This window comes from Labilithrix sp. (genome assembly GCA_019637155.1).
In the GTDB taxonomy this organism is placed as follows: Bacteria; Myxococcota_A; Polyangia; order Polyangiales; family Polyangiaceae; genus Labilithrix.
The window spans coordinates 112,563-169,377 of record JAHBWE010000006.1 but is presented as its reverse complement, the minus strand read 5'-3'; the positions used below and the strand labels follow the sequence as shown (position 1 = coordinate 169,377).

Annotated in this window: 52 protein-coding genes and 1 pseudogene (1 of these 53 running past the window's edge); 30 read left to right on the top strand and 23 right to left on the bottom strand. The window is 71.5% G+C overall.

Annotated elements, in window-relative coordinates:
• Nucleotides 1-1,185, top strand: a complete 1,185-nt coding sequence (locus tag KF837_14110; protein ID MBX3228450.1) for a hypothetical protein — start codon at nucleotides 1-3, stop codon at nucleotides 1,183-1,185.
• On the opposite strand, the gene KF837_14105 is transcribed toward KF837_14110, so the two are convergent.
• Together KF837_14105 and KF837_14100 are read right to left on the bottom strand one after the other, a co-directional pair.
• Entirely contained in the window at nucleotides 1,173-1,856 is a 684-nt protein-coding gene (locus tag KF837_14105; GenBank protein MBX3228449.1) for a glutamine cyclotransferase, read from the bottom strand. The two genes, KF837_14110 and KF837_14105, sit on opposite strands and share 13 nt — an antisense overlap.
• 9 nt (nucleotides 1,857-1,865) lie before the next feature.
• Nucleotides 1,866-3,071 (bottom strand): helix-turn-helix domain-containing protein, encoded by a 1,206-nt coding sequence (locus KF837_14100; protein ID MBX3228448.1) that lies wholly within the window; start codon nucleotides 3,069-3,071, stop codon nucleotides 1,866-1,868.
• A gap of 75 nt (nucleotides 3,072-3,146) precedes the next feature.
• Between KF837_14100 and KF837_14095 the strand changes: the two genes are divergently transcribed.
• Complete coding sequence (locus KF837_14095; GenBank protein MBX3228447.1) at nucleotides 3,147-3,866, top strand: hypothetical protein; 720 nt, start codon at nucleotides 3,147-3,149, stop codon at nucleotides 3,864-3,866.
• A gap of 25 nt (nucleotides 3,867-3,891) precedes the next feature.
• Here KF837_14095 and KF837_14090 read toward each other — a convergent pair whose 3' ends face one another.
• Nucleotides 3,892-4,632: a glutathione S-transferase N-terminal domain-containing protein gene (locus tag KF837_14090; GenBank protein ID MBX3228446.1), complete on the bottom strand. Its 741-nt coding sequence runs from the start codon at nucleotides 4,630-4,632 to the stop codon at nucleotides 3,892-3,894.
• A complete protein-coding gene (gene lhgO, locus KF837_14085) occupies nucleotides 4,625-5,827 on the bottom strand; it encodes an L-2-hydroxyglutarate oxidase (protein ID MBX3228445.1) in 1,203 nt (400 codons plus the stop codon). Before lhgO ends, KF837_14090 begins: the two co-directional genes overlap by 8 nt.
• 99 nt (nucleotides 5,828-5,926) lie before the next feature.
• Here lhgO and KF837_14080 point away from each other — a divergent pair, with 99 nt between their 5' ends.
• Genes KF837_14080 through KF837_14055 form a run of 6 tightly spaced genes read left to right on the top strand, consistent with a single transcriptional unit; the run spans nucleotide 5,927 to nucleotide 12,246 of the window.
• Nucleotides 5,927-6,892 (top strand): NAD-dependent epimerase/dehydratase family protein, encoded by a 966-nt coding sequence (locus KF837_14080; protein ID MBX3228444.1) that lies wholly within the window; start codon nucleotides 5,927-5,929, stop codon nucleotides 6,890-6,892.
• 2 nt (nucleotides 6,893-6,894) lie between these two features.
• Entirely contained in the window at nucleotides 6,895-8,037 is a 1,143-nt protein-coding gene (locus KF837_14075; GenBank protein MBX3228443.1) for a DegT/DnrJ/EryC1/StrS family aminotransferase, read from the top strand.
• Nucleotides 8,034-8,486 carry an acyltransferase gene (locus KF837_14070; GenBank protein ID MBX3228442.1) on the top strand — a complete coding sequence of 151 codons (453 nt, stop codon included), beginning with the start codon at nucleotides 8,034-8,036 and terminating at the stop codon, nucleotides 8,484-8,486. Before KF837_14075 ends, KF837_14070 begins: the two co-directional genes overlap by 4 nt.
• Nucleotides 8,486-9,439, top strand: coding sequence for a glycosyltransferase family 2 protein (locus tag KF837_14065; GenBank protein MBX3228441.1), 954 nt, complete (start codon nucleotides 8,486-8,488; stop codon nucleotides 9,437-9,439). Before KF837_14070 ends, KF837_14065 begins: the two co-directional genes overlap by 1 nt.
• A gap of 12 nt (nucleotides 9,440-9,451) precedes the next feature.
• A complete protein-coding gene (locus KF837_14060; GenBank protein MBX3228440.1) occupies nucleotides 9,452-11,269 on the top strand; it encodes a hypothetical protein in 1,818 nt (605 codons plus the stop codon).
• A complete protein-coding gene (locus KF837_14055) occupies nucleotides 11,266-12,246 on the top strand; it encodes a radical SAM protein (protein MBX3228439.1) in 981 nt (326 codons plus the stop codon). Before KF837_14060 ends, KF837_14055 begins: the two co-directional genes overlap by 4 nt.
• Before the next feature lie 3 nt (nucleotides 12,247-12,249).
• On the opposite strand, the gene KF837_14050 is transcribed toward KF837_14055, so the two are convergent.
• Nucleotides 12,250-14,091: a hypothetical protein gene (locus KF837_14050; protein ID MBX3228438.1), complete on the bottom strand. Its 1,842-nt coding sequence runs from the start codon at nucleotides 14,089-14,091 to the stop codon at nucleotides 12,250-12,252.
• Nucleotides 14,092-14,123: 32 nt separating this feature from the next.
• A complete protein-coding gene (locus KF837_14045; protein MBX3228437.1) occupies nucleotides 14,124-15,119 on the bottom strand; it encodes a flippase-like domain-containing protein in 996 nt (331 codons plus the stop codon).
• Nucleotides 15,120-15,237: 118 nt separating this feature from the next.
• Here KF837_14045 and KF837_14040 point away from each other — a divergent pair, with 118 nt between their 5' ends.
• From KF837_14040 to KF837_14030, 3 genes are all read left to right on the top strand, one after another.
• Nucleotides 15,238-16,308 (top strand): Gfo/Idh/MocA family oxidoreductase, encoded by a 1,071-nt coding sequence (locus KF837_14040; GenBank protein ID MBX3228436.1) that lies wholly within the window; start codon nucleotides 15,238-15,240, stop codon nucleotides 16,306-16,308.
• 16 nt (nucleotides 16,309-16,324) lie between these two features.
• Nucleotides 16,325-18,478 (top strand): hypothetical protein, encoded by a 2,154-nt coding sequence (locus KF837_14035; GenBank protein ID MBX3228435.1) that lies wholly within the window; start codon nucleotides 16,325-16,327, stop codon nucleotides 18,476-18,478.
• 70 nt (nucleotides 18,479-18,548) lie between these two features.
• Nucleotides 18,549-19,400 (top strand): hypothetical protein, encoded by an 852-nt coding sequence (locus tag KF837_14030; protein ID MBX3228434.1) that lies wholly within the window; start codon nucleotides 18,549-18,551, stop codon nucleotides 19,398-19,400.
• Nucleotides 19,401-19,411: 11 nt separating this feature from the next.
• Here the strand turns inward: KF837_14030 and rfbB are convergent, their stop codons facing one another.
• The 4 genes from rfbB to KF837_14010 form a co-directional block, all read right to left on the bottom strand.
• Nucleotides 19,412-20,482 (bottom strand): dTDP-glucose 4,6-dehydratase, encoded by a 1,071-nt coding sequence (gene rfbB / locus KF837_14025; GenBank protein MBX3228433.1) that lies wholly within the window; start codon nucleotides 20,480-20,482, stop codon nucleotides 19,412-19,414.
• Between the two features lie 84 nt (nucleotides 20,483-20,566).
• Nucleotides 20,567-21,154, bottom strand: coding sequence for a YdeI/OmpD-associated family protein (locus KF837_14020; GenBank protein MBX3228432.1), 588 nt, complete (start codon nucleotides 21,152-21,154; stop codon nucleotides 20,567-20,569).
• Nucleotides 21,155-21,251: 97 nt separating this feature from the next.
• A complete protein-coding gene (locus KF837_14015; protein MBX3228431.1) occupies nucleotides 21,252-22,250 on the bottom strand; it encodes a hypothetical protein in 999 nt (332 codons plus the stop codon).
• A gap of 138 nt (nucleotides 22,251-22,388) precedes the next feature.
• Nucleotides 22,389-22,859, bottom strand: coding sequence for a hypothetical protein (locus KF837_14010; GenBank protein ID MBX3228430.1), 471 nt, complete (start codon nucleotides 22,857-22,859; stop codon nucleotides 22,389-22,391).
• A gap of 304 nt (nucleotides 22,860-23,163) precedes the next feature.
• Between KF837_14010 and KF837_14005 the strand changes: the two genes are divergently transcribed.
• Genes KF837_14005 through KF837_13975 form a run of 7 tightly spaced genes read left to right on the top strand, consistent with a single transcriptional unit; the run spans nucleotide 23,164 to nucleotide 32,426 of the window.
• On the top strand, nucleotides 23,164-24,561 hold the full coding sequence (locus KF837_14005) for a serine/threonine protein kinase (GenBank protein MBX3228429.1): 1,398 nt from the start codon (nucleotides 23,164-23,166) through the stop codon (nucleotides 24,559-24,561).
• Nucleotides 24,558-25,337, top strand: coding sequence for a hypothetical protein (locus KF837_14000; GenBank protein ID MBX3228428.1), 780 nt, complete (start codon nucleotides 24,558-24,560; stop codon nucleotides 25,335-25,337). The genes KF837_14005 and KF837_14000 overlap by 4 nt, the downstream gene beginning before the upstream one ends.
• Nucleotides 25,338-25,370: 33 nt before the next feature.
• Nucleotides 25,371-26,648, top strand: a complete 1,278-nt coding sequence (locus tag KF837_13995; protein MBX3228427.1) for a sigma 54-interacting transcriptional regulator — start codon at nucleotides 25,371-25,373, stop codon at nucleotides 26,646-26,648.
• A complete protein-coding gene (locus KF837_13990) occupies nucleotides 26,645-28,342 on the top strand; it encodes a hypothetical protein (protein ID MBX3228426.1) in 1,698 nt (565 codons plus the stop codon). The genes KF837_13995 and KF837_13990 overlap by 4 nt, the downstream gene beginning before the upstream one ends.
• A gap of 12 nt (nucleotides 28,343-28,354) precedes the next feature.
• A complete protein-coding gene (locus KF837_13985) occupies nucleotides 28,355-30,007 on the top strand; it encodes a VCBS repeat-containing protein (GenBank protein ID MBX3228425.1) in 1,653 nt (550 codons plus the stop codon).
• A gap of 20 nt (nucleotides 30,008-30,027) precedes the next feature.
• Entirely contained in the window at nucleotides 30,028-30,771 is a 744-nt protein-coding gene (locus tag KF837_13980) for a hypothetical protein (GenBank protein ID MBX3228424.1), read from the top strand.
• Nucleotides 30,768-32,426 (top strand): hypothetical protein, encoded by a 1,659-nt coding sequence (locus KF837_13975; protein MBX3228423.1) that lies wholly within the window; start codon nucleotides 30,768-30,770, stop codon nucleotides 32,424-32,426. The genes KF837_13980 and KF837_13975 overlap by 4 nt, the downstream gene beginning before the upstream one ends.
• Here the strand turns inward: KF837_13975 and KF837_13970 are convergent.
• From KF837_13970 to KF837_13950, 5 genes are read right to left on the bottom strand one after another with little or no spacing between them, the layout of a single operon-like run.
• Nucleotides 32,410-34,227, bottom strand: a complete 1,818-nt coding sequence (locus KF837_13970; protein ID MBX3228422.1) for a cytochrome-c peroxidase — start codon at nucleotides 34,225-34,227, stop codon at nucleotides 32,410-32,412. The two genes, KF837_13975 and KF837_13970, sit on opposite strands and share 17 nt — an antisense overlap.
• 43 nt (nucleotides 34,228-34,270) lie before the next feature.
• The gene (locus tag KF837_13965; protein ID MBX3228421.1) at nucleotides 34,271-34,966 is read right to left on the bottom strand and encodes a hypothetical protein; all 696 of its coding nucleotides are present in this window, start codon (nucleotides 34,964-34,966) and stop codon (nucleotides 34,271-34,273) included.
• Entirely contained in the window at nucleotides 34,963-36,075 is a 1,113-nt protein-coding gene (locus tag KF837_13960; GenBank protein ID MBX3228420.1) for a hypothetical protein, read from the bottom strand. Before KF837_13960 ends, KF837_13965 begins: the two co-directional genes overlap by 4 nt.
• On the bottom strand, nucleotides 36,072-37,388 hold the full coding sequence (locus KF837_13955; protein MBX3228419.1) for a FecR domain-containing protein: 1,317 nt from the start codon (nucleotides 37,386-37,388) through the stop codon (nucleotides 36,072-36,074). Before KF837_13955 ends, KF837_13960 begins: the two co-directional genes overlap by 4 nt.
• The gene (locus KF837_13950; protein ID MBX3228418.1) at nucleotides 37,373-38,023 is read right to left on the bottom strand and encodes an RNA polymerase sigma factor; all 651 of its coding nucleotides are present in this window, start codon (nucleotides 38,021-38,023) and stop codon (nucleotides 37,373-37,375) included. The genes KF837_13955 and KF837_13950 overlap by 16 nt, the downstream gene beginning before the upstream one ends.
• Nucleotides 38,024-38,132: 109 nt before the next feature.
• Between KF837_13950 and KF837_13945 the strand changes: the two genes are divergently transcribed.
• Nucleotides 38,133-39,806, top strand: coding sequence for an acyl-CoA dehydrogenase family protein (locus KF837_13945; GenBank protein ID MBX3228417.1), 1,674 nt, complete (start codon nucleotides 38,133-38,135; stop codon nucleotides 39,804-39,806).
• A gap of 39 nt (nucleotides 39,807-39,845) precedes the next feature.
• Complete coding sequence (locus tag KF837_13940) at nucleotides 39,846-41,090, top strand: hypothetical protein (GenBank protein ID MBX3228416.1); 1,245 nt, start codon at nucleotides 39,846-39,848, stop codon at nucleotides 41,088-41,090.
• A 46-nt stretch (nucleotides 41,091-41,136) separates the two neighbouring features.
• Here KF837_13940 and KF837_13935 read toward each other — a convergent pair whose 3' ends face one another.
• From KF837_13935 to KF837_13925, 3 genes are all read right to left on the bottom strand, one after another.
• Entirely contained in the window at nucleotides 41,137-41,814 is a 678-nt protein-coding gene (locus KF837_13935; protein MBX3228415.1) for a C39 family peptidase, read from the bottom strand.
• Nucleotides 41,815-42,324: 510 nt separating this feature from the next.
• The gene (locus KF837_13930) at nucleotides 42,325-44,010 is read right to left on the bottom strand and encodes a hypothetical protein (protein ID MBX3228414.1); all 1,686 of its coding nucleotides are present in this window, start codon (nucleotides 44,008-44,010) and stop codon (nucleotides 42,325-42,327) included.
• A complete protein-coding gene (locus KF837_13925; protein MBX3228413.1) occupies nucleotides 44,007-45,323 on the bottom strand; it encodes a prolyl oligopeptidase family serine peptidase in 1,317 nt (438 codons plus the stop codon). The genes KF837_13930 and KF837_13925 overlap by 4 nt, the downstream gene beginning before the upstream one ends.
• Nucleotides 45,324-45,386: 63 nt before the next feature.
• Here KF837_13925 and KF837_13920 point away from each other — a divergent pair, with 63 nt between their 5' ends.
• From KF837_13920 to KF837_13905, 4 genes are all read left to right on the top strand, one after another.
• Nucleotides 45,387-46,040, top strand: coding sequence for a succinate dehydrogenase (locus tag KF837_13920; protein MBX3228412.1), 654 nt, complete (start codon nucleotides 45,387-45,389; stop codon nucleotides 46,038-46,040).
• Between the two features lie 32 nt (nucleotides 46,041-46,072).
• Nucleotides 46,073-47,158, top strand: coding sequence for an ABC transporter substrate-binding protein (locus tag KF837_13915; GenBank protein MBX3228411.1), 1,086 nt, complete (start codon nucleotides 46,073-46,075; stop codon nucleotides 47,156-47,158).
• Nucleotides 47,159-47,193: 35 nt separating this feature from the next.
• A complete protein-coding gene (locus KF837_13910; protein MBX3228410.1) occupies nucleotides 47,194-48,114 on the top strand; it encodes a branched-chain amino acid ABC transporter permease in 921 nt (306 codons plus the stop codon).
• 114 nt (nucleotides 48,115-48,228) lie between these two features.
• Nucleotides 48,229-48,645 (top strand): DUF4156 domain-containing protein, encoded by a 417-nt coding sequence (locus KF837_13905; GenBank protein MBX3228409.1) that lies wholly within the window; start codon nucleotides 48,229-48,231, stop codon nucleotides 48,643-48,645.
• Here the strand turns inward: KF837_13905 and KF837_13900 are convergent.
• Together KF837_13900 and KF837_13895 are read right to left on the bottom strand one after the other, a co-directional pair.
• Nucleotides 48,575-49,687, bottom strand: a complete 1,113-nt coding sequence (locus KF837_13900) for a hypothetical protein (protein MBX3228408.1) — start codon at nucleotides 49,685-49,687, stop codon at nucleotides 48,575-48,577. The two genes, KF837_13905 and KF837_13900, sit on opposite strands and share 71 nt — an antisense overlap.
• Entirely contained in the window at nucleotides 49,684-50,226 is a 543-nt protein-coding gene (locus tag KF837_13895) for a SurA N-terminal domain-containing protein (protein ID MBX3228407.1), read from the bottom strand. The genes KF837_13900 and KF837_13895 overlap by 4 nt, the downstream gene beginning before the upstream one ends.
• Nucleotides 50,227-50,305: 79 nt before the next feature.
• Here KF837_13895 and KF837_13890 point away from each other — a divergent pair, with 79 nt between their 5' ends.
• The 5 genes from KF837_13890 (at nucleotide 50,306) to KF837_13870 (ending at nucleotide 55,359) form a co-directional block, all read left to right on the top strand.
• Complete coding sequence (locus KF837_13890; GenBank protein ID MBX3228406.1) at nucleotides 50,306-51,961, top strand: hypothetical protein; 1,656 nt, start codon at nucleotides 50,306-50,308, stop codon at nucleotides 51,959-51,961.
• A gap of 102 nt (nucleotides 51,962-52,063) precedes the next feature.
• Nucleotides 52,064-52,429, top strand: a complete 366-nt coding sequence (locus tag KF837_13885; protein ID MBX3228405.1) for a DUF2089 domain-containing protein — start codon at nucleotides 52,064-52,066, stop codon at nucleotides 52,427-52,429.
• Nucleotides 52,426-53,043 (top strand): hypothetical protein, encoded by a 618-nt coding sequence (locus KF837_13880; GenBank protein MBX3228404.1) that lies wholly within the window; start codon nucleotides 52,426-52,428, stop codon nucleotides 53,041-53,043. Before KF837_13885 ends, KF837_13880 begins: the two co-directional genes overlap by 4 nt.
• A gap of 58 nt (nucleotides 53,044-53,101) precedes the next feature.
• On the top strand, nucleotides 53,102-54,205 hold the full coding sequence (locus KF837_13875) for a beta-lactamase family protein (GenBank protein MBX3228403.1): 1,104 nt from the start codon (nucleotides 53,102-53,104) through the stop codon (nucleotides 54,203-54,205).
• A gap of 215 nt (nucleotides 54,206-54,420) precedes the next feature.
• Nucleotides 54,421-55,359, top strand: coding sequence for a hypothetical protein (locus tag KF837_13870; protein MBX3228402.1), 939 nt, complete (start codon nucleotides 54,421-54,423; stop codon nucleotides 55,357-55,359).
• A gap of 129 nt (nucleotides 55,360-55,488) precedes the next feature.
• Here the strand turns inward: KF837_13870 and KF837_13865 are convergent, their stop codons facing one another.
• Nucleotides 55,489-55,659, bottom strand: coding sequence for a hypothetical protein (locus tag KF837_13865; protein MBX3228401.1), 171 nt, complete (start codon nucleotides 55,657-55,659; stop codon nucleotides 55,489-55,491).
• Nucleotides 55,660-56,189: 530 nt separating this feature from the next.
• Nucleotides 56,190-56,393, bottom strand: a pseudogene (locus KF837_13860) (LysR family transcriptional regulator).
• Between the two features lie 61 nt (nucleotides 56,394-56,454).
• Between KF837_13860 and KF837_13855 the strand changes: the two are divergent.
• Complete coding sequence (locus KF837_13855; GenBank protein ID MBX3228400.1) at nucleotides 56,455-56,745, top strand: cytochrome c; 291 nt, start codon at nucleotides 56,455-56,457, stop codon at nucleotides 56,743-56,745.
• Nucleotides 56,746-56,809: 64 nt separating this feature from the next.
• Here KF837_13855 and KF837_13850 read toward each other — a convergent pair whose 3' ends face one another.
• Nucleotides 56,810-56,815, bottom strand: partial view of a septal ring lytic transglycosylase RlpA family protein gene (locus tag KF837_13850; GenBank protein ID MBX3228399.1) — the 3' portion only. 717 nt of this gene lie beyond the right edge of the window; the window shows 6 of its 723 coding nt (coding positions 718-723); its start codon lies beyond the right edge, outside the window; the stop codon is at nucleotides 56,810-56,812.

Here is a 56,815-nt window from a genome sequence, read left to right as displayed (position 1 = left end):
ATGCGGCGGTGCGGACTCGCGATCGCGCTCCTCCTCGCGAGCTGCGACGAGGACGCCGCGCCGAGCATTCGGATACCGGGGAACGCGGGGTCTCCGCCGACGACGACGCCGGAGCGAGACGCAGGCACCACCACGAGCACGAGCTCCGATCCGAACCCGATCGCCCTCGCGCTCAACGCGGAGGAGGCCTGCGCCGCGGTCGCCGTCCGCGCGCAGCCGCTCGAGGCGTGGTGCTGGAGCCTCGCGACGCCGGAGGGCTTCCGCCACCACGCGCTGCCGATCGACGACGTCGTCGGCCACGGCGACTGGTTCCTCGGCCGCACGAGGAGCGCGACCTACGCGTGGGGCAAGGGCGTCGACGCGGGCGCGGACGCGGGCGCGGGCAGCGTCGAGATCCTGTTCGGTCCGGTGAAGCGACCGTACCGCGCAGGGAGAGCGGCGGCCGGCGCGCGGCACGGCTGCGTGATCGACGACAACGAAGGGCTCCATTGTTGGGGCGACGACGCCGCGTGCCAGACGAGCGGCGAGGAGAGCTGCGCCGGCGGGCGGCGCGAGATGACGGATCTCTCGAACCTCCTCGGCGGCGGCGTCCGCTTCACCGGCGTCGCGGCCGGCGCGGCGCATACGTGCGCGGTCGCGTCGACGGGCACGGGCGCCACCGCGAACGTGTACTGCTGGGGCGCGAACGCAAACGGCGAGACCGGCCAGCCCGCGGCCGCGCGCACGCCGCCGCGACCGCTCCCGCTCGTCCCGCCGGTGAGGTCGAACGAGCTCGTGGTCGCGGCGGGCGCGCACCACGGCTGCGCCGCCGTCGCCGGCGATCTGTATTGCTGGGGGAAGAACGATCGCCGGCAGGCCTCGATCGCGTCGACCGCGCCCGACGTCGCGCCGGCGAAGGTCGATCTCTCGGCCGTGGTCGGCAAGGTCACGGCCCTCGCGCTCGGCGGCGATCGCACGTGCTTCGTCGTGTCGCCGCGCACGGGCAAGCAGCCCTCGCGCGCGTTCTGCCTCGGCGGCGATCGCATCGTGCAGGTGCCCGAGCTCGAGGACGTGCAGGGCATCGCGTCGTCGTCGTCGCACGTCTGCGCGATCGCGCGCCTGCGCGATCGCGCAGGCCCACCCCAGCTCTTCTGCTGGACCGGCGAGGGCGCGCCGGAGCTCGTCGCGCTCCCCTACCCGCGCTGAGCGCGCGTCATGCGCGGGCGGCGTACGACGCGGATCTTCCCCGCGCGATGGTCGCCGCAGAAGATCCGGTCCGTGGTCGCCTCCACGCCGCTGATGACCGCGCCGGGCGGGAACGTCACCACCTCCTGGACCTCGCCGCTCGTCGCGTCGATCCGCCGGAGCTCCGTTCGGACGTCGTCGCCTTCGCCTTCGTAGGTGCCGTGCCAGAGCTCGTCGTCCGAGAAGCTCACGCCGGTGACGAAGCGATCGGACTCGATCGTGCGGAGCACCGCGCCGGTCTTCGCGTCGAGCTTGTGGAGCTTCTTGCCGCGGAAGTCTCCGACCCAAAGCGCATCGCCGTGGAAGGCGAGGCCCGACACGCTCGCGCCCTCCGGCGTCGGGATCGAGCGCTCGATCGCTCCCGTCTCGCGATCGACGCGGTGAATTTGTTTGCCGGCGATGACCCAGAGGTGGACGCCGTCGAAGGCCACGCCCGCGTCGGCTCCGGAGACGTGGAGCGCGCCCCTCCGCGCGCCGGTCTCCGGATCGATGCGGACGACCTCGCCGCCGTCGCCGTGAGCGAACCATACGTCCCGGCCGTCGAACGTGACGCCGTGGACGTCTTTGACACCGGCGACGGAGTGCTCCATCAGGATCTCCGCCGTGTGCCGCGTGCTTTCCATCGTGTTCATGAGGAGTACTTATGGCGCGCCATCGACGCCGAGAAGTAACATCTGCGACGCGATCGACTCGGCGCGGCCCGGCGCGTGCCAGCGCGTAGCAGGACCGCGGCCCGTCTTGCGGACGAGCCCGCGCGCGGCGAGCGCGGCGAGGTCTCGCTGCGTCGCGCGTGCTCCCGCCCCGAGCGCCTCGGCGAGATCGATCACCCGCCAGGCGCGGCCGTCGGCGAGGAGCGCGAGGACACGCTCGTCGGCGCCGCGCGGCAGGAGCGGGACCAGGGTGACGACGCGCGCGGGCACGTCGAGGATCCACGATCCCGCGCCGAGCGAGCGGAGCGCGACGCCGGGCGGGAGCACGCGGCGGAGGCGGCCGAGCTCCACCTTGAGCCGCGCGCGGTGCGACTCGTTCGGGCGCGGGGCGCCCATCGCCGAGGTGCCGAGCGTCCGCCAGTCGACGGCGCGCGGGTGCGCCTGCGCGAACGCGACCACGAGCGCGAGGAGCGCGGGTCTTCCTCGAAGCGAGCGGCGCTCACCGCCAGGCCCGATCACCTCGCCCGCGAGGGCGTCGACGACGACGCGCCGGTCGCCTCCCATCGGCGCCGGCGTGACGAGCGCCTCGAGCGCGCGGACGTCGATCGTCGTCTCCTCGCCTCGTTCGATCGCGATCGCGATCGGCTCTTTCAGCGCAGCGAGCGCGCGCTCGATCTCGGAGCGCAGCGCCCCGCGGTTCGCGTCCGCGAGCGAGCGCGCGGCGGCGAAGAGATCGGCCGCGAGGGACGCGCGCCGAAAGCGGAGCGCCGCCTCACCGGCAGCGAGGAGCGCGATCGCCCGCACCGTGCGCGGCGCGTCCTCGTTCGCGCCGATCGCCTCGAGCGCGCGGAGCGCCTCGCTGCCGCGACCGAGGAGGATGCCGAGGCGCGCGGCGACGACGCGCGCCCACGCGGCGTTCGCGTGATCGCCGAGCGCGGCGAGCTCGCGCGCCGACGCGGCGAGCGCCTCCTCCGCACCGGCGACGTCGCGGCGGAACACCGAGACCTCGAGCGCGGCGAGGCGCGCGCGAGCCGCTGCGCGCCGGTCACCCGCGCTCGTGAAGAGCGCCTGCGCTCGCTCGAGGAGCGCGAGCGCGTCCTCCCACTCGTCCAGCGCCGCGAGCGCGACGCCGCGCTGCACGAGCGAGCGCGCGTCGCTCCTACCCTCCGTTCTGCGCAGGACGGCGAGGAGATCCATCTTTCATGAAGGATCGTCGCGCGTCTCGTCGACACATGGCAACGGACGCCCGAAGGGGCGGCTACGATGGCGAACGTGCGCTGGCTCGTCATCGTCCTCGTCGCGCTCGCGGGGGCTGCTGCGTGCGGTGACTTCGAGGCCGACCTGGCGGGTGGGGCGGTCGATGCGGGGTCCGGCTCGAGCTCGGGGAGCGGCGCGGACACGGGCACGGTGAGCTCGTCGTCGACGGCGAGCGGCGTCCTCCAGCAGGCGGCGACGACCGGGAGCGCGAGCCAGACGACGCTCGCGTTCGACGGCCCGACGTCCTTCGAGAGCACGATCGTCGTCGTGATCGGGACCTCCGGCCCGACGGGCGCGCCCGCGGGCGCGGGGTGGAAGGCGCTCGCGGGGACGGACGGCGGCACGCCGGCGCTGTCCGTCTGGCGAAGGACGAACGATCCGGCCGAGTCGATCGTGAACGTGAGCCTCGACGCGCCCGCGACGTACGTCGTCCGCGCGCTGGAGCTGACGCAGGGCTTCGACGGGGACGGCGACGGCGCGATCGCGACCGGCACCTCGACCGCGCCGCTCTCGCCTCCGCTCGACGTGAACGACTTCCGCTTCGCGCTCGCCGCCGCGACGGCGAAGGGAGCGCTGTCGTTGATCGGAACGGACTTCGTCTACCTCGGGGTCGAAGGAGAGAACGGCCTCTCCCTCGGCCTCGCCTACGGCTACGTCCCGCAGGGCCTCACGTCGGCGAGGTGGAAGCTCGAGACGCCGACCCCGTGGGTCGCGCTCAGCGCGCGCCTCCGATGAGCTCGCCGGCGCTGCGCTGACTTCGCTACGCTCCATGGCGAGCGATCATCGCGTCGCGCCAGGCGAGGACGTCTTCCCATCGAGCGGCGAGGGCCGGGCGCGCCCATGCTTCGCGTTGCGCCGGGAGGAGGCCGCGGGGCATCGAGCGGTGCGGGCGCACGGCCTGCAGCGCGGTCGCGATCGCGACGTCGGCGAGCGTGAAGCGGTCGAGGAGCGACTGCGCCTCTCGGCCGGCGATCGCGGCGCGGATCGCGGCGAGGTCCACCTCGAGCTCTTCGTCGGGGACGGGACGGACGGCGTACTTCTTCCGCAGGTAGGCGGTGCCGAGCCGAACCGACGGCGCGAGGACGCCGCGAAGCGCACGCGGGAGATGCCCCGGCAGGCTCTCCATTTGCACCTCTCTGCTCTGCTCGGTCCGCGCGAGGATCTGCGCGCGACCGGCGCGCATGAGCCGCTCGCTCCGCTCGTTCCATATCGCGATCGCGTCGAGGAGGTCCGCCGGCACGAGGGGCGCCCCGTCGCCGATCCGGTCCGCCTCCCGCGCGATCGCGAACGAGTCTCCGATCGAGAGCCCGCCCGAGCCCAGGAGGTACGGCACGCTGATCGGTCCCCGAACGCGCCGCGCGCGGACCCGCAACCAGGGCTCGCCGACCAGCGGCGTGTACTCCTCGTAGCGATAGGAGAGCCGTTGATGGTCGAGCGCCCAGCGCGCCTTCTCCGTCCACGGCGAGAAGCCCTCCCCGACGAGGACGAGGCGGCTACGCACGGAAGACTCGGTCGGCCTCGTTCACGATGTGCTTCGCGATCGCGAGCGAGGCGGTCGCGGCGGGGGACGGCGCGTTGAGGACGTGGAGCATCGCGGGGCCCGCCACGATGCGGAAGTCGTCGACGAGGCTGCCGTCCGGCTCGACCGCCTGCGCGCGCACGCCGGCGCGTCCGACGACGAGGTCCTCGGCGCGGACCTCCGGGACGAGCGCCTGCACCGAGCGGACGAACGCCGCCTTCGAGAGCGATCGATACACCTCGTAGACGCCGGTGCGCGCGTGACGCGTCACGAGCTTCCAGAAGCCGGAGAACTCGAGGTACTCGACGACGTCGTCGAACGACACGTCGCCGAAGCGATAGCCCTCGCGCTTGAAGGCGAGCACCGCGTTCGGTCCCGCCTCGACCGAGCCGTCCGGCGCGCGCGTGAGGTGGACGCCGAGGAACGGGAACGACGGATCGGGCACCGGGTAGATCAGGTTCTTGCAGAGCCCGCGCCGCGCGGGGACGAGGTCGTAGTACTCGCCGCGGAACGGGATGATCCGGAGGTCGACCTCCGCCCCCGCGAGGCGCGCGACGCGATCCGACTGGAGGCCCGCGCAGTTCAGCAGGTTCTTCGCCCGGACCTCGCCCGCGGTGGTGGTCACGACGAAGCTCGTCCCGTCGCGATGAATCGCGGTGACGCGCGCGCCGGTGCGCACCTCGCCGCCGCGCTCGCGGACGAGGTCGGCCATCGAGCGGAGCACGTCGGCGTAGCGCACGATCCCGGTCTCCTCGATGAAGAGCCCCTCCACGCATCGCACGTGCGGCTCGTGCTCGCGGACCTCGCTCGCGCTCGAGCGCACGGGAGCGAGGCCGTTCGCGCGCGCGCGCTCCTCGATGCGGCGGAGGGCGGGAACCTCCTCCGGGCGCGTGGCGACGATGACTTTGCCGCAGCGCTCGTGGGTGATGCCGCGCTCCGCGCAGAAGGTGTACATCGCCTCGCGGCCCTCGCGGCAGAGCGTGGCCTTCAGCGAGCCCGGCTTGTAGTACGCGCCGGAGTGGATCACGCCGCTGTTGCGGCCGGTCTGGTGCTCGCCGAGCGTCGCCTCCGCCTCGAGCACGACCACCTTGCGTGACGGCGTCGCGAGGAGCTCGCACGCCGAGGCCATTCCGACGATCCCGCCGCCGACGACGGCGACGTCTTGAAGCTCCGACACGGCGCGGGATCCTACCGCGCTTTCCCTTGAGAGGCGGAGGCCGCCGCGCTAGAAGACGCCGGTGCGTACGTGCGTACGCCCGAAAGAGAGACCGCGGCAATGAAGCTCGACCTTGGTAAGCAAGTGCTCATCGGAGGTGCAGGCTTCGTCGGCTCGCACCTCGTCGAGCAGATGATCGAGGGCGGCGCGAAGGAGGTCGTCGTCTTCGACAACTTCACGCGCGGCACGCGCCAGAACCTCGCCGCGGCGGAGAAGAGCGGCCGCGTGAAGATCGTCGAAGGCGACATCCTCGATCGCGACGCGGTCGTGAAGGTCATCGACGGCGCGGAGGGCGTCTATCACCTCGCCGCGAGCTGGCTCCTCCAGTGCGTCGACGATCCGCGCGCCGGCCTCCAGACCAACGTCGTCGGCATGTTCAACGTGATGGACGCGTGCCAGCTCGCGAAGGTGCCGCGCCTCGTCTTCTCGTCGTCCGCCTCCGTCTACGGCAACGCGCTCTCGACGATGATGGGCGAGGACCACCCGCTCAACAACCGCACGTTCTACGGCGCGACGAAGATCGCCGGCGAGCAGCTGCTCCGCTCCTACGCCGAGCAGCACGGGCTCAACTACGTCGCGCTGCGGTACTTCAACATCTACGGACCGCGGCAGGACTACAGCGGCGCGTACGTCAGCGTCATCATGAAGGTGCTCGACAAGATCGACGCCGGCGAGCGCCCCGTCGTCTACGGCGACGGGAGCCAGGCCTACGACTTCATCTACGTCGGCGACGTCGCGCGCGCGAACCTGCTCGCGATGCAGAGCAAGGCGACCGACGAGGCGATCAACATCTGCACCGGGAAGAAGACGTCGATCCGCGAGCTCGTCGAGCTCCTGCGCGAGCTCACCGGCTCGAAGACCGAGGTCGAGTATCGCCCCGCCGCGCAGCAGTTCGTCACCGATCGCCTCGGCGATCCCACGCGCAGCAAGGAGGCCCTCGGCTTCGAGGCGACGGTGCCGCTCCGCGAAGGGCTGAAGAACCTGATCGAGTGGCGCGCGGCGGAGCTCTCGCGGACGCCGTCGTGAGCATGAACATCCCCGTCACGAAGACCGTCCTCGGCGAAGAGGAGATCAAGGCCGTCGCGGAGCGCCTCCTCGGCGGGTGGGTCGTCCAGGGGCCGAAGGTCCGCGAGTTCGAGGAGCTGTTCGCGGCGTACGCCGGCACGCGCTTCGCGAGGGCGACGACGTCGTGCACGACCGCGCTCCACCTCGGCCTCCTCACGCTCGGCGTCGGGCCGGGCGACGAGGTCATCGTCCCCGCCTTCACGTACGTCGCGTCCGCGAACGCCGTCGTCTACTGCGGCGCGACCCCGGTCTTCGTCGACATCGATCTCTCCACGTTCGACGTCGACGTGTCGAAGATCGAGGCGAAGATCACGCCGAAGACGAAGGCGATCATGCCGGTCCACGAGTTCGGCCTCGCGGCGGACATGGACGCGATCCTGGCGATCGCCAAGCGCCACGACATCCCCGTCATCGAAGACGGGGCCTGCGCGACGGGCACGCGCTACCACGGCAAGCACGTCGGCGGCTTCGGGAAGGTCGGCTGCTTCAGCTTCCACCCCCGCAAGGCGATCACGTCGGGCGAGGGCGGGATGATCACGACCGACGACGAGGCGATCGCGACGCGGCTCGAGGTGCTGCGCTCGCACGGCGCGTCGATGTCGGACCTCGCGCGCCACGAGAAGGGCGGCGCCAGCTTCGCGCTGCCGGAGTTCGACGAGCTCGGCTTCAACTACCGGATGACCGACATCCAGGCCGCGATCGGCGTCGAGCAGATGAAGAAGCTCCCGTGGATCCTCTCCGCGCGGCAGGCGCGCGCGAAGCGGTTCAACGAGCTCCTCGCCGGGATCCCCGGCCTCACGCTGCCGCGCACGCCGGAGGGCTACGAGCACGCGTTCCAGTCGTACGTCGCGATCGTGGAGAAGAGCCACGAGGACCGCGACCGCATCGCGCTCGCGCTGCAAGCGAAGGGCATCGCCACGCGGCAGGGCACCCACGCCGTGCACGCGCTCGGCTACTACCGCGCGAAGTACGGCACCAAGATCGAGGACTGCCCGATGGCGTGGAAGGCCGACCGCCAGAGCATGACGCTCCCGCTCTACGCGACGATGACCGACGAAGAGCAGGACTACGTCGTCCGCTGCGTTCGAGAGACGATGGCGTCGTGAGCGAGAAGGACGACCGCGACCTCGACGCCTGGCACGGCCTCCCTTCGAACCCCAAGAACCGGCACGCGCTCTTCGTCGGCGCGCCCGCGATCGGCGAGGGGACGTGGATCGGCCCCTTCACCGTGATCGACGGCAGCGGCGGCCTCACGATCGGCAAGGGCTGCGACATCTCCGCCGGCGCGCAGATCTACACCCACAGCACGGTCGCCCGCTGCGTGAGCGAGCGCCGCCACGCGGAGGTCGACCGGCGCTCCACCGAAATAGGTGATTTCGTTCATATCGGTGCAAACGCGACTATCCTCATGGGCGCCAAAATCGGCCATCACAGCGTGATCGCGGCGGGGGCGGTGGTGCGGGAGGGCGCGGAGGTCCCGCCCTACTCCGTCGTCGTCGGGGTGCCGGGACGCGTCTTGCCGGACGCCGCGCGCAAGTGGGCCGTAGACGGCTGATGGCGAAGACGCGCTGCACGGTCGTCGTGCCGTTCCTCAACGAGGCGCGCTCGCTCGCCGCGCTCGGCCCACAGCTCGCGAAGGTGCTCGACGGCGAGGACCTCGAGTGGGAGGTGATCCTCGTCGACGACGGGAGCACGGACGAGTCGTTCGAGGAGGCGCGGAAGCTCCACGACGCGGACGCGCGCTTCAAGTGCCTCCGCTTCGCGCGCAACTTCGGCTCCCACGTCGCGATCTCGGCCGGGCTCGAGCACGCGCGCGGCGACGTGGCGATCGTCACGATGGCCGACCTCGAGGAGCCGCCCGAGTCGTTCCCGGCGCTGCTCGCGATGTGGCGCGAGGGCCATCACCTCGTGTGGGGGATCCGGAAGCGGCGCGACCTCAAGGGGCTGAACCGCCTCGGCTCGAAGCTGTACCACCGCGTCTTCGGCTGGCTCGCGGACATGAAGCCGGGGCAGGACGAGATCGGCGGCGGCCTCTTCATCGCCGATCGCCGCGTCCTCGACGCGGTCCGCCGCTTCCCGGAGCGGAACCGCAACATCATCGGCCTCCTCCTCTGGGCCGGCTTCAAGCAGGGCCGCCTCGAGTACGAGCCGAGGACGCGCAAGTTCGGCAAGTCGAAGTGGACCTTCGCGAAGAAGGTGAAGCTCGCCCTCGACACGTTCGTCGGCTTCTCGAGCCGCCCGCTCCGCGCGCTCCTGCTCGGCGGGATCGCCGCCTCGGGGCTCGGCCTCGCCGGCGTCGCGGTCGCGATCGCGCTCGCGGTGATCGACCCGAAGCTCGCGCTCGCGGCCGCGATCACCGGCGGCGTCTCCGCGCTCTTTCTCTGCATCGGAACGCCGCTCGTCGCGACGGGCCTCCTCGGCGAGTACCTCTGGCGCGCGCTCGACGAGGGCCGCGGGCGCCCGCTCTACGTCGTGATGGATCGCCTCGGCGTCGACGACGCGAAGTAGAATCGGCCGCACATGGCGACCGAGGTCTACGTCTGGGACTCATACTCCTGCAACAACAGCTCCGACTACCGCCTCGTCGCCGAGTTCGCGACGCCGGCGAAGGCGGAGGCGATGCGCGCCGAGCTCACGAAGTTCTTCAAGGCGCACGCGAAGGAGCAGGACAAGCGGTCCGACGAGACCGGCGTGGAGCCGGGCGGACCGACGAACGCCGCGCGCGCGTTCGGGAAGAAGCACGGTCACGAGTGGAGGAAGTTCCTCGTGTGGGGCGACGAGGGCCTCACCGGCGCGGAGCCGCGGAGCACGACGCTCGACCGCATGCTCGTCCTCTACCACGGCTACTGCGGCGGCTTCGGCGACGACCTCCCCAAGGTCCTCACCAAGGCCGGCGCCAAGCTCGTGACGAAGGGCGACGAGCGCGGTCCCCCCACGCTCTACGCCTCCTTCGAGACGAGCGACGCGACGAAGAAGCTCGTCGCCCGCCTCACCTCGTTCTTCGCGCAGCGCCTCGCGCCGACGGGCACCCTCTCCGACTGGGAGCACCCGTCGTGGCTCCCGACCGAGCTCGAGGGCGACGACGCGAACGTCGCCTTCGTCGTGGACGGCGAGCGCTGCACCTTCACGATGCCGCTCTTGCCGGAGAACATCGCGCCGCTCCGGAAGCTGCTCGAGCGCGGCGCGGCGAAGAAGCTCGAGCTCCGCATCGCGACGAAGGACGATCTCCGCGCGTTGAGAGCGGCGGAGAAGAAGGCGGGCGCGCGGGCGCGGCTGGTGCTCGAGCAGACCGCCGCCGCGACGACGGGACCGACCGGCAAGCTCGCGCTCCACACGCTCTTCGCGCTGAACCGGAAGGTGAACGGCGCGGAGGACGTCGTCGTCACGCCGCGCGGCGTCGTCGCGTTCGCCGGGGAGGAGGGAAAGACGCAGCGCCTCGCGACGACCGACATGAAGACGCGCGCGATGACGTGGATCGCGTCGCCGAAGTCGTGGCTCCAGGGCGTCCTCGTCGAAGCCGACGGCACCTGGCTCGCCGGCGGCGAGGAGGGGAAGCTCTACGCGTCGACCGACGAAGGCAAGAGCTGGAAGGAGCGCAAGGCGCCCGGGCTCGCGACCGCGCTCGGGAGCGGGCACCGCGTCTGGTGCGTCGTTCGTTTCGAGGGCGCGCTCTGGGCGGCGAGCAAGGGCGGCGTCGCGCGCGAGGTCGACGGCAAGTGGAAGCGGGTCGACGTGCCCGCGAGCGTCCGGACGGAGAAGAAGCCCGCCTGGCTCGAGCACGGCCGGTTCCTCCCCACCCTCGTCGTCGCGGGCGGCGTGCTCTACGCGCTCGGCACCGGCGTCGCGCGCTGGGACGGGAAGAAGATGGTCGTCGAGCACGCACCAGGCCACGACATCCGGTCCCTCGCGCTGACGGACAAGGGGACCCTCGTCGCGGCCGGCGACCGCAAGATGGCGGGACAGAAGATGGTGATCGCGCGGCCGGTCTGGCGAAAGCCGCGCGGCGGCACGTGGTCGCTCGTGCCGGCCTCGGCGCTCGACCACGCCGAGCTCCCCGAGGGCGAGGAGCGCGAGGAGAGCGAGGAGTTCATCGCCGTCGTCGCGGCCGGCAACTACCTCGTGCTCGTCGCCCGCTGGGAGCTCTTCTTCACGCAGCACGCCGTGCGCATCTCGACCGACGACGGCGTGACCTGGAAGCGGCAGAAGCCGAGCACCGGCACGAGCACGCGGACCACCGCGGCGGTGGCGGACGGGCGCGGCGGCGTCCTCATCGCCGGGCAGGAGGGACTCCTCCTTCGCGTCTCGCGCGACGGCGCCGGCAAGTGGACGGCGAAATGACGGCGCGAAGGCTCGACCTCGACGGGGCGGTCCTCCTCTTCGATCGCGACACCGGCAAGAACGTCCTCGTCCGCGGCGACGAGACGAGGGACGCGGTCCAGACCGCGCCGCGGGTCGTGCAGATGGCGCTCACGAACGCGTGCAACAAGACGTGCGGCTTCTGCTACCGCCCGCTGGAGGCGCGGAGCGCGTGGACGTTCGACGAGGTCCTCGCGTTCGGAGGGTTCCTCACGCGGTGGGGCGTCCTCGAGCTCGCGCTCGGCGGCGGGGAGCCCACCGTCTTTCCGAAGTTCCCCGACCTCGTGCGCCGGCTATGGGCGGAGACCGGCCTCGCGATCAACTTCACGACGAACGGCACGCGCCTGACCGACGAGCTCCTCGACGCGATCCGCGGCTCGGTCGGGCAGATCCAGCTCTCGGTCTACGACGACGAAGACCTCGACGGCGCGATCGATCGGCTCGTCGCGCGGCGCGTTCGCTTCGGCCTGAACTACCTCGTCACGCCGGCGCGCCTCCGCACGCTCGACGCCGACCTCCTCGCGTGGTCCGCGCGCGGCGTCCGCGACGTCCTCCTCCTCTCGTACAAGGGCGAAGAGGCGCTCCACCTCTCGCCGAAGGAGCTCCGCGCGCTCGACGAGGGCCTCGTCCGTTGCCACGACCACTTCGAGGGCCGGATGCAGCTCAAGGTCGACGTCTGCTGGTCGACCCGCTTGCCCAACGCGCCGCAGCTCTTCTTCGATCCCGACTGCCGCGCGGGCGCGCTCTTCCTCAGCGTCACCTCGGACCGGCGCGTCCTCTCGTGCTCGTTCGCCGAGGGCGGCGTCCCGTTCGAGCGCTTCGAGGAGCTACCTGCGATCTACATGCAGCTGAAGACCGCGCGCCTCGCCGCCCCGAAGCCGGGCTGCGCGCGGCTGCCCGCGCACGGCCTCGGCGCGCGGCGCCGTCGCGCTCTCCCGCGCTACGCCGAGCTCACCTAGCGGTCAGAGCCCTTCGCGCGCGGGGACGTAGATCGCGTAGCCGCCGGTCTGCCCCGCCGGCGCGAGGAGGCGGTAGTCCGTCGCGAAGTCGAGGCCGCAGTCTTTGAGCGCGCGGCGCTCGACGTCGCTCACGGCGCGGCCGAAAACGAGGACCGGCGGACGGCCTTCCCACCACGGGTGTCCGTCGCGGCACGAGGCGCGGAGGCCGTCGGCGGTGCGCTCCCAGTCGCCGCCGGCCGCCCACGACTCGCCGACCACGCGGCCGTCCAGCGCGACGACGACGCCGGAGATCTCGTCGAAGCCCATCATCGCGCGCCCCGGCTCGCGGACGTACGGCTCGACCGCGCGATGGAGGAGGCTGAAGCGCGCCGCGACGTCGGGGCGGAGCTTCACCCCCGCGAGCGCGGGGACGCCCTCCGCGATCGTCGTCGTCCGCTCGAACGTGTCGGTCCGGTAGGGATGCTCGAGGATGCCGCTCTTCGCGATCACGGCCGAGGAGGTGACGCCGCCGCCGGCGATGACGAGCGCCATGAGCCGCGCGACGAGCGGCGCCGTCTCGATCCCGGTCGCGATCGCGATCATGATCGCCATCCACCCCGCGAAGCCGTTCACGATCATCACGTAGAGGTAGTTGCCGGTGCCGAGCCCGTGCGTGATCGGGAGGACCGCGAGGAGACCGAGCACGAGGAAGCCGCGCGGAGACTCGCGGCAGAGGGAGGGCATGCGCCGCCGCGCGATCCAGCCGACGAGGAGCGCGGTGACGCCGAGCGCGAGGGCCGCGAGCGCGATCGCGTGCGGCGTCACCGCGTAGCGGCTCAGGTTCAACGTCCCGCCGACGAGGCCGGCGCTCTCCTCGGCGCGGGTGTACGCGCGCGAGAGCGCCGCGGCGGCGAGGAGGCCGGTGACGATCTGCGCGCCGCGGCTCCGCCCCACCACGACGACCGCCGCCGCGACGAGGAGGAGCTCGTAGCGATCGACCGTGAGCTTCAGCAGCGCGACGCTCGTGTCCCAGTACATCTGGAGGAGGACCTTCGGCGGGTTCCCCTTCTTCATCAGGATCCGGTTCACCTCGAGGACCTCCGGCATGACCTTGTCGAGCCGGACGATGAAGAGGTTGAAGAAGAGCAAGAAGACGCCGGCCCCCGCGAGCGTCCACGCGAAGAGGCGAAGGACGTCGCGCGCGCCGCCGCGAAGACCGCGCGCGGAGAGCACGGTGAGGACGGCGACGAGGAGGTTCGGCCCCAGGATCGCCGCGGTGGACGCCCACTTCGCGAGCGCCATCATCACGACGAGCGGACCGAACGCGGCGGGGAGCCAGAACGGGATCGGCGCGCCGCGCTCCACGAGCGTCGCGAGGCGGAGGACGAAGGCGGTCGCGAGCACCGCGCCGAGGAGGGACACGTCGTTGTAGCCGGGGCTCAATGGGAGCCACGCGCACGTCATCCCGCCCGCGGCGAGGATCGCGGCGACGCCGGCGAGCTCCCAGAGCGGCGTCTTCGGCGCGAGCGGACGACGAAGACGCAGCCACCGCATGAACGCGAGCCCGAAGACCCCGTGCGCCGCGACGATCGTGAACACGCGAAAGAGGCGGAGCTTCGGGATGCTCCAGCCGAGGAGCTGGAAGACCGGGCCGTAGAGGTACTGGTTGCCGGTATAGGTGCGGTGGTTGACGCTCCACCAGCGGTACGCGAGGACGTAGTTGCCTTCGTCGCTGACGTCGAAGCCATGCGTCGCCATCCGCGCTGCGGCCCGCATCCACACGAGCGCGCAGATCGAGGCGAAGGCGGCGACGAGCGCGACCGCGACGGCCGCGGGCGTGATCCTCGCTCTGCTCGGCGCCGGCATGGGGCCGCGCAGCCTAGCATGCGGCTCCGGCGTCAGGTCGGCAGCTCACCGCGCCGCTTGAGCGCGAGGTACGGGAAGACCCCGAGGAGCGAGGGCGTGATCGATCCGAGGAGGTAGACGTTGAACACGGTGGCGCCGCCGGTGAGGCCGACCGCGGAGAAGAGGCGCTCGAACGCGACGTGCGCGACGCCGAGCCCGGCCGGCGCGACCGGCAGCACCATCGTCAGGACGCCGAGCGGGAACACCGTCGCCACCGTCGCGTAGGCGACGTCCTGTCCGGTGATGCTCACCGTGAGGAGCGTGAAGAACGCCATCCCCGCCGCGTGCATCGTCATCGAGAGGCCGAGCGCGACGACGAGCTCCCGCGGCCCCGACACGAGCAAGCGCGTCGCGGCGACGAGCTGGTTCAGGACCTTCGAGATCGCCGACGGGCCGCTCGTCCAGCTCTCGAGCCGCGCGCCGCCGACGCGGATGAAGAGGAGGAACGCGCCCGCGCCGAGCACCGTCCCCGCGCCGAGCGTGAGCACCGTCGTCGCCGTGGGCCGGAGGAGCGGGTCGCCGAAGAGCGTGGGGAAGCGGACGAGCGTCACGAGCGTCGCGATCACGATGAGGCCGGCGAGGCCGAGGAGGCGCTCGACGAACGCGATGAGGAGGAGCGTCGTGCGCTTCAGCGGCGCGACCTCGCGCGCGACGTAGAGCGCCTTCACGACGTCGCCGCCCACGCTCCCGGGGATCACGACGTTGAAGAAGACGGCCGTGAGCTGGAGCTGGATCAGCCGCGCGAGGGGGAACCGGATCCCGGCGAGCCCGAGGAGCACGCGGTAGCGGAGCGACGCGATCACCACGCCGAAGCCGAACAGCGCGAGGTCGAGGACGAGCAGGAGCGGGCGGCGGAAGAAGATGCCGAGCGCGCCGAAGTCGAGCGTGCGGCTCTTCACGAGCCAGCCGATGAGCGCCGACGCGACGGCGATCTTCGCGACGAAGAGCAGCGTCGAACGAGCGGAGCGCTGCGGTTTCTTCGCCTCCACTTCGTGGGCGGGTACCTGCGATCGCGGGAGGCGTCAAATACCAGAGGGCCGCTGGTCAATGGCGGCCCGTCGTACTAGAGGAGGCCATCGGTACGCCGACTCGAGAAAGGAACCTGTCGTGGCCGCGAAGACCAAGATCGTGCTCGTCGGACTCGGGCGCATGGGGCGCAATCACCTCCGCGTGCTGCGCGACACGCCGGGCTTCGAGCTCGCCGCCGTCGTCGACGCGAACGCGACGCCGCCGGCCGACCTCGGCGCGATCCCGTTCCTGCGCACGACCGCGGAGCTCGCGAAGGTGGACTACGCGGCGGCGGTCATCGCGACGCCGACCGCGACCCACAACGCGCTCGCGCTCGAGCTCATCGCAGCGGGCAAGCACCTCCTCGTCGAGAAGCCGGTCGCGAGCTCGTACGAGCACGGCCTCGGCGTCATCGAGGCCGCGCGCGCGAAGGGCGTGAAGCTCGCCGTCGGCCACGTCGAGCGCTTCAACCCCGCGGTGCGGAAGCTCCGCGAGGTGATCCGCGAGGGCTGGCTCGGGACGCCGATCCACTTCGCGTTCACGCGCGTCGGCGGCTACCCGGAGACGCTCCTCGACGGCAACAACGTGCTCCTCGATCTCGCGGTCCACGACATCGACGTGCTCCGCAGCTTGATCGGTCCGCTCAAGGTCGAGCACTCGACCTGCCACGTCACCTGGCGCGAGGGCGTCTTCGACACCGCCGAGATCCTGCTCGGCGCCGCGTCGGGCGCGAGCGCGAGCGTCCACGTGAACTGGATCACGCCGTCGAAGATCCGGAGCGTGCGCGTCACCGGCACGCGCGGCGTCTGCTTCGTCGACTACATCCTCCAGACGTGCGAGCTCCTCGGCGGGAGCCTCCTCAAGGGGATCGCCCCGACGACGCCGAGCTTCGACGTCCTGCAGGAGCTTTACCGGACGACCGATCGCGTGCAGTTCGGGGTGCAGAAGCTGGAGCCGCTCCGCGCGCAGGCGCAGCAGTTCAAGGCGTTCCTCGACGGCGCGGAGGCGGGGGAGCTCTGCACCGGCAGCGACGCGCTCGCGGCCGTGCTCCTCGCCGAGCGCGCGATCAAGGTCGAGGCGGCGCGCGCGCGTCCGCGGAGCATCGCGCCCGGCGCGCCGAGCGTCGAGACCGCCGCAGAGCTCCCCACCCTCGACGCCGAGTGGGTTTGATCGTCGCGCCGATGGGATGAGGCTGCTCCTCGAGCATCTCGTTCGGAGCGGGCCGCTGCTCGGGGCGATCCTCGGCGTCGTCGTCGCGCTCGCCGGCTTCGGGCCGGCGTACGTCTTCGGGACGAGCCCGTTCTGGGAGTACCCGCCGACCGACTTCAGCTTCCACCTCATCGGCTGGCGCGAGTTCGTCCAGGAACCGTGGACCTATCCCCTCCTCCTCTCGCGCAAGCTCGAGGAGCCCGAGGGCGTCAACGTCCTCTACATGGACTCGCTCCCGCTCGTCGCGCTCGCGGCGAAGGCGGTGCGCGGACTCGTGCCCGACGCCGGGCGCACGTTGCTCCTGAACCCGCTCGGCTGGTGGCAGCTCGTGTCGTACGCGCTGCAGGGCGCGTTCGCGGCGCTCGTCGCGCGCTCGCTTCGCGCGAACCTCCGCGCGCAGATCGCGTGCGCCGCCGTCGCGGTGTCGATGCAGATCTTCGTGACGCGCTTCGTCCACACCGCGCTGAATTCGCATTTCCTGATCCTCGCGGCGCTGTGGCTCTACGTGCGCGCGGGCGAGAGGACGGTCCGCGCGCGTGACGGGTTGCGTGTCGCCGCGCGGTGGACGCTGCTGCTCGTCTCTGCGCTGCTCTTGCATCCGTACCTGTTCGCGATGGCCGCGCTCGTCTTCGGGGTCACGCTCGTCCGCTGGATCGGGGCGCGGCGTCCGGCGCTGGCGATGACGTCGGGGGCGCTCGCCGTCGCGTGCGTCGTGGGCGTCATGATCGTGTGCGGGTACTTCGGGCCGCGCCTCACGAGCGGGAGCGACTGGGGCTTCGGCCACAAGTCGACCGATCTGCTCTCGTTCTTCGTGCCGCAGCACAGCCCGTTCGTTCGCACGCGCCCGGAGGGGATGACGATCGACCTCGCGCACGACGAAGGCGCCGAGGGCTACGACTACCTCGGCGGCGGCCTCGTGGCGCTCGCCGTCATCGCCGCGATCCGCGGGCGCGCGAGCGTGGTCACCGCCGTCCGGCGGCACAAGGCGCTCGCGGCGCTGCTCGTCCTCATGACGCTCTTCGCGATCTCGAACCGGGTCGCCGCGGGCGGCCAGGTGTTGCTCGAGCTCCCGGTGCCGCGCGCGCTCTCCTGGATCGTGGGGCAGTTCCGCGCCTCGGGCCGCTTCATCTGGCCGCCCACCTACGCCGGCGCGCTCTACACGGTGGTGCTCGCGTTCCGCCACCTCCGCCTGGGCTGGAGCGCGTTCGTGCCGCCGGTCCTCGTCCTCGTCCAGTTCGTCGACGGGATGGGGAACTTCGCGTGGGTCCGGAGCTACACCGCGCAGGCGGAGCGCCGATGGCTCGACTGGTCGCTGTTCGAGCCGATCGTCGCCGCGCACGAGGGCGTCACGCTCCGCCCCAGCTTCTCGTGCATCGAGCACGGCCACGGCCACGCCGTGATGATGCAGCTCGAGATCGAGACGATGGCGGCGCTCCGCGGCGTCGGGCTCTCCGGCGTCGCGAGCTCGCGGCAGGTCGTGGACTGCGACGCGGAGGCGAAGAGCCTCGGAGCGGCGATCGATCCGCGCCGGCTCTACGTCCTCTTTCCTCCCGAGGTCCATCCGCTCGAGACGCCGCGGTTCGCCGAGGCGGGCGCGCCGTGCGTCACGTTCGGGGCGCCGCCGAGCAACGGGTACCTCTGCTCGGCGAAGATGTCGTCGCCTCCGCGCGATCTCGGACCGGCGCCCGCGAGCGCGCTCCCGCGCTACGAGCTCGGGACGACGATCCGGCTCGGCACCGACGAGGTCGCTCCCTACCTCGGCCGCGGTTGGTCGCACGCGGAGGGCACGTTCCGGTGGACCATGGCCACGCGCGCGACGCTCTTCCTTCCGCTCGAGGAGCCGCTGCCTGCCGGCGCGACGCTTCGATTCACCGCCGGCGCGGCGGTGTTCCCGAACCGACCGCGCGTCGTCGTCGACGTCTCCGTCAACGGCGCGCGCGTCGCGACGATCCCGATGACGACGCTCGACGCCGCCACCTTCGAGGTGCCGATCCCGGCGACGGACGTGGCGAGGCTCGCGATCGTCTTCGAGGTCGACAGCGTCCGCTCGCCGCGCGAGCTCGGCGCGAACGACGACGAGCGGCGGCTGGGGATCCACGTCGGCGACGTGGCGGTCACGCCGCCGCGGTAGCCGCGGCGACGTGCGGCGCGGCGCGGGATCCTCTAGGCGTCCACCGCGCAGCGGCTAATGTGAGGAGCGCATGCAGCTTCGCCTCGCGGGATGGATCGCCGGTGTCGTCTTCGTGTTCGCCGCGGACGTCGCCGCGCAAGAGCCGCCGGCGCCCGCGCCTCCGCCGGCGGCGGCTCCGTCCGCGCCTCCGGCGCCGCCCGCGCCGTCCGCGCCTCCAGCCGACGCGTCGCCGACGCCGCCGGTGCCGCCGAATCCACCGATGCCGCCGATGCCGCCGGCTCCTCCGCGATCTCCGCATCCTCCGCGCTCTCCGCACGGGTGGGGTCCGCAGCGTGCGCCGATGCCGCCGCGTCCGCCGATGATGCCGCCGCAGCGCGACGCGCGCGTGAAGGTCACGGTCGACGCGGGACCGAAGAACGCGATCGTCGAGCGGCTCGTGAAGACGGACGAGTCCCGCGGGCGCGTGCTCTTCCTGGTGCCGAACCGCGCCGAGGTGAAGAGCTGGGAGCAGGTCTGCGTCGCGCCGTGCACGGTGCTCCTCGATCGTTCGTCGACGTACCGCATCGGCGATCAGGACGAGAAGGTCACGCAGTCGGGCACGTTCACGCTGCCGCCCGGCGCCGAGGAGGTGAAGCTCGACGTGCAGCCCGGCGATTTCTGGTGGCACAACGCCGGCACCAACTTGATCGGGCTCGGCACCGCCGCCGCGATCGTGAGCGGCGCGCTCATCACGCTCGCGCCGACGTGGGACAGCAAGGACAGCGAGAAGGACGTCCGCCTCGGCGGCTTCATCACCGGCGCCGCCGCCCTCGTCCTCCTCGGCGCCGGCATCCCCATCGCGATCCTCACCCGCACGCACGTGAAGGCCAACGACACGAAGGTCGCCCGCCCGCAGCTCTCACCGAACGGCTTCGCGTTCTGAAGTCGCCGGCGCTACGACTTCTTACCGTAGTAGGCGACCTGGAAGCGTGCGTGCTCCTCGGTCGCGACCTCGCGGCGCCAGTCGGCGTTCGTGAGGTACCAGCGGACCGTCTCGCGGAGCTGGGCCGCGAGCTGCTTGCTCGGCTTCCAGCCGAGATCGCGCTCCGCCTTCGACGCGTCGATCGCGTAGCGGAAGTCGTGGCCTTTGCGGTCCGGCACGTACGTCATCAGCGCGCGGGACGTGCCCGGCTCGCGGCCGAGGTGCTCGTCGACGGCGTCGGCGATGAGCTCCACCATCGCCTTGTTGTTTCGCTCCTCGCCGCTGCCGAACAGGTAGCTCTGGCCCGGAGCCCCTCGCGTCAGCGCGAGCCACAGGCCCGCCGCGTGGTCGTCGACGTGGAGCCACTCGCGGACCTGCTTGCCCTCGCCGTAGACCGGGAGCGGCTTGTCCTCCGCCGCGTGCACGATCATGAGCGGGATCAGCTTCTCCGGCAGCTGGCGCGGGCCGTAGTTGTTGCAGCAGTTCGTGACGATCGCGGGCAGCTTGTACGTCTGGTGGAAGGAGCGCACGAGGAGGTCGCTCGCCGCCTTCGACGCCGCGTACGGCGAGTTCGGCGCGTACGGCGTCGTCTCCGTGAACACGCCCGTCTCGCCGAGCGCGCCGTAGACCTCGTCGGTCGAGACGTGCACGAAGCGCGCGTTCGCTTCGCGGCCGTCCCACGCGCGGCGAGCGGCGTCGAGGAGCGAGAAGGTGCCGTTCACGTTCGTGCGCACGAACACCTCCGCCGACTCGATGCTGCGATCGACGTGCGACTCCGCCGCGAGGTGCAGCACGGCGTCGAACGCGTGTTTGGTGAAGAGGTCCTCGACGAGGGCACGATCGCAGATGTCGCCGTGCACGAATTCGAAGCGCGCGTCGTTCTCGCACTCGGCGAGGTTCACGCGGTGGCCGGCGTACGTGAGCGCGTCGAGGACGACCACCTTCGCCGGCTCCGCGTGCGCGAGGACCGACCGCACGACGGCGCTGCCGATGAACCCGGCGCCACCCGTGACGAGGAGCCGCGTAGGAACAAACGAGGACATACCGCGCGCACGCTAGAGCGCCTCCCCATGCGCGTCCAGCCACGCGCCCGCGCACACGTGCCCGCGCCCGCGCGACGCCCGCGCTCACGTGCCGCGGCCCGGGGGGGTGAGCTGGGCGATGCGGCGGCCGGAGGCGGAGTCGGTGAGGAGCTGAGCGAAGCGGCGGGCGCGGGTCTCCTCCTTCTTCGCGCTCGTGACCCAGTAGAGCGCGACGCGACGGTACGACGGCGGCTGCGACGAGAAGAACGACCACGCCTTCTCGTTCTTCTCGAAGCGCGCCTGCATCTCCTTCGTGAGCGTCGCGTGCTCGCGTTCGTAGGCGTAGACGGCGCTCTTCTCCTCGGAGCGGCGCGCGAACGCGGCGCGGCCGGCGACGGTCATGCGGCCCTCCGCTTCGAGCGCCGCGACGCGCGCGATGTTGACCTTGCTCCAGATGCTCGTCGGCTTCCGCGGCGTGAAGCGGATGCGGTACGCGTCCTCGTCGATGCTCTGCCGCAAGCCGTCGATCCAGCCGTAACAGAGCGACTCGTCGACGGACTCCGGCCACGTGATGCTCGGCTTGCCGGTCCCCTTCTTGTGGAAGCCGACCCAGAGCTCCGTCGCCTTCGCGTGGTTCTTGGCGAGCCAACGGCGGAAGGCCGCGGGCGTGGCAAAGAAGGTGGCCTGCTTGATCACGCCGCGAGCTTAGCGAGAAATCGAAGACGGATCGTTTGCGCTCGCTCCTCTCGCGGGGGGCGGGAGAGCTCGAGAGGGCAGAGTCCTCTCGAGCTCAATAACTCCCGCTGAAGATGTACGACTCGCACGTCGTCGCGCCGGGCGTGCGGACGCTGACGTAGACGGTGCCGCTGTCCTCGACCGTCGCGCAGTCGAGGTCCCACACCGGCGTGATCTGCGCGGGCGGGCCCGTGTAGCAGCAGCCCTGGCTCCCGTTCGGGCCCGGCTTCAGATCGCTGCAGCCGCCCTTCGGCGTGCTGCCGTCCTCGCACTTGATGTAGATGCACGCCTCCATCGACGGCGCCGTCGACCAGAAGTGCATCCGCAGGATGTCCCGCGTGAAGTCGGCGTCCTTCGCGAAGAAGGTCCACCAGTCGATGTCCGCGCCGTCGGTGTAGCCGCACGCGGGCGAGCCTTGGCGATAGGAGGTCGCGCCCGCGCCGGTGTCGTTCTTCGGCTCGTCGACGCCCTCGCTCTTGCACGCCGCCGGGTTCTTCGGCTTGCACGCGACGCACTGGCCCTTGTAGCAAACCGAGCCGTCGCCGCACTCGGTGCCGTCGGGGACAGCCTGCTTCGCCGGCTCGCCGTTCGGGCCGCACGACGGGATCACGCACCCGTTGCCGGCGTCGGGCTTGTCGTCCGGATCGATCTGCTTCGCCCCCGTCGTCGTCACGCCGTCACACGTGAGCGTCGCGCAGTCGCCCGCCGTCTGGCGCGGCGCGGGACCCGCCGGCGCGATCTCCTGCGAGCACTTGTGCGCCGTGCACGTGTTGATCGCGCAGTCCTTCTTCCCGCCGAGGTAGCGATCGCAGTCGTCGTCGACCGCGCACTGACACGACGTCGTGTTCGTGACCGGCCCCGGCGTGCACTTGTTGCTCTCGCAGCGCACGGTGGTGCACTCGTCGGCGTCGGTGTCGAGGTGCGCGCAGTCCGCGTCGACGCGACACTCCGGCGGCGGCCCCGGGTCGTAGTCGTCCGCGCTCCCGGAGAACAGACACCCCGACACCGTGAGGCCGAGCCCGCACATCCAGCCGACGACGAAGACTGTCCGCATGAAGCCGCCCCTCGCAATCCGTGTTCCGCGACGGAACCTCATGATTGTTCGCATAAGGATAATGTAGGTTGCAAGCGATCGGCGCGCGCCGTTCGCAGCGACGCCGCGCACGCGCGTTCGCGGCAGCGGCGGGCGAGATCAGAAGTCGGGCTTCGCGTTGCAGTCGGCGCCGCGCAGGCAGTCGCGGTACACGACGCAGTCGGGAGCTTTGCTGCAAGCCTCTTCCGCCTTCGGGAAACAGGCTTGCCCCTTCGCGTCGTCCTGCAGGCACGCGGCGCACTCGCTGCTCGCGTCGCCCGCGTCGGCGTCCGTGCTGCACGCGGTCGTGGCGCAGAGGTCCTTGCATGATTCACACATGCAGTCGTTGAACGCGTTCTGGCTCGCTCGATACGACGGCGGCTCGTTGCAGCAGAGCCGGCACTCGATGTACGACGCCGAGCTCGCGCACTGCGCCGCGGTGCCGCCTTCCTCGTCCGGCGTCGTCGCGCCGTCGGCGCCGCCGTCGGCGCTCGGCGTCGGATCGGGATCCGACGAGCACGCCGGAGTCGTCGCGAGGAGGGAGAGAGAGGAGAGGGTGACCGCCAGCGCGAGCCCGGAAGAGAGGCGCATGGCTCGCACGTTAGCGCACACTCACCTGCGTACGAACCGATCATAGGCGATGGAGAGCGCGATCCGGCATCGAGTCCATGGCCCCGGTCCTTCCCTGAAACCTCGAACGAGCACACATCGGCGCCATCTCGCCATCATCCTGATTTCGCCGTTGCGCAGGAAACAACGTAACGCGGGCGAAACAGGCATCCTAGTTGCTCCAATTGCGCAACGAGGGAACGGGCGGCGCACGATGACTTCACCCCACGAACTGCTTCGAGACGGCGAAAGGTACGAGCTCCTGGGAGAGGTCGCGAGCGGCGGTATGGCCACCGTCTACCTCGCGCGCATGCGCCGCCCGATGGGCTTCTCGCGCCTCGTCGCGATCAAGGCGATGCACCCCCAGTTCGCGAAGGACCCGAGCTTCGTCTCGATGTTCATGGACGAGGCCCGCCTGACCGCGCGCCTCCGCCACCCGAACGTGGTCCCGACGATGGACATCGTCGCCGAGGACGGCCACCTCCTCCTCGTCATGGAGTACGTCGAGGGCGCCTCGCTCGCGACGCTGCTCCGCTCGGTGAAGAACGCGGGCACGAAGATCCCGGTGCCGATCGCGTGCGCGATCGTGCACGACATGCTGCTCGGCCTCCACGAGGCGCACCAGACGAAGGACGACGAAGGCCTCCCGCTCTCGATCATCCATCGCGACGTCTCTCCTCACAACGTGCTCGTCGGCGTCGACGGCCTCTCGCGCGTGCTCGACTTCGGCGTCGCGAAGGCGCGCCAGAACACGCACCGCAGCAACGACAACGAGATCAAGGGCAAGATCCCGTACATGCCGCCGGAGCAGCTCTTCGGCGAGGCGCTCGATCACCGCGTCGACGTGTACGCCGCCGGCGTCACGCTCTGGGAGGCGCTCTGCTGCGAGCGGCTCTTCGACGGCCCGAGCGAGACCGCGCTCGTTCGTCAGATCAGCGAGGAGCCGATCAAGAAGCCCTCCGATCGGGTGGAGGGCCTCCCGCCCGCGCTCGACGCGCTCGTGCTGAAGGCGCTCGCGCGCGAAGCGAACGATCGCTTCGAGAGCGCGCTCGCGATGGCGGAGGCGATCGCGAGCATCGTCCCGCTCCCGACCCGGACCGAGGTCTCGAGCTGGGCGCGCCAGTACGTCACGCCGCGCGAGGTCCCCTCCGGCAAGATCCCGACGTCGGAGCAGCAGCTCGCCGATCACATGGCGACCGCGCTCGTCGGCATCCTCGAGCGCAACAGCATGCGGAGCCCGTCGCAGCGCCGCACCGCGCCGGGCACGCTCGCGATGACGCCGGTCCCCTCGCTCCGCCCGGCCGGATCCGCGCGCACGACGCGCGTCGCGATCGGCGTCGCCGCCGCCGCGCTCCTCGTCGCCGGCGCCGCCGTCGCGCAGGTCGCGCGCACCGAGAGCGCCCCGCCCGTGCGCGAGGTCCACGTCGTCGTCCCGCAGCCGACGCAGCTCGCGGAGACCGCGCCCGTCGTGCCGGCGAACGCCGCCCTCGCGACGAAGGAGGCGAAGACGAAGGAGACGAAGGAAGAGACCGTCGCGCCCGCGCCGGTGAAGGCCGCGGTGATGGCGAAGGCGCCGCGCATCGTGGTCGCGGCGAAGCCCGCCGAAGCCCCCAGCAACAACTGCAAGATCCCGTACACGATCGACGCGAACGGCCAGAAGCACTACAAGGTGGAATGCATGTGAGGATCCGATCGGCCGCCAGCGCGGCCGGATTTGCGCTCCTTCTCCTCGCATCCAGCGCCTCGTCTGCCCCGACCAAGCCCGATCCCGCCGCCGCGGCCAAGAAGGCGGAGTGCGTCGCCGCGCTCGACAAGGCGCAAGAGTCCCGCGCCGGCCGCAAGCTCACCGAAGCGCGCGCGAGCTACGTGACGTGCTCGCACGAGCAGTGCCCGGACATGATCCGTGAAGACTGCACGAAAGGCCTGCGCGAGGTCGACGAGGCGCTGCCGTCGATCACGCTCGCCGCGAGCATCGACGGCCACGACGCGCACGACGCGACGGTCTCGCTCGACGGCACCCCGATCGAGGGGGGCCTGGACGGCCGTTCGATCCCGCTCGATCCGGGATCACACTCCGCGCGCTTCGAGCGCCCGGGCTCGCCGCCGATCGAGGTGAAGATCACCGCGCGCGAAGGGCAGAAGAACCAGCTCATCACCGGCACGTTTCCCGGGACGAAAGCGGCCTCCGACAAGGCGGTCGCGACCGAGGGCTCCAAGTTCCCGATCGTGCCGATCGCCTTCGCCGGCACCGGCGTCGTCGCGCTCGGTGCGGCATTCTTCATGCACCTCGACATGACGTCCCGCGCGAACGAGCTCGGAAACACGTGTGCGCCGAGCTGCTCCCAGTCCGATCGCGACTCCCTCAGCGACCGGCTCGTCCTCCGTAACGTCGCGCTCGGCATCGGGATCGGCGCGCTCGTCGTGGCCGCTGTTACGTATGTCGTGACGCTCAAGAGGTAGGGTACCATCGCGGAAGGGGACCCAGAGAGACCAATGACGAAACCTGGAGAGATGGCGACCATTCGCCGGACGCGGTTCTCGCGCCCGCCCGCGGCTGGCTCCGCGTTCGTGATCACGGTGGTGGAGGGACCGGACGCGGGGCTCGTCGCCTCGCTCGACGCGACCGGTCCGACGCGCGCGCTCCTCGGTCAGAGCCCGGTCTGCACGATCCGCCTCACCGATCGCGAGGTCTCGCGCCGTCACGCCGCGCTCACGGTCCAGGACACGAAGCTCATCGTCCTCGACCTCGGCTCCACCAACGGCACGACCGTGAACGGCGTGCTCGTGAAGGAGGCCGCGCTCCAGGGCGGCGAGGCGATCCGCATCGGCTCGTCGGTCCTCTCCGTCCGCCGCGGCGAAGCGCGCGCCGCCGACCTCGGACAGGCGAGCTCGTTCGGTCGCGTCATCGGCGAGTCCCCCGCGATGAAGCGCCTCTACCCCGCGCTCTCGCAGCTCGCGGGCAGCGATCGCCCCGCCCTCCTCGAAGGCGAGGCCGGCACCGGCAAGGAGCTCGTCGCGGAGGAGATCCATCGCGCGAGCGGGCGCGCGGAGGCGCCGTTCATCACCCTCGAGTCGAGCACGATCCCGGCCGCGGAGCTCCACGACGCGCTCTTCGCCGAGGGCGGCCTCTTCCAGCAGGCGCACGGCGGCGTCCTCTTCATCGACGAGATCGGCAACCTCCCGCGCGAGTCGCAGGCGCAGCTCCGCGAGACGATGGGCAAGGTGCGCGACGTCCGCATCATCGCCGCGACGCGCCGCGACCTCGATCGCGACGTGCAGCAAGGTCGCTTCGACGACGACCTCTTCTTCCTCCTCGCCGCGGGCCGCATCGAGCTCCCCGCGCTCCGCGATCGCGAGGGCGACGTGCCGCTCCTCGCGCGCCACTTCTGGACCGAGCTCGGCGGCAACACCAACGCGCCCGCCGCCGGCGCGGGCGAGATGCCGGAGGACTTCCTCCCGCGCTTCGAGCACTACCCGTGGCCCGGCAACGTGCGCGAGCTCCGCAGCGCCGTCCTCGCGCGCATGACGATGGGCGAGCTCGGCCCGGCGTACCGCTCCGACGAGGCGAAGCAGCAGGGGCTCGACTTCCTCTCCGCCGTCATCGAGGAGGACCTCCCCTTCCCGACCGCGCGCGAGCGCGTCGTCTCCGAGTTCGAGCGCCGCTACGTCGAGCGCGTCCTCGCGCGCCACAACGGCAACGTCACCCAGGCGGCCCGCGCGAGCGGCGTCGCGCATCGTTACTTCCAGCTCGTGAAGGCGCGCCTCAAGTGATCCGCCTCGCGCGCTCCTCGTCCGTCGCCGCCCTCGCGCTGCTCGCGGCGTGCACGCCGTCGTCGTTCGACGGGCTGACGGGCGCCGAGACGCAGGACACGCCGATCGCGCCGCTGCACTTCAACAACGCCGACCCGGCCCTCGACGGTAAGGAGCCGCGACCGATCGGCCCCTTCTCGAGCTCGTGGGTCAACACCGCGCGCCCGCGCTTCCGCTGGGAGCTCCAGCCCGGCACCACCGGCGCGAGCCTCGAGCTCTCGCAGACGCGCGACTTCAACGAGGTGAAGAGGAAGATCCCCGTCGCCGGCGCCGAGCACACGGTGGCGGAGGACCTCGACCTCGGCACCTGGTACTGGCGCCTCCAGGGTCGCAACGCGACCGGCCAGGGCACGACCTACAGCGACGTGTGGCAGGTCCTCGTTCGCGGCCCGAGCGAGCGCGGCTCGTCCGAGGCCGCGCACGGCGGCATCCTCGACGTCAACGGCGACGGCATCCCCGACCTCCTCGTCGGGACGACGTCGATCGAGCCGGAGAACGGCACGGCCGCGCCGAAGGAGTACCCGGACATCCTCCAGCTCTTCGGCGCGGAGACGAGCCCGGGGATCGTCCGTTACGACGAGCTCGGCGGATTCGGCGTCATCTGGATCGACGACGAGAACGCGACGATCGGCACCGGCGCCGACATCGACGGCGACGGATTCGCCGATTACGTCATCTCCGAGGTTTTCCCCGCAGAGCCGCCGATGCAGCCGGAGGCCTTCGGCCACATGTTCACCGTCTACGGCGGCGTGATGCCGACCGTGCCCGAGGAAGAGGAGTACGAGAACTACGAGATCGCCACGCCGCACTTCACGACGAACCCCACCCTCGTCGGCGGCGACTTCAACGGCGACGGCTACGGCGACATCTCGGCGATGTTCGCCGACATCGGGATGACGCTCCTCGGCACCCCCGACGGCATCGTCACGATGCAGCCGTTCTCGTTCGCCTCGCCGAAGGCGCCGCCGATGGCGTTCGCGATGGGAGCGACGGACTTCGACGGCGACGGCATCTCCGACCTCGCCATCACGCCGTACGACACGTCGACGCCGGTGCAGCTCCTCCTCGGGCAGCCGTCGCGCTTCGGCGCTCCGAGCAACGTCCTCCGCGGCGGAAACGAGTCGTTCGTCCTCCCCGGCCGCGCGATCGCGACGACGACCGGCGACTTCGACGGCGACGCGATGGAGGAGGTCGCGTACACGACGCTCTTCGCCGACGGCACGCCGGCGGTGTGCATCCACTCGCGCCTCCAGCCCGCGCTCAACGAACACGGCTGCTGGAAGAGCGACGCCCCCGCCGCCGGCTTCGGGCTCACGATCAAGGCGCTCGATCTCGACGGCGACGGTCGCGACGAGCTCATCGTCGGGAGCGCGGGCGGCCTCGTCGCGCTCCACCACGCGGGGAACGACTACGACACGCCCGAGAGCGTGTTCACCGCGACGCCGATCGCCGGCAAGTTCTCGTCGGCCGTCACCGTCCTCCACCCGGGCCGCCCGGGGAAGGCGCGCTGGGCGGTCATCGGCAACGCCGAGGCGAAGGACTCCGTCTTCATCCTCGAAGGCATCGGCGACGGCAGCGTGCAGCAGACGCTCGACTTCTCCAAGATCAACAAGGAGCACTACCCGTACGTGCGACTGCGCAGCGCGATCCGCTAGGATCGAAGGGTCGTGCGTTCTCTCGTCGCGATCGCGATCGGCCTCGGCACCCCGCTCGCGATCGCGGCGTTCATCGCGTGCGGCCCGCCCTCGAGCTTCGACAACATCACCGGCGCGCCCGCCGCCGACGGCGGGCCGGACGACGCTTCGCCGCCGCTGGTCGAGGACAAGCAGCTCGCGCCGCCGCGGCGGGTCGCGCCGCTCTCGCAGAGCTACGTCAACGGCCTGCGCCCGACCCTCCGCTGGGCGCTCACCCCTCCGGCGACCGGCGCGCGCATCACGCTGTGCGGCGATCCGAGGTGCGAGGGCCCGCGGAAGGAGGAGCTCGAGGCGACGGGGACCGAGCTCACGGTGCCGAAGGACCTCGCGCCGGGCCTCTGGTTCTGGCGGCTCGCGAGCACGACCGATCAGTCCTTCGGTCCGGCGCAGGAGACCATGTCCTCGTTCCTGCTCCGCGGCGGCGCCGCCGGCGGCGCGCCGGCGGGCTCGTTCCTCGACATGAACGGCGACGGCAACGTCGACCTCTTGCTCATCGCGATCTACACCGATCCCGAGGGCGTCTTTCACATCCCGGTCCTGGCGCGGGGGACGAACCCGGACGATCCGACCGCGCTGCTCGTCGACGAGGCCGAGCTCGGGTACTTCTTCGAAGCGAGCGCGAACGCGAGCCTCGAGGCGACGGACGTGAACGGCGACGGTCGCTCCGACGCGATCATCGGCGCCGAAGACACGCGCGCAACGCCGCCGTTCACGTACCTCGACATCGTCGCCGGGTCCGCGAACCAGACCGGCGTGAGCCAGGTCCGCCTCGCGCCGCCCGGCCTCCCGCCGTACGACGCGATCCCGTCCATGCACGCGCTCGGCGACATCGACGGCGACGGCTACGGCGACCTGATCGTCGGGACGAAGCGCAGCGTGGTCGCGGCGTACGGCGCCGCGGACGGCTTCGGTCCGCTCGCGTTCATCGATCAGCTCTCCGCCACGCCGCCGCCCGACTCCGGTTTCTTCCCCGCGCCGTCGGTGCCGATCGCGGTCGGCGGTCACGACGTCGACGAGCAGGGCCGCGCCGGCTTCGCGGTCGCGTCGTACTACGGCGGTCCCCCGTTCTACACGCTGCGCGCGGAGGAGCAGCGCTACCTCGACGGCCCGTACCTCGACACCGGCGACGCGGCGGCGCTCACGCCCGCGACCGCCTTCACCTCCGGCGACCTCGACGGCGACGGGAAGGCCGACCTCGTCTTCGCGACGATCGCGGACGGGAAGCCGTCGGTCTGCGTCTTCGACGGCGCGGAGCCGCGCCTCAAGCCGTCGGTCCCGTGCTGGTCGCCGGAGACCGCGCCGGAGGGCTTCGCGACGAGCCTCGCGATCGCGGACCTCGACGGCGACGGGAAGGACGAGGTCCTCGTCAGCGCGACGAGCGGCGGCGTCTTCGTGCTCTCCGCGCCTGCGCCGGGCCAGCTCGCCGGCGAGCCCCTCGCGATCGATCACGGCGCGCGCATCACCGTGCTGTACCCCGGCCGGCCGAAGCCCGCGGTGTGGGCGGCGACGCGCGCGGACGGCGCGTCGGTCGGCGTGTACCGCGGCAAAGAGCGCGTCCGCGTCCTCGAGGCGGCGGCGGTGTTCCCCTCCGATCCGGGCGCGAAATTCGGGGTCCCGATCCGCTAGCGCGCGGCTAGGATGCGCTCGTGTTCGAGGATCTGGAGGAGGAGAGCGTCGACGTCAGCGCGGATTCCCCGGATCGCGCGATCGCGTGGGCGATCCACACGCGCGGTGAGTCGGGCAACGTTACGCCGGAGGAAGGCTGGGCGATCCTCCACGAGCGCTACCCCGACGACGCGCGCTTCCTCCTGTTGAACCTCTACGCCGAGGTGGCGGAGGTGAAGAAGCAGGAGAGCGGCAACAACAAGCCCGCCGACGTCCTCAACGCGGGCTACCTCCTCAAGAAGATCGAGCGCGTCACGGCCGCCGATCCGACCGGCGCGCTCGAGCCGCAGCTCCGCGAGCTCACGACGTTCGGGAGCGCGATCCTCGCCGGCGCGAAGGACGACGAGCTCGCCACCCTGAAGGCGCTCCGCGATCGGCTCGGGATCGAGGGCGAGGCCAAGCGCGACGATCGCGATCGCGCGGGGCTCAAGCTCCGGCGCTTCGAGCGCGAGGTGCTGAAGGAGCTCGACGATCGAACGCAGGACAACAAGCCGCTCGGCGTCGCGCGCGTCACCGCGCCGAAGTCGGATCCCGCGAGCGACTGGGCGAGCGCCGTCGCCGACACGTCGAAGGCGAAGAGCAAGTACGCCCCCGCCGCGAAGCTCGCGGCCGGCGAGCTCGTCGAGCACCCGAAGTTCGGCGTCGGCGTCGTCACCGGCACCGAGCCGGGCAAGGCCGTCATCCTCTTCGAGAGCGGCGTCCGCAAGCTCGTCGCGGGGGCATGAGACGCGCGCTCGTGCTCGTCGCGCTCGCGGCGTGCGCGTCGCCGCCTGCGTTCCCCCGCCGCGCGGCGGTGACGCGCGACACCGACCTCGATCCGGTGAGCGTCGCCTGCGTGAGGCGGCCGAACGACAAGGACCCGAACCACGTCTCGTGCGCGCCGGAGCCGTACGTGTCGCCGCTCGCGTGGGACGCGGCCGACAACACGTTCTTCCGCCCGCTCGCGAAGATCTGGGCGGTCGACGTCGAGAAGGAGGCCCGCAACGTCAACGCGCTCGACGAGGTCCCCGACTCGGCGTGGTTCACGAACCGCCTCGGCGTCAAGCACCCGAGCGAAGAGGAGCTGAAGCGCGGCGCGTGCAAGCCGGAGGACATGCTCGATCCCGACGCCGCGAAAGAAGCGGAGTGGGTGATCGATCAGGGCAAGCCGAACGGCGCGTCGCCCGGCTTCCGCGTGAAGATCGGCGGCAAGAAGAAGTACATGTTCAAGACCGACTTCAAGAAGGAGCCGGAGCGCCCGAGCGCCGCCGCCGCGATCGGGACCGCGGCCTACCACGCGGTCGGCTTCAACACGTCGTGCGAGCAGGTGCTGTTCGTCGATCCGAAGGTCTTCAAGCTGATGCCGGGCCTCAAGGTGACCGCGAACGACGGCGTCACGCGGCCCTTCGACGAGGCCGCGCTCGAGAAGGTGTTCGGCGAGGCGGTGAAGCGCGAGGGACGGTACCGCTTCCAGGCGAGCGCGTGGCTCGGCGGCTACCTCATCGGCCCGTTCAAGTACGAGGGCACGCGGAGCGACGATCCGAACGACGTCATCCCGCACGAGAACCGGCGCGACCTCCGCGGCGGCCGCCTCCTCGCGGCGTGGCTCCATCACTTCGACGCGCGCGAGCAGAACTCGATGGACTCGTGGATGGCGGTCGACAAGGCGAGCCCCGAGTCGTCCCCCGGCTGGGTGAAGCACTACTACCTCGACACGAGCGACTGCCTCGGCAGCGTCTGGGACTGGGACGGCATCTCGCGGCGGATGGGCGACTCGTATCTCCTCGACTGGAAGGACGTCGGCGTCGACTTCATCACCCTCGGCGCGATCGAGCGCCCGTGGGAGCGGAAGTCGATGAAGCCCGGCCAGGAGATGTTCGGGTACTTCCACTGGGACGAGTTCGATCCCGAGCGCTGGCGCAACGAGTACCCGAACCCCGCGTTCAGCCGCGCGACCGAGCGCGACAACGCCTGGATGGCGCGCATCCTCTCGCGCTTCGATCGCAGAGACATCCAGGCGCTCGTGGAGATCGGCCGCTTCTCGAAGCCGGAGGCGGAGGCGTTCGTCACCGAGGTGCTCGAGCAGCGCCTCCGCAAGATCGTCGCCCGCTACCTCACCGTGCTCTCGCCGATCGCGGACCTCCGCGTCGAAGGCGACGCGCTGTGCGGCGTCGACCTCGCGCGCCGCCGCGGCGTTCGACCCGATGCAGATTACACCTATCGCGCGGATCCCTATCCCGTCCGCGCCCTCGCGGCGGGCCGGCTCTGCGTCCCGATCCCGCGCGCGAAGGAGCTCACCGTGCGCATCGCGAGCAACCAGGCGAAGGCGCCGATCGAGGTGCAGCTCTACGACGACGGGAGCGCGATGAGGATCGCGGGGCTCGTCAGAAGGTCTCCATGAACGCGACGATGTCCGCGATCTTGGCCTGATCGAGGCCGCTCAGATCGCCGTGGAGGCCGCCGCCGCACGCGGGGTCGAAGCGCTCGAACATCGTCTTCGCGCAGCCGTCGTGGAGCCACGGGCCGCGCCACGCGACGCCGACGAGGGACGGCACCTGGAAGCGGCCGTGGGTGCCGACGTCGACCGTCTCGTTGTTCGTCAGCATCGAGCTCGCGTGGCAGCTCGCGCACCGCTCGGCCCAGAGCTCCGCGCCGCGCGCCGGCGCCTGCTCGAGGGACCGCATCTTCGGCGGCGGCGGGAGCGCGAACATGTACCTCGCGAGGGCGGACGACTGCTCCGCGGTGAGCTTCGGCCCGCTCATCCGCTTCTGGAAGACGTGCTCGACGATCGCGTCGAGGTCCTTCATGTCGCCGTCCCAGTGGAACGGCTCGGTGTGGAGCGTCGTGCCGAGGAGGGAGGGCGTGCGGCGCGGTCCGATCTCGTCGAAGCTCCACACGTGACCGTCGTCGGCGCCCTCGGCGTGGCACGACGCGCAGGCGATGTTGCCGCCCGCGTTGGCGTGGAACACGGCGTGACCGGTGTCGGCGCGGCTGCCTTTGGCGAGGTCGATCGATCTCACCGACCGCTGGCGATCGTCGGTCATGACGTGGAGCCGCGCCGGCTCGCGCGTCTGCACGATCAGCCGATCGAGCGAGTCGAAGCCGAGCGCGATCGCCTGACCCGCGACGTCGCCGCGCACGGTGTCGACGCACGACTGGTGGCCGCGCGCCTCGATCTTCGCCGGCACGACGAAGACCTGCGAGAGCGCCTCCGTGAACGCGTTTCCTGCCGCGACGACGGCGATCTCGCGGCCGTTGGCGGCGACGTCGACGGGGAGGACGGCGCCGGGGAGGCTGACCGACTGGGAGCAGGCGGAGGCGAGCTGCTTCTCGGCGCAGGACGCGTCGAGGATCCAGAGCCGCGCGCTGACGATGCCGCGCTCGTCCTTGCACTGGAACGATCGCTCGTGGTTGTCGATCGGGCCGTAGCCGCCGGGCGCGGTCGAGACGGAGCCGCGCGAGCTCTCCTGCGTGACGACGACGTCGGGCGAGGCGTCGTCGTCGGGGTCGAGCTTCACCGCGCGCCACGCGACGTTGGTGTTCGTGAGGTCGGTGCTCGCGGTCGGCTTGCCCTCGGCGGAGACGCGGAGGAGCCGCGCGCGCCGGAACTCCGTCACGTGCAGCGCGCCGTCGCGCACGAGGACGTCGCGGAGATCGACGCCGACGCGCGGGAGGAGCGCGCGGCGGTCGGCGCCGGCGGAGGAGAACACCGCGACGTCGCCGCTCGCGCAGGCGACGTAGACGGCGTCGGCGCGGGGATCGTAGGCGACGCCGCGCGGCGCGACGCACGCCGCGCGCAGGGTGAGCGCGCCGGTCGACAGGTCGATCGTCGCGAGCTCGTGCGAGCCGCGGAGCGCGACGTGCGCGCGCCCCTTGCCGTCGAGCGCGACGCGGCCCGGCTCCGCCTTCGGCGCGAGCATGACGGTGTGACGCACCGTGAGCATCGCGAGATCGACGACGTAGACGCGGTCACGATCGGGATCGGCCGCGACCGCGAGCTGCTCGTCGCGCGCGAGCGCGAGGGTCCCGCCGCTGATCGGCGGCGGCGGGCTCTCCTGCGTGACGACGTCGCCGAGCTTCGGCTGCAAGCTCGGATCGATCGCGAGGTCCGACTCCGGCTCGCCGCCGAGGCTCGGGGTGTCGCTGCACGACGCGATGCCGGCGAGGACCAACAGCGCCGTCTGCTTCGTTCGCTTCGGCATGGCTTCTCCTTGGAAGCGAGTGTCGAAGGGCCGCCGTCGCGGCTCAGCATTCGGCGGGCACGGCGCGCCAGGCGCCGCGGTGGCATTCGAGCGCGAAGCCGCGCTTCGTGCGGCACGCGCCGTAGTCGCAGAACGTGGCGCCCTCGCACGCGCTGCCGATGAGCGGTCGCTCGAGCGGGCACTCGCGGAGGAGCGGCGCGGCGCAGACCCAGCGCCGATCGTGGAGGTCGCTGCCGCCCGCGCCGGTGGAGCAGGCGCAGACGCCGTCCGCCACGTTGCAGAGCGCCTCCGCCGCGAGGCTCGGACCGAGGTCGCAAGGTCGGCCGTCGAGCTCCGCCATCGCGGCGCGCGCCGACGGGCAGACGCGCTCGTGACACGCATAGCTCGGGAGCTCGGTCCAGTGCGTGCCGTCGCAGCTGAAGACGCGGTTGCAGTTGCGATCGGCGCTCGTCCCGAGCTCGCACGCGCCTTGGGGCGAGCAGAAGCTGGGGGTGCGAGGCCCGCCGTCCGGCGACGCGTCGGGATCGAAGGTCCCGCCGTCGGGGAGGTGCTGCGGCGTCGGAGGCTCGAGCGGGCACCGGAGCACCGCGGTCGAGGGCGGGAGCGGGCGCGCGGCGAAGCCGGCGCCGAGCGAGGGCGCCACGTCCGACTCCAGATCGGCCGTGATGTCGCCGCACGCGGACGCGACGAGGAGCCCCCCGGCCGTCGCGAGGCCGAGGGTGAGGCGGCGCGCGCTCATGGCAGCTGCACCTCGACGCGCAGCGCGAGCCCGCCGAGCGGCGTGCCCCAGTGCCCGCGCACGACGCCGCGATCGCGCACCGCGAGCCGGCCCGCCGCGGTCCCGACGAGGCCCTCCGCGACGAGGCGCACCGGACCGTAGACGCCGACCGAGAGCCCGGCGGACGCCCAGCCCGCCGGCGCGACGACGGTCGCGCTCGCGCCGGCGATCGATCCATCGCCGTTGGGGAAGGGGTTGGCGGTGCGCGAAGCGTGGAGCCACGCGACGCCGAGGCCGACGCCGAAGCGCGGGATGAAGCGCGACCTCGTCCCGGCGAGCGGCATCTCGGCGCCGAAGCCGGCGATGCCCGGCGCGACGCGGACCTCGGCGCCGGCGGCCTCCTCGAGCAGCGCGCTGCCGGTCGGCGCGTCGACACGCGCGGTGATCGCGAGCGCGCGATGGACGCCGAGCGCGGCGTGGAGCGAGAGACCACGCGACGCGGGCATGGAGCTCACGAGCGTCGAGGCGCCCGCGCTCGCGGTGAACCTCGCGGTGCGCTGCGGGAACGGCGGCGGCACCGGGCGATCGGCGTTCTCGAACTCGTCCCAGTCGCCGGTCGACGGCGGTGGCGAGCTCCGGAGCGGCGCGGGCGGCGGCGGTGGCTCCTCGGGCGGAGCCTCCAGCAGCGCGATGTTCGCGCGCATCACCTCCGCCGCGCGCGTCGCGAGCTGCTCGTGGACGTGCGGCCCCTTCTCCTGCGCCGCGACGACGTCGCGGAGCTCCACCGGCTGGCCTTCGTTCTTCGGGGTCCAGACGCCGATCTGATCGCCGTCCGAGCAGAGCGCGGCGCTCGCGTTCGCGTTCGCGACGGCGTCGATGACCGCGGCGCGCGCGCAGCCTTCGAGCGGACCCGCCGCCACCGGCGTGAAGCCGAGCGCGGTGACCTCCTTCTCGAGGCGGGCCGCGATCGCGTCGCGCTTCGGTCCCGCGATGACGACGCGGACCGTCTCGTCTTCGTCGTCGGCGCGCGCGGCGCCTCCGATCGCCGCCGCGGCGAGGAACGCCGCGACGGCGATCGCGCGTCGTCGCAGCAACGCGCCGGGCGAGCCGGAGCGGCGACGTCTCGTCATCGGCTCCCCTTCTCCCCCGTGAGCTTCCGCGCGAGCGCGGCGTGCGGGCCGTCGGGCCAGCTCGCCAGGTAACGAACCGCGAGGCGCTCGGCGCGATCGTCGTCCCCCGCGCCGTGACGCGCCTCGATCGCGCGTCCCATCGCCTCGCGCGCGAAGCCGCCGTTCGGGCGCTCGCGGAGGTAGACCTCGAAGTGATCGCCGGCCGGACCGAGCTGGCGGCGGACGTCCATCGCGATGCGCCCGAGCTCGAACGCGGCCTGCGCCGCCGCGTCGGTGTCGGGGAAGCGGCGGCGCGCGGTCTCGAGCGCGGCGTTCGCGTGATCGAACTTGCCGGAGTAGCGCGCCGCGTTCGCGATCAGGAGGAGCTCCGGACCGGAGAGCACGCCGAGCGTCGCGTCGTAGCCGTGCTCCTCCGCCGCCGCGATCGCCTCCGCGTTCTCGCCGGCGCGCGCGTGCGCGACGATCGCGCGCGTCGGGTCGGCGGGCTTCGGCTTGGCGGCGGGGGCCGCGGGCGCGGCGGCGGGCTCGTCCGGGACGGCCTCCTCGTCCTGCACTTTTTCTGATTCAGATGATTCGATCGATTTATTTGATTCTGATGATTCGCCGTCCTTGCACGAGACCACGAGCGACTCGCCGGCACCGAGGCGCTGCTCTTCGTCGCCGCAACCCTTCACGACGACGGAGCCCTCTTCCATCCGGACGACGAGGCCGTTCTTGGCCGGGTCCCACGCGACGACGAACTTCGTGCCGGTGACGCGCACCTCGTAGGGCCCGGCTTCGATCGCCCACCGGGTCTGCTCGCGGTGGACGACGGAGACGTGCATCGATCCGGTCTCGACGAGGACGCGCGCGCCGTTGCTCGCCGTCTCGGTCACGCGCACGCGCGCGGCGGGGGCGAGGCGGAGCTCGCTGCCGTCGGAGAACTGCACCGGCGTCTCCGTCGCCGCGGCGATGAAGCTCTTCGCGGGGCCGGTCGAGCCCGCGACGGTGAACGAGATCGGCGGCGCCGGCTCGGGCATGCGGGCGGCGGCGGTCTGGCCGCGGCGCGCGACGCCGAAGCCGATCGCGAGGACGATCGACGCGGCGAGCGCGAGCGAGGTGACCACCGCGGCGGGGCGTACGCGCCTCTTCACCGGCGCGCGGAGCCGCGGCGGGATGTTGGTCGCGATCTTGGCGCGGACACGCGCGGCGGCGCCGCTCGCCTCGCGCGCGCGATCGAGCTCGGAGACGACCTCGCTCCCGAGCTCGGAGAGCGCGGTGTCGTGCGGCGCGTCGACCGGGGCGGCGCGGACGGAGCTCACTCGGTCGTCCATCGGCCTCCCTCCAGCCAGGGACGGAGCGCCTCGTGGTGCTTCGCGCGGTTCACGAACCGCTTGCCGACGTCGGCGAGGCGGCGCTTCACGGTGGCGAGGCTGACGTCGCACGCCCGCGCGACCTCGCTGAGCTCGAGGCCCTCGATGTAGCGGAGGCTGAAGAGGACGCGATCGTCGGCGTTCATCTCGGAGAGGACGGCGTACGTCGCGCGCGTCGCCTCGTTCACCTCTTCGCTCGCGCCGACGTGCGGGGTCTCCGGCACCTCGTCCATGAAGCGGAGCCAGCGCCGGCGCGTCCGGCGCCGGATCCATTCGCGTGCAGTATACACGGTAATGCCGGTCAGCCAGCCCTTGAGCTTCGTCGCGTCCTCGAGCGCGTGGATCCCCTCGAACGCGCGGATGAAGACCTCGTGCATGATGTCCTCGGACTCGGACTCGGGACCGAGGAGGCTCCACACGAGGCGCTCGACGTGCCGCGCGTAGCGATCGAAGAGCACCGTCGTCGCGCCGGGCGCGCCGCGCTGGACCTCCGCGACGAGGACCGCGTCCGGCACCTCCTCCCTCGGGCGCAGCTCGCGCACGATCGACGTGCGCGGCAGCGGCGGCGGAGTCTGCGGGCGGGAGAGCGACATCAAGGCGTTTGGGGAAGGAGTGACGGCCGAGATTACAGGCGGCTCATCTTTTTCCATGACGGGTGTGCGCGTTTCGGCACCTCTCAACTGCGTCTGCTAACCTCCTTTTCTGATGGCGTTTTTTCAGAGTCCCCCCGAGCTCGGAAACACCTACATCAGCGACGATGTGCTTCGTCGCTACTTGCGGAACGCCATGCCGCCGGACGTCCTCGCGCAGATCGAGCCGGAGCTGCTCGCGATGGGGGAGCTCTCGGGCGGGGAGCTGTTCCGCGAGTCGATCGCGACGGGCCGCGAGGAGCCGAAGCTCAATCAATGGAACGCGTGGGGACGGCGCGTCGACGAGATCGAGCTGACGCCGCTCTGGCAGAAGGCGCAGCGCATCACGGCCGAGAAGGGCGTCGTCGCCACCGCGTACGAGCGGAAGACCGGCGCGTGGTCGCGCGTGCATCAGTTCGCGCTCGTGTACCTCATCGAGCCGTCGTGGCACGTCTACTCGTGCCCGCTCGCGATGACGGACGGCGCGGCGAAGACGCTCATGGTGTCGAAGAACCAGGCGCTCATCGATCGCGCGCTGCCGCGGCTCACGAGCCGCGATCCGAAGACGAGCTGGACGAGCGGGCAGTGGATGACGGAGCGCACCGGCGGCAGCGACGTGGCGATCTGCGAGACGATCGCGAAGCCGCTGCCCGAGGCGGGGGCGTACGCGCTCTCCGGCACGAAGTGGTTCTCGTCCGCGACGACGTCGCAGATGGCGCTGACGCTGGGGCGACCGGAGGGCAACCCGCCGGGCGGGAGCGGCCTCGCGCTCTTCTACCTCGAGGTTCGCAACCCCGACGGCACGATGAACGGCATCTCCGTCAACCGCCTGAAGGACAAGCTCGGCACGCGGATGGTGCCGACCGCGGAGCTCACGCTCGACGGCGCGCGCGCGGTCGCGGTGAGGGGCCTCGACTCGGGCATCAAGAACATCACGCCGATGCTCCACGTCACGCGCACGTGGAACGCGGTCTGCGCGGTCGCCGGCATGCGGCGCGGCCTCATGCTCGCGAAGGACTACGCGCGCCGCCGCGTCGCGTTCGGCGCGACGCTCGATCAGAAGCCGCTCCACCTCGACACCCTCGCGACGATCGAGGCGGAGGCGCAGGGCGGCATGTTGATCGCGTTCCGCGCCGTCGAGCTGCTCGGCAAGGAGGAGGTGGGCGAGCTCACCGAGGAGGACGCCGCGCTCCTCCGCATCCTCAACCCGATCGTGAAGCTCGTCACCGCGAAGCAGGCGGTCCTCGTCGCGAGCGAGACGCTCGAGGCCTTCGGCGGCGCGGGCTACATCGAGGACACGGGCTTCCCGCGCCTCCTCCGCGACGCGCAGGTGCTCCCGATCTGGGAGGGCACCACCAACGTGCTCTCGCTCGATCTCCTGCGCGTCCTCGCGAAGGGCGGGAGCATCGAGCCGATCGCCCGCGAGGTCCACGCCTGCATCGAGGGCGCGGACGCGTCGTTGAAGGAGCCGGCCGAGGCGGCGGTGAAGGCGGTCGAGCACGCGGGCGCGTGGCTGATGCGCACGCTCGAAGCGGGCGGCCCGGCCGCGGTCGAGGCCGGCGCGCGCCGCCTCGCGCTGACGCTAGGCCGCGCGATGGAGCTCGCGCTCCTCGTCCGCGAAGCGACGCGCTCGAAGAAGCACGGCGACCACGACAAGGCCGCCGCCGCCGCGCGCCGCTACTGGCGCAGCGGCGTCGACCTCATCCTCGACGCCTCCCTCGACGCCGACGCGCGCGCGCTCTTCGCGTAGTCGCTCGCCACGCCGGGCGTGCGCGAGTAATTCTAGAGGGTGGCTTCTCTTCTCCGTCCTGTTCGTCCTGCGCTCGTCACCCTCACCGCCCTCACCGCTCTCGCCGCTCTCGCCGCGTGCAGCTCCGGAGACCCGAGCGCGCCGCCGGGCCAGGAGCCTCTCGACGGCGGAGCCGAGACGCCCGACGCGGGCGGGCCGATCGACGATCCGACCGACGCGGGCGTCCCCGGGCCCGTCGTCACGCTCGGCCCGCCCGACTACATCGACCTCGGCGCGGTCCCCGCGACGTTCGACCTGGAGGTCCCCGCCGGCACGCTCGGGTTCTCCTTCGACACGAACGGCGTCGCCGTGAACAGGGTCACCGACGCGGCGGGCACGAGCTACGTCCCGGGCGATCGACCCGCGGAGCTGCGCGAGGAGTACCGTCGCCTCACGCGTTTCCCGGCGTCGAGCACGATGCTCGCGATCCCGTCCGGCACGTGGACGATCGAGCTCGCGGGCCCTGCGAACGTGAAGGTCGCGCGGCAGCGCACGAACGACGGGCAGTTCCACGGCGGGACGCTCGATCTCCACGTCCACCTCCCGGTCGGGCTGCACGTCGGCGACTTCATCACCGGCGAGGCGCCTCCGGACGCGGTCACGCCCGCCAACGCGGCAGCGAACCCCGTCGTGACGAAGTTCCTCGACGCGTTCTTCGTCCAGTTGAAGCGCGTCGTCGGGATCGATCGCGGCGCGGTCACCTTCGTCGAGGCGGACGCGAAGTTCGTCACGATGGACAGCGAAGACGAGGTGAAGGAGGCCTACCGGGTCGCGGGGACGCTCAGCAAGGACGAGCAGTTCGGTCTACACATGATCTTCACCGAGCTGATCCAGACTCCGGACGTCCTCGGTCTCGCTCCGATCACCGGCGGCATCGGTTACGACCGTCCGTTCGCCACGGCGATCGTGAAGATGAAGGATCAGAAGCCGCCCGGAACGGATCCCGCGCCTCACATCGCGGAGGGGCACGGGCCCGGTGACCTGTCGGCCGGCATCGCGCTCCACGAGACGTTCCACCTCTGGGGGATCCCGCACACGTCGGAGGAGGGGAGCGCGACCTACGACGACGGCTTCACCGACACGGCGTCCTGCACGACGGTCACGACGAACCCGTTCACGTGCCCCGACAACACCAACGTCGTGTTCCCGCGACCGGTCCGCGCGATCGGAAAGGCGTCGCTCTCCCCGCACCAACTCGCGGTCATCCGCGGCGCGGCGGTGTACCGACCGAAGCTCGCGCCGTAGCCACGCGGGCTGCGGGCTGCGCGTGGCTGCGGGCTGCGCTCGGCGATCAGCGGACGACGTTGTCGGTCGTCGCGCTGCAGATGACGGTCGGGTGGCGGAGGCCGTAGACCCACTTCGAGGCGTCATCGAGCTTCTTCATCGGGATCTCGTAGTACTTGCCCCACGACATCACGATGACCTTCTCGTTGCTGCCGCTGCCGCGAATGCCGACGGCCACGACCCAGTGGGAGGTCAGCGCGCCGTCGGTGTTGTACCAGACCATGACGGGGCGCCCGGCGGCGATCTCGTTGCGAAGCGCCTTCGCGCCGTTCCACGGATAGGAGGTACGGCAGCCGAGCTCGCGATGGTTCCGCTTCAGGTACGAGTCGATCTGCCACTGCAGGGTGCCGACGACCCAGCGGACGCCGGCCTTGTCGGCCTCCTCGGGCGAGAGCTCGATGTCGTGGAGGCGGAGCATGTTCGCGAGCGCGGTCGGCCCGCACTTGCCGCCCTGCTCGAAGCGCCCCGTCGACTTCGGCTGTTTCCAGGCGTCGGGCATTCCCTCCGGCTTCGGGATCTCGACCATGTCTTTGTCGTCGAGCGGCGAGCTCCGCAGCTCGTCGTCGGTCGTCCCAACCGACTCGCCGTCGTCGACGTCTTCGTCCGGAACCTCCGTCGCGCACCCCACCAGCGCGAACGCCGCGAACACCCCAACGACGAGACCCTTCCAGAGCGAAGCTGCCATGCAGTGACACCTTGAGCAACACGTAGGCCAATCACCTACACGCACAATTGCCGATAAATTGCGGGGTCACATGAGCTGTATTTCTCCCACCCTGGACCGAACCCATCGCAACCCACCGACGTCTTTGCGCAATTCGCGCGCACTTGGAACACATCCTCGAGCGCCGATTGCGACACCATGCCGCTCCAGCAGCGTCCTCGGGAGGCGTGAGCCGGCCGTCTTGGCGGGCGCGCCCGGGTGCGCAACGGTCAGGCCTTCACGACGACGAGCGCACGAGTGGTCGGCGCGAGAGGCGCGTCCGAGTGCGCAACGATCAGGCCTTCACGACGACGAGCGCACTCGAGAGGTACGCACGCGAGTGGGCGATGCTCAGGCCTTTCGCGACGCGCGCGGCGCCCGAGTGGTCCGCACGAGAGGTACGTGCCCAAGTCAGGTCTTCGCGACAACGAGCGCACGAGTGCTTCGCGCGAGTGCGCCCGAGGCAGGTCTTCGCGACGACGTGGGCGATGGTCAGGCCTTCGCGACGACGAGCGCGGCGAGGAATGCGAAGCCTAGGATCGCGACGAGCAGGGCGACGACGACTCCGCCGCCGGGTGGCTTCGCTGTGACGCGCTCCGGTGCGTCGCTCTCCGCTTGCGCGAGGACCAACTTCGCTTCGCGCGCCGCGGCGGTGAGGAGCAATACCTCGAGGAGCGCCGCGGCTCCGAGCGCAAAGAGCCCGATGAAGAGACCTCGGCGATGACGAGCGCGGTTCTGCGCCCCGCGCGTCGCGATGCCGTCAATCGCGAGCCAGCGCGGAAACCCCACGACACCGCGACGCGCAGCGACATCGGCATCACACCCCAACCCGCCCACCGCATCCGAACGCGTCGCCGAAGCGTCCGCCCCCGACCGCTCCGCAGCGCCCGCCACCGCCGGAGCCCCCGCGTCCGCCCCCAAACGCTCCGCAGCACCGCGCGCATCCGACCGCACTGCCGGAGCGCCCAACCGCTCCGCAGCACCCGAGTCCACACCCGCAGCGCCCAACCGCTCCGCAGCACCCGCGTCCGCAGCGCCCGCAGCTCCCGCGTCCGCCCCCGACCGCTCCGCAGCACCCGCGCCCGCGTCCGCGCCCAACCGCTCCGCAGCACCCGCGTCCGCGTCGTCCTTCACCATGAATGCCTTTGCGATCGTCGCGCCGGACATGTACTCGGCGCCGCGGGGATCGCCGGAGGCGACGAGCCAGTGGATGCCCGGGGCGAGCTCCGGCAGGTCGAGGCGCGCGCGTGGGAGTGGGTCGCCCGGCTCTACCCGGAGCGGCAAGACCGCGCCGAGCTCGCGGCCCTCCTCTCCGTCGACCTCGACGTAGACGTGCTCGCGTGCGTTCGGAGCGACCAAGATGGCCTGCGCGCGCGACGGCGCGACGATGACACGCGGAACGTCGATCGCGAACGCGCCCGGCGCCGTCGGCAACGTCCCAAACCACGTGCCCTTCGCGCCACCCTCGCCCGTCACCTCGACGAGCGCGCTCGCCGCTTGCCCGAGCGCCACCGCCTCGAGCACCGCGACGCCGCCACACCCCGCCCCCGACCGCACCTCATCCCTCTCGAAACGCACCCCGATCTCCGGCGTCGCGCGGACCACCCACGGGGCACGACGTTGTCGAGCGACATGCACGAAGAGCAACGTCGTCGCGCCGACCACGAGGCGGTCGCCGTCGATGAAGACGTCGATGCCGAGGTCGCCCTCGCGCTTCGAGGGACGCACCGGCTTCGCGGCGGCCGCCGGCGCATGCGCGATGCGCGGCGCTTGGCTCATCTCGACGACACCGGCCGCGAGCGGCTCGCGCTCGTCCGGGACCTCCACCCGAAGCGCGATCCTCGCGACGTCGCCCCGGAACGCGAGCAGGACCTCCGCGATCCCGTCGACGTTGCTGTCGCCCGTCCAGCGCGACTCCTGCCCGTCGTCCGAGAGCGCGGTCACGACGAGCCCCCTCATCGCGACGACCTCGCGCACGCCGCGGTCCTCGAGGTACGTCGTGAGCTGGAACGCGTACGGGCGCGGCCGGTCCGGCGCGACCGCGCGGCCCGGCGGCGCCGCGTAGACCAGCGCGGCGCGGAACGCAGAGCCCGCGCCGATGCGCAGACCCACCGCGAGCGTGGCGACGGCGACGAGCGGCGCCGCGACGATCAGCGACGTGCGCGTCTTCGCGTTCACGGCTTCATCCAGCGCACCGGCACCGGCACCGGAGCGGGACCGGGACCAGGAACGATCGGCTCCTCTCCCTTCGCGCCGAGCGCGCCCGGCGCGAGCCGGATCTCCGTGACGCCCTCCGCCGCGAGCACGTGCACGCCGTCGTCCTTGCGCTCGACGTCGACGAAGGCATCGCGCGTCGCCGACGCGCGCACGAGCGTGACGCCGTACGCCGACGTGTCGGCGGGGCGGATGCTCCGGAACGAGACGCGCGCGGGATGGAGCGGCGCGGCCGCGAGCGCCGCGCGATCGACGACGCGGCGGATGTACTTCACGACGAGCGGCCCCTCGTGCGCCATCCCCGGCACGCGCTCGAATTCGACCGCGAAGCCGGCCTTCTTCATCGCGTCGTAGAGCATCGTGCTCTGGCGGATCGGTGAGGTGTGGTCGGCTTCGCCGTGGACGAGGAACACCGGCAAGTGGCGCGCGTTCTCGAGGTGGTCGAGCGCGTTCACCTTGCGCGCCCCCGCCTCGCCGCCGAGCACGCCGGCGACGTAGGTGGTGAGATCGTACTTGCTGTCGCCGAAGTAGCTCGCGACGAAGGCGAAGCGATCGGGACGATGGAACGAGATCGTCGTCGCGCCCGCGCCGCCCATCGACGCTCCCCAGATCGACACGCGCTGCGGATCGATCCGAATTTGCGCCGACACGGCGTCGATCGCGCGCATCACCTCGTCCTCCGCGTCGGCGGTGTAGAGCGAGTTGCCGAGACCGCTCGGCATCAGCAGCACGACGTCCTTCTTCCCCGCCTCGTCGATGAGCTCCTCGTACGCCGCGTACGTCCACGGATCGCTGTTCCACGGATGCACGCCGACGAGGAGCGCGCTCGGCTTCGTCCAGTCATGACCGCCCGGCACGAAGAGCACCGCCTCGCCGGCCTTGCCCTGCCCCGTGCTCGGCGCGACGTGCGGGCTCGCGAACGCGATCGTCTGGAGGCCGTCCCTCGTGTCCACGATCGCTCCGACGCGCGGCGCGTGACTGCACGCGATCCGCTTCTCGTACGTGCTGACCTTCACCTCCACCGTGACGTCGTGCGGCTTCGTCTCGTCCCCCAGCCGCACGACGAGCGGCCCCTTCGAGCCGGCGTCTTTCACCACACCGTCGACGAGCACGCGCCCGCGGCCGTTGCAGTGCGGGACGAGGACCGCCTCGCCTTCCGCCGCGAAGGTCCAGCCGCGCTCGGTCTTTTTCGGCGTGACCGCGACGCCGGAGACCGTCTCGTGCGCGGCCGCGCTCTCGGCCGCAAAGACGACGGCGAGGGCCACGAGCCGGCGCATGCCCCCACCGTAGCCGGAAAGACTTGTCAGCGCGGGCCTTTGTCCCCTAAACCTGGGCGCGAAATGTCGTCGTCCGCCGCGAGCACCAACCGTCCGATCGACTGGGCCTTCGTCCGCGCGCGGCTCGGCTCGTTCCTCGCCGTCGTGCCGCTCGGCATCTGGACCGCGAACCACCTCTGGAACAACCTCTCCGCCTTCCGCGGCGCGGACGCGTGGACGCAGGACGTCACCACCTACTCGCATCCGGCCGCGTTCTTCGCGTCGTCCGCGATCGCGCTCCTCCCCCTCGCGCTCCACACGGTCTGGGGCGTCGGGCGTCTCTTCTCGACGCGCCCGAACGTCGTGCGCTTCTCCTACTTCTCGAACGTCCGCTACATCCTCCAGCGCCTCTCCGCCATCGGCGTGCTCCTCTTCCTCGGCGCGCACCTCTGGCTCGCGACGCTGCACCCGCGCCTCACGACCGGCCGCCCCGAGCCCTTCAGCGACATCTCGCACGAGATGCATCACCACGGGCCGACCCTCATGGTCTACGTGCTCGGCACCCTCGGCGTCGCCTACCACCTCGCGAACGGCATCGGCACGTTCGCGATGGGCTGGGGCGTCGTGTCGAGCCGCCGCGGCCTGAAGCAGGTGGACTACGTCGTCTGGTTCGTGTTCCTCTCGCTCCTGGCGATGGGATGGGGCGCGATTTACGCGATCTGGGACGCAGGGCGTTAGTCGGAGCTCTGCTCGTTGCGACGGCGGGGCTGTTGTCCTGCTCGCGGGCGCACGAGGACGAGATACCGATCGGGGCGTTCCTCTCCCTCTCGGGGCCGGACTCGACGTTCGGCTCCGACACGCGCAAAGGGATCGACCTCGCGGTGCAGGAGATCAACGCCGCCGGCGGCCTCAAGGGCAAGAAGGTCCGCGTCATCTACGAGGACGACAAGTCGACGACGTTCGAGGCGACGCAGAAGGTCCGCCAGCTCATCGATCGCGACAAGGTCGTCGCCCTCATCGGCGAGGTCGCGTCGAGCCGCTCCCTCGTCGGCGGCCTCATCGCGACGAAGGGCAAGACGCCGATGATCACGCCGTCGTCGACCGCGGTCGAGGTGACGCAGAACCGCGAGTGGGTCTTCCGCACGTGTTTCACCGACGAGCAGCAAGGCAAGGTCGCGGCGCGCTTCATCACGAACGAGCTCCACAAGACGCGGGCGGCCGTGTTCTTCACCGCGCAGGACACCTATTCGTCCGGCCTCGCGAAGAGCTTCGCGGCGGAGATGCGCAGGCTCGGCGGCGCCATCGTCGCGGAGAAGGGCTACCCGAAAGGCGAGACGAGCTTCCGCACGTTCCTCTCCGAGATCAAGGCGGCGAGCCCCGAGATCATCTTCGTGCCGAACTACTACAACGAGATGGTCTTCGTCGGCCGGCACGCGAGCGAGCTCGGCATCCCGGGCTCGATGTTCTTCGGCGGCGACGGCTGGGACTCGGCCACGCTCACCGACGGCGCGGGGAAGGAGCTCGAGGGCGCGCACTTCACGAACCACTACGCCCCCGACGTGCCGTGGGAGAACTCGAAGCGCTTCTACGCCGCGTTCAATGCAAAATACAATCATCCCCCGACCAGCCTCGCGGCGCAGGGCTACGACAGCGCGCGCGTCCTCTTCGACGCGATCGACCGCGCGCCCGCCGTCACACGCGAGGACATTCGCAGAGCGCTCGGCGAGACGAAGGACTTCCACGGCGCGACGGGGACGATGAACTTCGACGAGGACCGCAACGCGAACAAGCCGATCGTGATCGTGAAGATCCAGGACCGGAAGTTCGTGTACGCGGGCACGCTCGAGGCCGAGTAGCGGTGAAGGTCCTCGAGGCGCTGCTCACCGGGGTCATGCAGGGCGCGATGATCGCGCTCGTCTCGCTCGGCTACACGATGGTGTACGGCGTCCTCCGGCTCATCAACTTCGCGCACAGCGAGGTCTTCATGATGGGCGCCTACTTCGGGCTCATCCTGCTCGCGGTGCTGATGGGGACGCCGCACCTCGTCGACGGGATGCTCGTTCGCCCCGGGACGCTCGGCTTCCTCGGCGACCACCCGGTCGTCGCCGTGATGTTCGCGACGGTGCTCGCGATGATGGCGGCCGCGGCCCTCGGCGTCGTCGTCGAGCGCGTCGCGTACCGCCCGCTCCGCCATCGCGGCCGGGGCGCGCTCGCGCGGATCACGCCGCTCGTGACCGCGCTCGGGACGTCGGTGCTGCTCCAGAACGTCGCGCAGCTGCTCTTCAGCCCGCAGGTGCGGCCCTACCCGCAGGTCCTCGCGAGCATCCCGCCGATCGGCGGCATCTCGAGCTCGCGCATCCTCATCCTCGTCGTCTCGATCGTCGTGATGGTCGCGCTCGAGCTGATCGTGAAGCGCACGTGGTTCGGCAAGGCGATGCGCGCGCTCAGCGCGAACGAGGAGGCGGCGCGCTTGATGGGGATCCGCACGTCGCGCGTCATCTCGATGACGTTCGCGCTCGGCTCCGGGCTCGCCGCGCTCGGCGCGGTGCTCTTCTGCCTCGATCAGTCGCAGGTGTATCCGACGATGGGCATCATCATCGGCACGCGCGCGTTCGCGGCCGCGGTCCTCGGCGGCATCGGGAGCATCACCGGCGCGATGCTCGGCGGCCTCCTCATCGGCGTCATCGGCGAGCTCGTGAAGCTCACCGACTACTCCGGCGGCGCCGACGTCCTCGTCTTCGCCGTCCTCATCGGCGTGCTCCTCGCCCGCCCCGCCGGCCTCCTCGGCTCGACCCGCGCCGAGAAGGTCTGATCGCGACCGGCGCGATCTTCGCGACGCTGTCGTAGCCCGCGGTTCACGCGCGCTCGCTCCCACGCGGGACGAGCGACGTGCGCCGGCGGCACGGCGATTGCTGTCGAAGACGGGATGCCGACGCGCTCTCTCCTCCTCCTCGCCGCGGTTGCGCTGACCGCCTGCGCGACGAAGCCGATCTCTCCCGCCGGCGCCCGCGTCACCGCGAGCGAGATGCCGCCGCCGCCGAGCTGCACCGCGCTCGGCGAGGTGAAAGGACGCGCCGGCGGCCAGGTCACGGGCCAGTTCGTCGACGGCGACGCCCTCGTCGGCGCCGCGCTGGACGACGTGCGGAACGAAGCGGGCGCCTTGGGCGCAGACTACGTCTACGTCGGCAAGCCGCAGTACGGCGTGTACTTCGGGTCCGTCCGCTCGGCGTCCTTCGGCGGCCGCGCCTACCGCTGCTCGGACCCCGCCGTCGCTACGGACGCTCGAGCTCGATCGTCAGATCGACGATCTTTCGCGACGGATCCATCGTCGGCTCGATGGTGAGCGACTCGCTCCGACCGCGGGCGCGGAACGTGTCCTTGACGCGCTCGATGCCGGCGCGGATGCGCGCGCGCTCGGCCACGTCGCCGCTCTTCATCTGGAGGGCCTTCGCGAGATCGCGATCGAGCGCGGGATCGACGGCGATCGCCACCTTCCCGACGCGGAAAGGTCCTCGCGCGTCGATCGTCAGCGTCAGCGGCGCCGATCCGTCCGGCCCGCGCGCTCCACGTTCGAGGTCGATGCGGCCGTAGTACGCGCGATCCGCGAAGAGCTGCTCCACCCGCTGGTAGGCCTCGCCGAGCGGCTTCGCTCCGAGCGGCGCGCCGGACGCGAGCTCGGGGAGCTTCCGGATGGCGGCCTCGAACGCCGGCGACGCACCCGCGATCGCGAGCGCGCCGACGGTCGTACGCGTGCCCTCCTTCACCGTGACGTGGACGTCGACACCCGCCGGCGTCTCGGGCGAGACGGTCGTCTCCACCGCCGCCTCGTCGAAGCCTTCGGCGACGTAGCGCTCGCGCAACGCGCGCGCGCTCGCCGTCATGGTCGCCTTCGAGTAGAAGGCGCCCACCTTCGCGATCGGCTGCTCCGGATCGGGCGCGATGCGGTCGGCGCCTTCGATCGTCGCGGCGCGGATGACGGGGCGGGGCGTGAGCTCGAAGTGGAGATCGAGGCCGGTGCCCGCGGGGGCGGCGGTGACGGTCACCCAGCGGAAGAAGCCGCTGTCGTAGAGCGCGCGGACGTCGCTCGAGAGGTTGCTCGCGCGGTAGAGATGGCCCGGCTTCTCGCGGAGATACGCGAGGACGTCCTGCTTCATCGTCGCGGGGACACCGTGGATGCAGATCGCACGGATCGGTCGGTCCGTCGCGTCCTCCGGCGCGAGCGCCTCCGCCTCGTTGGGAAGCGCGCACGGCCCGGGGACGGTCGGGGCGGGGCCGTTCGCGACCGCGCCGACGGGGACGGCCGACGCGCGCACCGGCGTCGCGGCCTCCTTGCAGCCGCCGAGCGCGACGAGCGAGAGCGCGAACGCGCCGAGCGCACGGTTCACTTCCGCACCTCGACGTCGACGTCGGCGCGGAGCTGCTCGAGGCGAGACTTGCGCGCTTCGGCTTGGGTCACCGAGCCGGTCATCGCCGGGACGAGGCGGCGCTGCGTCCACTTCTGTTCGAGGATCTGACGCCGGATCTCGTCACGGTAGTCCTGCTGGGAGAGGCCGCGTTTCGCGAGCTCCTGCGCGAGCTCCGCGTCGGTGAGGTGGTTGTCCTGCCGGATCCGCGCGAGGCCGTCGTCGACCTCGTGGGGCTCGATCGTGATGCGCAAGAGCGCGGCGTCGACCTCGATCAGCCGCTCCTCGATCAGCCGCTCGAGCGACTGCGCGAGGATCCGGTCCCTCGCCGCCGCGCGCTTGTCGGGCGACAGCTCCTGCAAGGACGGGAGCGCACGACCGAGCACCTCCGACCAGAGGATCGGCCGTTGACCGACCGACGCGACGACCGCGTCGAGGACCTTGGGGCCGGGATGCCCGGCGGCTTGCCCCGCAACGAGCAAGGCCGCGACGGCGACGAGTCGGACGAGCGATGGACGCATCCACCCACGTTATCGCAACGCCGCCGCCGACCGAGGGAAGGAAGAGCGAAGACGCGCGCGGCGTTGTATGAAACCTCGGATGCGAGCGGCAGGCCTCTTCGCGATCGCAGCGCTCGCGTCGTGCCGCGCGGCGCCGCTTGCGCCGACGCCGGCGGAGCCTCCTCCCCCGGCCCCGATCGCGCCGCAGCCGAAGGCCGCCGATCCCGAAGCGCGGCTCCGCGAGCTCTGCGCCGCCGACGCGAAGGCGTTCCCGCCGACGGAGTCGTCGTTCCCGCGCGAGGACCGCCTCGAGCCCGAGGTCGCCGAGGCCTTCGCCAAGCGCGTGCGGCCGCTCGTTCCGGCGCGGCTGCGCGGCGAGCGGCTGGAGGTCCATCACGTGGATCCCGTCCGCGGCGGTCACCTCGTCGAGGCGTGGGCGGAAGATCCCAAGGACGTCCAGTCGGGCTCGGTCGGCTTCCTCGCCTTCGTCCCGACCGCGGGAGCTCCGCGCGTCGTACGTGAGGAGAGCGTGATGGAACGCGCCGACTTCGACGGCGACGGGAAGCCGGAGCCGCTGACACGGCGCTGCACGACGAGGCCGCTGTACGCGCGCGAGTGCACCTGGACGGCGTGGTTCCCCGAGCGCGAGGTCTCGTTCACGCGCACGCTCATGCGCGGCTCGGACCTCCAGGTCAGGACGGAAGGAGGACGCTCGTTGCTGCGCGTCGTCCCGGCCGACGGGGTCGAGCCGGACTTCTTCCCGTCCGAGGACCTCACCGTCGTCCGCCTCGCTCCGTCCGGACCGGTCGCGGAGGAGGCGCCGAAGCTCGAGGCGCGGGAGCTCGCGTTCGCGAAGCACCGCTACGCGAGCGAGGCGTGCGACGAAGACCTCCGCGAGCTCGACGCCGCTCGATGGGAGCGAAGGATCAGGCTCCTCGGCGCGACGGACGCGGAGGCGCCGGCGCTCGCCGCGCACGTCCTCGCGAAGCGGAGGGCGTCGACGAAGGCGTCGTGGCGCGACCCGAAGGCGCCGATCACGCCGCGCGGGTTCCTCGACGCGACGTTCCCGGAGTCGACGGAAGACGATCCGATCTGGGACGCGCTCCCGCGCCCGCGCGCGGGCTCGTGTCCGGCGTTGCCGGCGGAGACGCGCGACGCGTGGAAGCGCGAGCGCGAGGCGGCGGTCCAGGCGCGAGCGGACGCGCGCTTCGCGGACATGGTCGTGCCCGTCGCCGTGACGTACGGCTGCATGACCGGCGAGGGCACCCTCGCGCTCGTGACGTGGGCGGAAGAGGCGTACTTCGAGCCGATGGCGACGACGGAGCTCTACGTCCTTCGCCCCAACGCGCCGGCGACCTCGATCGCGAGCACGCGCTCGCAGTGGGTCGCCGAGTACCACCACATCTACGACCTCGAGCTCGGGCCGAACGTCGATCTCGACGGAGACGGCGAAGAGGAGACGGTCATCGTCGGCACCGAATACGAGGTGGGGACGTGGGGCCGCACGCACGTCGCCGCGATCTGGAAGCGCGGCGCGCTCCGGCAGGTTCCGATGACGACGTTCGGTCGCGTCCGCGTCGCCGCGCTCGACGCGACGCGCGCGGCGATCGTCCTCACGCGCGGTGACGACGGCAAGCCGTGGCCGCCGCCCGTCTTCATCCTCACGAACGAAGGCCTCCGCCGCGCCCCCGCCCCGGCGGGGTGGACGACGGCGACGAAGCGCGCGCGCGACGCCTACGCAGCGGCGCGCGACTGAGAGGCCACGCGAAATCGCTGACTTACGGAGTTTTTATTGCCCATAGATCAACATTATTCATCGTCGCTTTGACTTTGTTCAAGCTCGGATTAGAAAGCCGGCATGCCTCGGCTGGTCGTTCGATGCCCTAGCTGCGAAGGGGATCTCCTCGCGACGCGGCTCACCTGCCGGTCGTGCGGGACCGCGCTCGAGGGCAAGTTCGAGATCCCGGCGCTCCTCCAGCTCGCGGCCGACGACCTCGCGTTCGTCACCGCGTTCGTGCGGGCGAGCGGGAGCCTCAAGGCGATCGCGCAGCAGCTCGGCGTCAGCTACCCCACGGTGCGGAACCGCCTCGACGACATCCTCGCGAAGCTCGAGAGGCTCGAGAAGGGCGTCGACGCCAAGCGCCACGCGATCCTCGACGCGCTCGAGAACGGGAAGCTGACCGCCGAAGCGGCGGCCGAGGAGCTGAAGAAGGTCGGGCTATGAGCACGCCCGAAGAGCGCATCAAGGAGCTCGCGCGCAAGAACGCGATCGGTGAGGCCGACGCGGAGCGCCTCCTCGCGAGCGTGAAGCCGCCGCCGCTCGTCGGGACCGGCGGGTTCGATCCCTTCGTCCGCTGGAGCGCAGGTGCCCTCGCCGTCGCCGGCCTCCTCGCGAGCGCCGGCGCCGCAGCGATGATGGGGCTCGGCGTCCGCTTCCCGGGCGTCCTCGACGTCGTCTCGGCGAAGAACGGCCTCGACGTGCGCACCGTCGTCGTCGATCAGCTCGCGGCCTTCCCGCTCACCGCGGCCGTCTTCTGGATCGCGGGTCGCGTCCTGTCGCGCGGCGTCCGCCCCATCGACATGCTCGCCACCGTCGGGCTCGCGCGCGTGCCGTCGGTCGTCTGCGCGATCCCGGTCGCCCTCCTCGACACCTCGACGCTCGTCGGCAAAGCCGCGATCTCCCTCGTCCTCGTCGGGCTCGCGGCGCAAGTCTATTTGCTCGTCATCGGATTTCGCACGGCGACCGGCGCCTCGGGTGGCCGCCTCGCGGCCGGCTTCGTCGGCGCCATCGTCGGCGCCGAGGTCCTCGCCAAAATCGTCATTTCGTTCGCTCACTAACGCCCATTCAGGCCCTTTCCATATTCGGCTTAGAGCAGCCGCACAGGAGACCTTTGTCATGAAATCGATTGCTGCGATCGCCTCCGTCGTTCTCCTCGTTACCGGCTGCACGGCCGCCTCCTCCGACGTCGCGACGGACACGAACGCGATCGAAGCGGAGGACGCCTGCGCGGCCGAGGAAGCGCGCTTTGGCGCCGCGCTCTCGCAGATCCCGCACGAGAGCTGGGACCTCGTCATGCAGACGAAGACGGCGTGCGGCTCGACGTTCCACACCGTCGGTCCGTCGCAGCTCGACGAGCATCGCCTCGTGCGCATCGGCAGCGTGACGAAGTCCTATGTCTCCGTCGTCGTGCTCCGCCTCGTCGACGAAGGCAAGATCGAGCTCGACGCGCGCCTCGACACCTATCTCCCCGACGCGCCGGCCTTCGCCGCGAGCGCGACCGTGCGCCAGCTCCTCCAGCACACGAGCGGGATTCCCAATTACACGGCCACGACCGCGTTCTGGCATTCGCTGGCGACGAGCCCCGGACATGCCTATACGGAGCAGGAGCTGCTCGCCTTCGTCGCGACGCAGCCGGCTGATTTCGCTCCCGGCACCGGCTGGAGGTACTCGAATACCAACTACCTCCTCGCCGGGATGCTCATCGAGAAGGTCGACGGTCAGCCCATCGCGGCCTCGATCCGCGAGCGCATCCTCGTCCCCAACGGCTTGAACGAGACCTTCTTCGACGGCGAAGAGAACGTGACCGGCCTCCTCGCGCCGGGCTTCAACAAGCACGGCGTCGACGTCACGGCGCACCACGACCCGTCGTGGGCGTGGGCGGCGGGGGCGATGGTCGCGTCGCCGCCGGACATGGCGCGCTTCGTCGAGCTCCTCGGCTCCGGCGCGCTCCTCTCGCCGAAGCTGCAAGCGGAGCTCACGAAGCCGGTCGCGACGCCGCAGCCCGGCCTCTCCTACGGCCTCGGCGTGTTCCTCACCGCGGGCGAGCTCACCGGCGGCCTCGGCCCCGCGATCGGCCACGGCGGCGACATCATGGGCTACCACTCGTGGGGCCTCTACTTCCCCGAGCGCAAGGCGACCGTCTTCGGCACGGTCATGAGCGATCGCGGCAACGGCAACTCGATCCTCGTCGCCGCGATCACCGCGCTCACCGCGAGCTGAGCGATGCCGCTTGGTGTATGCAGTCTACATCGAGCGGATCTGCCAGCGCTCGCGCGCGCTCCGCGACGGCACGACGCGATCGTCGACGCGGCGCTCGGCGGCGTGCCCGGCGCAGACTGTGCCACGCGCGATCGCGGCGCCCCGGAACGCGGGGAAGAACCCCTCGAGAAAGCCCGTGTCTGCGTGGTGGCACGTCGGGTGCGATGCGTCTCGCGATGCGTCCGACCCTGCTCTTCTTCGTCCTCGCCGGCGTCCCTCTCGCGCTCGCCCTCCCGGCGCGGGACGCCCGCGCATGCAGCCTCGCCCAGTGCCGCTCCGCCGTCGCGACCGGCCTCGGCGGGCGCACGATCCCGAGCGGCGTCCGCCAGATCCCCGCGATGGGCAAGGACGACGAGCCCGCGCAGCTCTTCCTCGGCTCCACGCGCGTGACCGCGACCGGACGCAACGTCGGCGACGGGAGCGAGGGCGTCCTCGAGACCGAGGCGCCGCTCGCGCCCGGCGAGTACCTGCTCCGCACGCAGACGGACTGCAGTCTGGTCATGGACGGGACGTGGAGCGAGGTCCGCTTCACCGTCGGGACCGCGGCGTTCACGGCGCCGGCGAAGCTCGGCACGCTCTCGGTCACCAAGCAGCTGCGCGCGCCGGACCACGGCGGCGACACGTGCGGCGACAACTACAGCGTGGAGACCGTCGCCGTCACGATCTCGCTCGATCTCGATCCCGCGCTCGACGCGGTGCTTCCGCTCGTCCGCCTCGAAGAGACGCTGACGCACGCGAGCGGCCATAAGGAGGTCGAGGCGCTGCGCGCAGGCGACGTCGTCGCGGAGCAGGTTCCAATCCGCTCCTTCCGCGTTCCGTGCAACGCCAAGGGCCGCTTCCGGTTCGACGTCGGCGGCGCGGTCGTCGGCACCGACGTCACGTTGCCCTCGGAGTCGCTCGAGGTCGACGTCGACTGCGAGAGCCTGCGCCCCACCGCGACGCCCCCGCCCGCGACGACGACGACGCCCGACGCGAAGACGACGCCGACCACCTCGGAAGAAGACGCGGGCTGCTCCACGACGCGCGCGCGCACCGACGGCGGGCTCCCCCTCCTCGCGCTCGGCGCCCTCGCGCTCCTCGGCGCACACCGCCGCTCTCGACGCGCCGAAGCGTAGACCCGACGCGGTCGCCCGAAGCGAGAGCATCGCGAGCGACGACACCGATTCGTTCGCAGCCACGTCGCGGTCGTTCGCGACGACGTCGGGTCGTTCGCAGCGGCGCGAGCGCGGGCTCGTGCGCGGGGCTCATGGGGAGCTTCCCGGGGCGCGGCGCGGGGTGAAGCTCCGGACGAGGTGGTCGCGGAAGGCCTCGACGCGGCGCGGGACGGCGCGATGCGACGGCACGACGAGGTAGACGTGCGCCGCCGCCGGCGTGGTCTCCGCCTCGAGCACGCGCACGATCGAGCCGTCGCGCACGAGTGGGTCGGCGAAGACGTCCGCGAGTGGGCCGACGCCGACGCGCGGCGCACGAGCTCGCGGAGGACGATGTAGTCGTCGACCATGACGCGGTACCTCGCGCCGCGCTTGGTCGTGCGCTCGCGGGCCTCGCGCGGCGCGAACGCGAGCCAATCGTGCCCCTCCTCACCGCGTACGCGTGGCTCGCCGCGACGCGCGACGTAGTCCGGCGAAGCGTAGAAGCCGGCGCCCACCGCTCCGAGCCGGCGCGCGACGAGGCCCGAGTCGCGGAGGCGTCCACCCGCGACGCGGACCGCGACGTCGACGCCGTGCGCGACGAGGTCGAGGTGCTCGTTGGAGAGCCGGAGGTCGAAGCTCACCGCAGGATGGCGCCGGCAGAACTGCTCGACGGCGTCGGCGAGGACCGTCACCCCGAGCGCGACCGGCGCGGTGACGCGGACGACGCCCGAGAGCTCCGCGTCGCGGTTGGGCAGCTCGCCGAGGATCGCTCCGAGCGCGCGCAGCGGCGCGCCGGCTCGCTCGTGAAGCTCGCGACCGGTGGCGGTGAGCACGACGTGGTGGGTCGTGCGACGGACGAGCTCGACACCGGCGACCTCCTCGAGGCGCGCGATCTTCCGGCTCACCGTCCCCTTCGAGACGCCGAGGCGGCGCGCGGCCCGCGAGAAGCTGAGGGCATCGGCGACGGCGACGAAGGCGACGAGGAGGTCCGGCGCGACGCTCGGTGTTGCGTGCATGAAACAACCTGTATCGAACTAAGCAACACCACACCAGCCGCGCACGGGTCATGCTGGACGGATGAAGTGGAGCGTCCTCATCCTCTCCTTGAGCGGCCTCGCCGGCTGCTACCCAAAGACGACCGCCGCGCCCCCGACCTTGACCGCCGCCCAGCTCGAGGTCCCGGCGCTCGCGCGCGGCCGCGAGGTCTTTGCGGCCAAGTGCAACGGATGTCACGGTTACCCCGATCTCGGCGCGGTCGGCGCGGCGAAGTGGCCGGCGGTGATGGACGACATGGGACGAAAAGCATCGCTGACGCCGGCGGATACGGACGCCGCGCTCCAATACGTGCTCGCGGCGCGAGGGCGGTAAACCGGCGACCGCGCGCGCTCCAGCCGCCGGCGCGCTCAAGCGGCCGGCACGCTCCTGCCGCCGCCTACTG

Excerpts from the sequence above, each read along its gene's own strand:
- KF837_14075 (MBX3228443.1), top strand. The coding sequence starts at position 6,895 with ATGAACATCCCCGTCACGAAGACCGTCCTCGGCGAAGAGGAGATCAAG.
- KF837_14005 (MBX3228429.1), top strand. The coding sequence starts at position 23,164 with ATGGCCACCGTCTACCTCGCGCGCATGCGCCGCCCGATGGGCTTCTCG.
- KF837_14035 (MBX3228435.1), top strand. The coding sequence starts at position 16,325 with ATGAGGCTGCTCCTCGAGCATCTCGTTCGGAGCGGGCCGCTGCTCGGG.
- KF837_13920 (MBX3228412.1), top strand. The coding sequence starts at position 45,387 with ATGTCGTCGTCCGCCGCGAGCACCAACCGTCCGATCGACTGGGCCTTC.
- rfbB (MBX3228433.1), bottom strand. The coding sequence starts at position 20,482 with ATGTCCTCGTTTGTTCCTACGCGGCTCCTCGTCACGGGTGGCGCCGGG.
- KF837_14080 (MBX3228444.1), top strand. The coding sequence starts at position 5,927 with ATGAAGCTCGACCTTGGTAAGCAAGTGCTCATCGGAGGTGCAGGCTTC.
- KF837_13955 (MBX3228419.1), bottom strand. The coding sequence starts at position 37,388 with ATGGACGACCGAGTGAGCTCCGTCCGCGCCGCCCCGGTCGACGCGCCG.
- KF837_14015 (MBX3228431.1), bottom strand. The coding sequence starts at position 22,250 with ATGCGGACAGTCTTCGTCGTCGGCTGGATGTGCGGGCTCGGCCTCACG.
- KF837_13935 (MBX3228415.1), bottom strand. The coding sequence starts at position 41,814 with ATGGCAGCTTCGCTCTGGAAGGGTCTCGTCGTTGGGGTGTTCGCGGCG.
- KF837_14010 (MBX3228430.1), bottom strand. The coding sequence starts at position 22,859 with ATGCGCCTCTCTTCCGGGCTCGCGCTGGCGGTCACCCTCTCCTCTCTC.
- KF837_13945 (MBX3228417.1), top strand. The coding sequence starts at position 38,133 with ATGGCGTTTTTTCAGAGTCCCCCCGAGCTCGGAAACACCTACATCAGC.
- KF837_14060 (MBX3228440.1), top strand. The coding sequence starts at position 9,452 with ATGGCGACCGAGGTCTACGTCTGGGACTCATACTCCTGCAACAACAGC.
- KF837_13925 (MBX3228413.1), bottom strand. The coding sequence starts at position 45,323 with ATGCGCCGGCTCGTGGCCCTCGCCGTCGTCTTTGCGGCCGAGAGCGCG.
- KF837_13905 (MBX3228409.1), top strand. The coding sequence starts at position 48,229 with ATGCCGACGCGCTCTCTCCTCCTCCTCGCCGCGGTTGCGCTGACCGCC.
- KF837_13895 (MBX3228407.1), bottom strand. The coding sequence starts at position 50,226 with ATGCGTCCATCGCTCGTCCGACTCGTCGCCGTCGCGGCCTTGCTCGTT.
- KF837_13970 (MBX3228422.1), bottom strand. The coding sequence starts at position 34,227 with ATGCCGAAGCGAACGAAGCAGACGGCGCTGTTGGTCCTCGCCGGCATC.
- KF837_13910 (MBX3228410.1), top strand. The coding sequence starts at position 47,194 with ATGCAGGGCGCGATGATCGCGCTCGTCTCGCTCGGCTACACGATGGTG.
- KF837_13870 (MBX3228402.1), top strand. The coding sequence starts at position 54,421 with ATGCGTCCGACCCTGCTCTTCTTCGTCCTCGCCGGCGTCCCTCTCGCG.
- KF837_13890 (MBX3228406.1), top strand. The coding sequence starts at position 50,306 with ATGCGAGCGGCAGGCCTCTTCGCGATCGCAGCGCTCGCGTCGTGCCGC.
- KF837_13875 (MBX3228403.1), top strand. The coding sequence starts at position 53,102 with ATGAAATCGATTGCTGCGATCGCCTCCGTCGTTCTCCTCGTTACCGGC.
- KF837_14065 (MBX3228441.1), top strand. The coding sequence starts at position 8,486 with ATGGCGAAGACGCGCTGCACGGTCGTCGTGCCGTTCCTCAACGAGGCG.
- KF837_13995 (MBX3228427.1), top strand. The coding sequence starts at position 25,371 with ATGACGAAACCTGGAGAGATGGCGACCATTCGCCGGACGCGGTTCTCG.
- KF837_13960 (MBX3228420.1), bottom strand. The coding sequence starts at position 36,075 with ATGACGAGACGTCGCCGCTCCGGCTCGCCCGGCGCGTTGCTGCGACGA.
- KF837_13855 (MBX3228400.1), top strand. The coding sequence starts at position 56,455 with ATGAAGTGGAGCGTCCTCATCCTCTCCTTGAGCGGCCTCGCCGGCTGC.
- KF837_14100 (MBX3228448.1), bottom strand. The coding sequence starts at position 3,071 with ATGGATCTCCTCGCCGTCCTGCGCAGAACGGAGGGTAGGAGCGACGCG.
- KF837_14110 (MBX3228450.1), top strand. The coding sequence starts at position 1 with ATGCGGCGGTGCGGACTCGCGATCGCGCTCCTCCTCGCGAGCTGCGAC.
- KF837_13965 (MBX3228421.1), bottom strand. The coding sequence starts at position 34,966 with ATGAGCGCGCGCCGCCTCACCCTCGGCCTCGCGACGGCCGGGGGGCTC.
- KF837_14055 (MBX3228439.1), top strand. The coding sequence starts at position 11,266 with ATGACGGCGCGAAGGCTCGACCTCGACGGGGCGGTCCTCCTCTTCGAT.
- KF837_13880 (MBX3228404.1), top strand. The coding sequence starts at position 52,426 with ATGAGCACGCCCGAAGAGCGCATCAAGGAGCTCGCGCGCAAGAACGCG.
- KF837_13975 (MBX3228423.1), top strand. The coding sequence starts at position 30,768 with ATGAGACGCGCGCTCGTGCTCGTCGCGCTCGCGGCGTGCGCGTCGCCG.
- KF837_14105 (MBX3228449.1), bottom strand. The coding sequence starts at position 1,856 with ATGAACACGATGGAAAGCACGCGGCACACGGCGGAGATCCTGATGGAG.
- KF837_13885 (MBX3228405.1), top strand. The coding sequence starts at position 52,064 with ATGCCTCGGCTGGTCGTTCGATGCCCTAGCTGCGAAGGGGATCTCCTC.
- KF837_14030 (MBX3228434.1), top strand. The coding sequence starts at position 18,549 with ATGCAGCTTCGCCTCGCGGGATGGATCGCCGGTGTCGTCTTCGTGTTC.
- KF837_14050 (MBX3228438.1), bottom strand. The coding sequence starts at position 14,091 with ATGCCGGCGCCGAGCAGAGCGAGGATCACGCCCGCGGCCGTCGCGGTC.